The organism is Acidaminococcus massiliensis (genome assembly GCF_900095825.1).
Classification (GTDB): Bacteria; Bacillota; Negativicutes; order Acidaminococcales; family Acidaminococcaceae; genus Acidaminococcus; species Acidaminococcus massiliensis.
Window position 1 is genome coordinate 1 of record NZ_LT608315.1, and the last position, 57671, is coordinate 57671.

The window sequence follows — 57671 nt, forward strand, 5'->3', positions numbered from 1 at the left end:
ACTTGCATGTGTTAAGCACGCCGCCAGCGTTCGTCCTGAGCCAGGATCAAACTCTCCAAAATAGATATTTTGAAGAGCCGCTTGGCTCTTGAAAAACTAGCTTTGATTTTTTAACCTGGTTGTCATCCAGGTGACTCGATCTCATCACTTAAAGTGACTTGACCCGCACATCTGTCAACAATATTCAGTTCTCAGGGTTCCAACCTTGTCGCTCATCGGCGACTTGATTATAATATCACGGGATCGTGTTTTTGTCAACAGTATTCCTAAAAAAGTTAAAAGGGATTGGCAGAATATACTCTGCCAATCCCTTCCATCGGCCGCTGACCATTGACAGCTGACCGCCGACAATCCAGTTACTTCTTCTCCACTTGGAACTTGAAGTTGTCGATCACCGGCCGGTGGTCAGCACCGCCTTCTTTCACATCTTCTGTCAGGAGGGCCTGGACGATGATGGCCATTTCCAGACGTTTCTTCTGGATCCGGCAGCCGTAAGCATAGGGTTTTTCAATGGTGCCATTGGCCAAGTCTGCATTGGCGTGGCAGCCGCCGCTGCAGAAGAACCGTGCCCAGCAGGTCCGGCAGTCTTCTTTTTTCATTACATGCATATGCCGGAAATACTGGACCATATCTTTCTTCACGATTCCTGTATCCAGTGTTCCCATTTTGTATTTTTCCCGTCCCACGAACTGATGGCAGGGATAAATGTCCCCTTCCGGGGTGATGGCGAAATATTCATGGCCTGCCCCGCAGCCTGCCAGCCGTTTGGCCACACAGGGGCCGTTGTCCAAAGCCACGTTGAAATGGAAGAAGTCAAAAGGCACCCCGGCCCGCTTCTTTTCCAAATAAGCACGAGCCAGCTTTTCGTATTCCTTGTCCAAGGTCGGCCAGTCTTCTTCCGTCAGCACCCAGGATTCCGTAGTCCCCACCACCGGTTCCATAGAGATTTCAGATCCCACATCCAGCATGGCCAGCACGTCATCACAGAAATGGGTGTTGTAATGGGTATAAGTTCCCCGCAGGTAGTAGTTCTTCCCGTGGCGGGATTCGATGACTTTTTTGAAACCCTTCACCGCCGCATCATAGGACCCCACATGGCCGGGATAAGGACGCATGTGGTCATGGGTCTTCTTGCTGCCGTCCAGGGACAGGACCAGCATCACCCGGTTGTCGTTGAGATACTTGACGATCTCATCGGTAAGCAGGGTGCCATTGGTGGTCAGGGTCAGTTTGATGTTCTTCCCGGTTTCCTGTTCCCGCTGGCGCACATAGTCCACAATGTATTTCACCACGGGCATGTTCATCAGAGGTTCCCCGCCGAACAGGTCCAATTCCAGGTTATGGCGCTGTTTGCTGCCCTTGATGGCAAATTCAATGGCTTTCTGGGCCACTTCTTTGCTCATGAGCGCCCGATGGCCGCCAAAATCTCCTGTATCCGCGAAACAGTAGCCGCAGCGCAGGTTGCAGTCGTGGGCCACATGGAGGCACAGGGATTTCAGCACCGGTTCATCGGAAAAGGTATCCGGCACCGGGAAATCCGGGGAAAAGAGCAGCCCGGCCTTTTGCAGTTCCTGGAGTTCTTCCAGGGCTTCGTCGATGTCTTCTGCCGGATATTTTCCGGCGAAATGGGCTTTCGTTTCTTCCGGGTTGGTCCCGTCGTAAAAGCCCAGCAGGTCATAAATCATGGCGTCAATGATATGCACGGCGCCGCTGTTCACGTCCAGGACCACGTAATTGTCGTCCAGATGCATTCTATGGATCAGCAAGTTTCTATCCGCCCTTCTTATACAAGAAAATAGCTCCCTGCGCATGCAGGGAGCTTCCGCGCATAACTCAATTATGCCTTTTCGCAAACCTGGTTGCCTACCGTGCAGGAAGTCTTGCAGGCAGATTGGCAGGATGCCGGGCATTCGCCGCAACCGCCGGTTCTCAGGGTTTTCTTCAGCATTTCTTTATTCACAGTCTTGATTCTCTTTGCCATCATCGTTTCCTCCCTATCTTCAAGTCTATACTTTATTCTATATGTTTTTCAGAGAGAACGCAAGTCCCTCAACCGTTCCTATCTTTCTTACAGATGAAGTTTCGCCCGGATTGCATAATACTGGCGGATGACCCAGTCCGTATTGATTCCTGTCTGATCGATGTAGCTCTGGATCTGGGCCCGTTTCAGATCATACTGGAAGCAGCCCAAGTTTTCCGGCTTATTCTGGAACACGTTCACCCGGCGCAGCCGCATAAGATCTGTCTTGTCCGTATTCACTCCCACACGGCCGTCCACCCCGGCAATATAGCCGGCCTTCCTCACCTGGGCGGCAATGGCATCACTGGCGGATCCGTTGGGATAGGAGAAGGTGAGCCCTTCCGGCGGATTGTAGATGCCCCGCATATGCTGCATGGAACTGGTCAGTTCGTATTCCACTTGTTCCGGCGTCATGGACTGGAGGGGCTTGTGATTGAAAGTATGGGAACCCAGAGCCCACCCGTATTTCAGCAGTTCATGTTCTTGGTGCCAGTCCAGATAGCCCGGCCAGCCTTCATATTTCACGGCCATGTACATGTTCCCTACAAAACCGTATTTCTTCAGGATGGGGGCTGCATAGGTCAGGTTGTCCAAATAACCATCATCAAAGATCAGCACACATTCCTTGTGGAACTTCCGCCCTTCTTTCCGGCCCTTCACATAATCTGCCAGAGTAATGGTCTTCCACCCTTCCTGCTTCAAGTATTTCATCTGCTCATCGAACTGTGCCGGAGGCATGGTATAAGGATCATCATGGCCCGGTTCCACCCGGTGATACGCAAAGATGGGTACGGTTTCCTCACAGAACCGCGGAAAATCCTGCTTCACATATTCATATCCCCCATAGGCAAATCCACACAACGCCGCTACAATCGCCAAAAAAATGATCAGTTTTTTCATTGCTCCCCATCCTTCAATTTTTCTGCTAACTGTTCCAGCTTCTTCAGCCGGTGATTAAATCCGGATTTTCCCACACTGTCTTCCGTCAGGGCTGCCAGTTCCCCCACTGACAGATCCTGATGCTCCCTGCGGAGCCGGGCCGCTTCCTGCAGGGGTTCTGGGAGAGTGCTCAGCCCTACCGTATCTTCAATGATCCGGATGGCATTCAGCTGCCGGACTGCCGCCTGGACCACCTTGTTCAGATTGGCGGTCTCACAGTTCACCTGCCGGTTCACCTTGTTGCGCATATCCTTCAGGACCCGGATGTTTTCAAACTCCAAATAGGAATGGGGTGCCCCGATCAGGGATAGAAACGAGGCAATGGCATTCCCCTCCTTCAGATATACGATATAGGAATTCTTCCGGTCCACGATCCGGGCTGGCAGGCTGAATCCCTTCATGATTTTCTGGATGAACTGCCCCATATCCAGATTATCACAAATCAGTTCCAAATGATAATCACTGATGGGTTTGTTCACAGAGCCTCCTGCCAAAAAGACCCCCCGCAGGAAGGCCCTCCGCTCTCCTTCTTTTTTCAAAAGTACACTGCCTGCTTCCTCTAAAGGGGACAGCAGATGGAGCCGGCTAAGAGCCGCTCTTGCCTCATCGGAAGGAAGCACATGGACCTGGTACCGGTTATTTTTTTTCAGTCTCCGGCTCCGGGTCACGATCACTTCTGTCTGCACTGGGAAATTATTTTTCAGCAGCCGCAGCACACGTCGGGCCAAAGCTGCATTTTCCGTAGTGAAATGGATTCCCACCTTCCGCCCGCTGAGAGAAACGGAACCGCTGATCCGCAGCAGGCCGAATAGTTCAGCCTGTTCACAATTGTGCTCTTCGCCTTCTGACCGTGCAATTTCATTTTTTACATCGTGAGAAAAAGACATGGGTCAGGACTCCTTTTTCGTATGTTTCCGCAGCTCCTGCATGGTCTGCCGGGCAAAGAAATAATCGAAGAACCGGATACCCTTGCCAAACAGTTTCAGCCGGTAAATCAAGGCAATGATGGTCTTGGCCAGCTTCAGGGGATTGTGCCGGACCAGGTCGCTGTCATTCAACAGCTTGGCAGGCACACAATCAATGCCCAGTTTCTCGATTTTCTCCACATCAGGAGAAACAGGCATAGCTCCTTCTTTTTCATACTTGGCCAGGATCTCCGGAGAAGCCTTCTGCTCGTTGACCACCACATAATCCAGGCACTGGCATCCCATGTGCCGGATCAGGGCCTGGACGTGTTCATAAGCCCCATAGCCATCGGTCTCTCCAGGCTGGGTCATTACATTGCATACATAGATCTTCACGGCCTTGGAGCGGATCACCGCATCCCGGATCCCAGGGACGATCAGGCTGGCTAGGACGCTGGTATACAGGCTGCCCGGTCCCAGGATGATGGCGTCTGCCTTCAGGATGGCATCCACAGCCCGCTGGGACGCCCGGGGATTTTCCGGTTCCGTCATCAGCCGGAGGATCTTATGGGGAGAAGCAGTAATAGAACTTTCTCCCACCACCGTACTTCCGTCGTCCATCTGAGCCTTCAGCTGGATATTGTCCGTGGTGTTGGGCCACACATGGCCCCGCACCTTCAGGATCTCGCAGGTAGCGGCAATGCCTTTTTCCATGTCCCCGCCTTCCACATCACTCATAGCGGCGATGAACAAGTTCCCCAGGTTGTGGCCGCTGAGAGCACTGCTCTTGAACCGGTACTGCATGACTTTTTCCATCAGCGGTTCCGTATCGGAAAGCGCCACCAGGCAGTTCCGCATATCACCAGGAGGCAGGATGCCCAGTTCTTTCCGCAGCCGGCCGGAAGATCCCCCATCGTCGGCAGTGGTCACTACCGCCGTACAGTTGTTGGTGATCAGTTTGATGCCCCGGAGCAGGACGGACAGCCCTGTGCCTCCGCCGATGACCACCACGCTGGGCCCCTTGTCCAGCTTCTGCTGGGTAAAGATCAGTTCCCGGAGAGATTCCTTCTCTCCGGGCATCACTGCATTGATGATGGTCTTCACCACATGGGTAGCCCCCAAAAGCATGCACAGGATCCCCAGTACTACACCGAAGGCCCCCAGTCCGGTAATGGTGGACTGATAGTATTCCCCACCCACGGAATTGATGAACTTCAGTACCAAGGCTTCCAACAGCCCCACGAACTGATAATTGAAGATTAAAGTGACGCCCACACAGGCCAGAACTGCGCCGAAGGCAAAAAGGAACAGCCATCGTTTCAGATTCAGTCCCGGGTACAACCACTTAATCCATTTCATACGCATTCACCTATTTCTTTATCAAGTCGCGATGGATGACCTGCACCCCATAGCCGCATTTTTCGATGAAACCGCCCAGCTGGTTGGCAATGAACACGCTCCGATGCCGGCCGCCTGTACAGCCCACTCCGATCATCAGCTGGCTCTTGCCTTCCTGGACATACTGGGGCAGTAGGAACTGGATCAAAGCAAAGAGCTTTTCCTCAAATTCCCGGGTCACCGGTTTTTCTTGGATATAGTCTTTGACAGGCTGATCGTTGCCGCACAGATTCTTCAATTCCGAGATATAAAAAGGATTGGGCAGAAAGCGCACATCGAATACCATATCACAATCCAAAGGGATTCCATATTTAAACCCGAAAGATTGGACCACGATGTTCATAGGAGGCAATTCTCCCCCCTTGCCAAAGAGTTGGATGATTTTCCGCCGCAGCTCCTTGGTCGTGGTCTTGGACGTATCGATGATGGTGGTGGCCCGTTTCCGGATCTGGCTGAGGATTTCCCGTTCCCGGGCAATATCGGCACTGAGGCCGTTGTGCCCGGCCAGAGGATGGCGGCGCCGTGTCTCTTTGTACCGCCGGATCAGAGTGGCATCATCCGCATCCAGGAATACCAGTTCATAGGGCATGCTGCTCTGGTTCAGCTGATCCAGGACCTGGTTCAGGTCTTTAAAGAATTTTCCGCCCCGGATATCCACCACTAGGGCCAGCTGTGCTCCAGCGTTCTTGTTCTGGAGGCACAGTTCAATGAATTTCGGAATAAAAGTCGGGGGAAGATTATCCACGCAAAAATAGCCCAGATCTTCCAGCGTACGCATCACCTGCGTCTTCCCCGCGCCGGACATCCCTGTGATGAGTAAAGTTCTCGCCATCTGCCTTCCACCCCCTGAAAAGTCTTATCATTTTTATTATACAATGGAAAAAAGTCCGTGTAAAGTCTTGGACCGGTTCTTTATACCGGTACGTCTACTTGTCGGGTCATGATGCTCCGGATGATCCGAGCGACCCCGTTCCGGGTGTTGGGAGCCGTGACCACTCTGGCAGCCCGGCACACGGCTTCATTGGCATTGCCCATGGCCACTCCCAGACCCGCATGGGCGATCATATCCAGATCATTGTCTGAATCCCCTACACAGAGGATCTCTCCTTCCGGAATCCCCTCCCGAGCTGCCAGCACCTGGAGAGCATGCCATTTGTTGGTAGCAGGAGCGGTGATTTCCAGGAATCCTTTGGAAGAACTGACGATTTTGATCTTTCCGGAATACTGCTGTTCCAGTTCCTGCCGCAGTTCCTTCACCCGATCGGAAATCACCAGCAGTTTGTGAGGGGCTTGGGGCAGCGCATGGATGGCTTCCGGCTCCACTTCATAAGGAACCCTGGCAAAATGGGAATAGAACCGGACCTCTTCACAATCCCGAGGCGCCCACAGACAGTCATCCACATAGGCCTGGATGTAGATTCCCCGTTCCAGGCAGTCATCCAACAAAGGCTGGGCCACTTCCAGCGGGAGAGGCCAGTTCCCAAGGACCTTTCCACTGGCAGGATCTTTGAGGAAAGCTCCATTGTAGACCACAAGAGGACGAGTCAATCCCAATTCCTGGGCATAGGGCAGCGCCGAACGGTACATCCGTCCTGTAGCCAGGGTTACGTAATACCCAGCCGCCACGGCTTCCCGTACAGCGGCCGCATCTTCCGGAGCGATATTCTTTTCCTGATCCAGCAGAGTGCCGTCCAGGTCCATAGCAATCATTTTCAGCGGCATAAACTACCTCCAGATTCCTGATATAACAAAAAAAGGCTGCCGCTTTCGTGCGACAGCCCCTTCCTTTTTTAGGCTTCTTCAGAGAACTGATCCTTGCCTACGCCGCAGATGGGGCAAACCCAATCTTCCGGCAGATCTTCGAATTTGGTACCAGGAGCAATGTTGTGTTCCGGATCACCGGCAGCTTCATCATACACATAACCGCAAACGTCGCATACATATTTTTTCATTGTTTGATCCCCCTAAGGATTATTTTTATTTTCGCCATCGATTATACCAAAGGTTCCATCCTGTGGCAATAGGTTTCAGGGAATTTTTTGATAAAAATTATTGAATAAGAATATTTTATATTTTCTTATCCGCTATGCCCATCCCCTTATCCAGAAGTTCGGTTTTTTGGAGTACATTGCCCTGCAAAAAAGCATGGACCCGTTCTGCCACCACCCGGTTCATGGTTTCCACAGCCGCCAGATCTTCCACCGACGCCTGCCGCATGGCCTCCAGGGAACCGAACCGCTTCCACAGGGAAGCCCGGCGTTTGGGCCCCATCCCTTCCAGATGGTCCAGGACGGACACCAAGTTTCGCCGAGCCAGCCGTTTCCGATGATAGGTAATGGCAAACCGATGGGCCTCGTCCCGAATGTGCTGGATCAGGTGAAGGGCAGGGGACATCTTATCCAGCAAGATACTGGTGTGGGCCCCTTCTTTGAAGATTTCTTCTTCCCGCTTCGCCAGGCCGATGACGGGAACTTCTTCCCCAGAGATACCCAGGCCCCGGATCACTTCGCAGGCAGAGCTCAGCTGTCCTTTGCCTCCATCGATGATGATCAGGCTGGGCAGATCTTCCAGGTCCCGATAACGGCGGTAGACCACTTCCTGCATGGATTTGAAATCATCGGGCTTGCCTTCTGTGGAGCGGAGCTTGTACCGGCGGTAATCCTTCTTGCTGGGTTCCCCATTCCGGAACACCACCATAGAAGCCACCGTTTCCCGGCCCTGGTTGTGGGAAATGTCGAAGCAGTCCATCCGTTCCAAAGGCTTTACAAGGCCCAATGCTTTTTGCAGCTGTTCTGCCGCATCCAAGCCGGTCTGCCCAGAAGCCTGTCCTCGGCGCAGCCGTTCTTCCAGGTTCTTTTTCGCATTGTTCACTGCCATGAGCACCAGGTCATGCTTCAGCCCTCGTTGGGGTACCAGCAGATCTACGGTTTTTTCATTCAGGGTGCTGAGCCATTGGGAGAGCAGTGTCCTGTCGCTGTCTTCCAGTTCTTCGCTGACCAGGATTTCCCGTGGAGGACGGTGATTTTCGTGGTAGTACTGCTTCAGGAAGTCCGCCAGCACTTCTCCTCCCGGTTCCCCGATTTCCTGATCCAGGAAAAAGCTGTCCCGTCCCAAGATCTTGCCGCTGCGGATGAAGAACACCTGGACACAGACTCCGCTGTCATCCATGGCCAACCCCACCACATCCCGGTCCCCGCTTTCTGTGGTGGCTTTCTGTTTTTCTGCCAGTTTCCGGACGCTCAGGAGGGAATCCCGGTACCGGGCTGCTGCTTCGAACTCCAGTCGGTCCGAAGCCTCCTGCATCTTGGCCGTCAATTCCTTTTCCAGCTGGGCCACTTTCCCATCTAGGAGCAGCAGCACGGAATCTACCAGCTGCCGATACTCACTCACCGGGACTTTCCCGGTACAAGGGGCCAGACAGCGATGGAGATGGTACTGGAGACAAGGCCGTTTGGCATTCAGGTTCCGGCAATGCCGGAGAGGAAACATGGTACGGATCAGTTTCATGGTGTCCCGGAGAGCCCCTGCATCGGCGAAGGGACCGTAATACCGTGCTCCATCCTTCAGGACCCTCCGGGTGAGCACCATCCGGGGATAGGCCTCCCCTACGGTGATCTTCAGATAGGGATAGGTCTTGTCGTCCTTCAGGTCGATGTTGTACCGGGGCCGGTACTTCTTGATCAGGTTGCATTCCAGGATCAAGGCTTCCATCTCACTGGCAGTGACGATGGTTTCGATGGAAGCCACGTGGGCGTTGATGGCCCGGACCTTGGGGGACACCTGGCTGGCCGGGCGGAAATAGCTGCGCACCCGGTTCTTCAGGATCACCGCTTTCCCTACGTAGATCACTTTGCCGGAAGCATCGTGCATGATGTAGACGCCCGGCGCATTGGGAAGTACCGCTAAGGTTTCCTTGATGGCATCGTTCATACCAAGACCTTCTTTACATACTGGCCGGTGTAGGATTCCGGCACTTCCGCCACCTGTTCCGGAGTCCCGGTGGCGATCACCGTACCGCCCCGGTCGCCTCCTTCCGGCCCCAGGTCGATGAGCCAGTCAGCGCTTTTGATCACATCCAGGTTGTGTTCGATGACCACCACGGTGCTCCCGGCATCCACCAGCCGCTGGAGGACTTCCAGCAGTTTGTGGACATCCGCCATGTGGAGTCCGGTAGTGGGTTCATCCAGGATGTACAGAGTCCGTCCAGTGTTCACCTTGGCCAGTTCCGTGGCCAGTTTCACCCGCTGGGCTTCCCCGCCGGAGAGAGTGGTGGCCGCCTGGCCCAGCCGGATGTACCCCAGGCCCACGTCTTCCAGCACCTGGAGCTTCCGGAGGATCCGCTGCTGGTTGCTGAAATATTGGCAGGCTTCGCTGACGGTCATATCCAGGACTTCTGCGATGTTCTTCCCCTTGTACCGGACTTCCAGGGTATCCCGATTGTACCGGGTGCCTTTGCACACTTCGCAGGGCACATACACATCAGGCAGGAAGTTCATCTCGATTTTCAGCATCCCGTCCCCATGACAGGCCTCGCACCGGCCCCCCTTCACGTTGAAGCTGAACCGGCCTGGCTTGTAGCCCCGGAGCTTGGCATCATTGGTGGTGCTGAACAAGGTCCTGATCAGATCAAAGGTCCCGGTATACGTAGCCGGATTGGATCGGGGTGTCCGGCCGATGGGGCTCTGGTCGATGTTGATCACCTTGTCGATGTGCTGGGTCCCGGTGATCCGGTCATGGGCCAGAGGCCGTTCCCGGGCCCCCATCAGTTTCTTGGCCAGGGCCTTGTACAGGATGTCGTTGATCAGGGTACTTTTGCCGCTGCCGCTGACTCCGGTGACCACCGTCAGGGTCCCCAGAGGGATGGACACATCGATGTCCTTCAAGTTATTGGCCCGGGCGCCCTTGATGGTCAGCTTCTTCCCATTGCCTTTCCGGCGCTGGGCGGGCACAGGGATCTTCTTCCGGCCGCTGAGATACTGACCGGTGACGGATTCCGGCACCTGGCTGATTTCTTCCGCAGTCCCCTGGGCCACCACATACCCCCCATTTTCTCCGGCTCCCGGACCGATATCGATGATCTGATCCGCCGCCCGCATGGTGTCCTCATCATGTTCCACCACGATCAGGGTATTTCCCATATCCCGGAGGTTCTTCAGGGTTTCCAGCAGTTTGTCGTTATCCCGCTGGTGGAGCCCGATGCTGGGTTCGTCCAAGATGTAGAGCACGCCCACCAGGCCAGAACCGATCTGGGTGGCCAGCCGGATCCGCTGGGCTTCCCCTCCGGACAAGGTAGCCGCCGCCCGGTCCAAGGTCAGATAATCCAGCCCCACATTGTTCAGGAAGCTGAGCCGAGCGCGGATTTCCTTCAGGATCTGTTTGGCAATGAAAGCATCCCGGTCCGACAGATGGAGATCATTGAAAAAGGCCAGGCATTCCCGCACCGGCAGCTGGCACACCTGCTGGATGTTCTTCCCGTCCACAGTGATCCCCAGGACCTCCGGACGGAGCCGGGCCCCATGGCAGGTGGAACATTCGATGGCTGTCATGAAAGATTCATAATCCAATCGCTGGCTTTCGCTCATGGCCTCTTTCAGCCGCCGTTTCAGCACCGGGATAATCCCTTCGAAAGGCGTATTGTGGTCGTTGATCTCCCCCATGAGATTCTGGTAGGAGAAGGTGAAGATTTCGTCCGGGATCCCTTCCAGGAGTTCCTGCTGGAACTTTTTGGGCAGGTCTTTCCAGCAGTTCTGGAGGGAAAAACCCCGGCTTTTCAGTACGGCAGCCAGCTGACAGAGAAAGTAGGACTTCACATTGGAACTCACCGCTGCAATGGCCCCCTGATCAAAAGGTTTCGTTTTATCCGGGATGATCAGATCCGGGTCGAATTCCATATGCTGGCCCAGGCCCATACAATCCGGGCAGGCCCCGTAGGGGGCATTGAAGGAAAACAGCCGGGGTTCGATTTCCGGCAGGCTGATGCCGCATTCCGCACAGGCGAACTTTTCGCTGTACACATGGGTCTCTCCCCCGATCTCTTCGATGGCCACGGTGCCTTCCCCCAGCTTCAGGGCTGTCTCCAGGGAATCGGTGAGCCGGCTCCCCAGGCTGGGACGGGCCACCAGCCGGTCCACCACTACGGAAATATAATGCTTTTTATTTTTGTCCAGCTGGATTGCCTCATCCAGTGTATAGATATGGTCATCCACCTTCACCCGCACATAGCCGGCCCGGCGGACGGTTTCCAGGATGTTTTTGTGTTCCCCTTTCCGTCCCCATACCACCGGGGCCAGGATCATGAACTTGGTCCCTTCCGGCAGTTCCAGCACCTTGTCGGCGATCTGCTGAGGGGACTGCCGTTCGATCACCTTCCCGCACTTGGGGCAGTGGGGGATCCCGATCCGGGCAAACAGCAGCCGGAGATAGTCGTAGATCTCCGTCACCGTCCCCACGGTGGACCGGGGGTTCCGGCTGGTGGTCTTCTGGTCGATGGAAATGGCCGGGGACAGCCCTCCGATATAGTCCACATCCGGTTTGTCCATCTGTCCCAGGAACTGCCGGGCATAGGCGGACAGGCTTTCCACATACCGGCGCTGCCCCTCCGCATAGATGGTGTCAAAAGCCAGAGAGGATTTTCCGCTGCCGGACAGGCCGGTGATCACCACCAGCTTGTTCCGGGGAATCTTCAGAGATATATTCTTCAGGTTGTGCTGCCGCGCACCCTGGATCACAATGGCATCTTCATTCATGAGCTTTCCGTTGCTCTCCTTTCAGCAATATCAGCTGGTCCCTGTATTCTGCAGCCAGTTCAAAATCCAGCTGCTTGGCCGCTTCCTTCATTTTCTTCTCCATGGCTCGGATCTGTTTGTCCAGCTCCCTGGGTTTCAATTTCTTCACAGTTTTGGCCGTATATCCTTTGGTGGAAGTATCTTCTTCCTCCACCTTGGTCAATTTGATCAATTCCACCACTTTTTTCTGGATGGTCTTGGGTACAATCCCGTGGGCCTTATTAAAGGCCTCCTGCTTTTCCCGGCGCCGGGCCGTTTCGCCGATGGCCCGTTCCATGGATCCTGTAATGGTATCCGCATACATGATCACCCGGCCGTGGGCATTCCGGGCCGCCCGCCCGATGGTCTGGATCATAGCAGTGTCGCTGCGGAGGAACCCTTCCTTGTCGGCATCCAAGATGGCTACCAGGCTCACTTCCGGCATGTCCAGCCCTTCTCGGAGCAGGTTGATACCCACCAATACATCGAACTTCCCGGCCCGCAGGTCATGGATGATCTCCGCCCGTTCGATGGTGGCAATGTCCGAATGGAGGTAGCGGACTCGGACCCCGGCAGTGGTAAGGTATTCCGTCAGGTCTTCTGCCATTTTCTTGGTCAGGGTGGTCACCAGCACCCGCTCCTTCTGACCGGTGACCTTGTGGATCTCGCCCAGCAGGTCGTCGATTTGTCCCTTGATGGGACGCACTTCGATTTGGGGATCCAGGAGCCCGGTGGGACGGATGATCTGTTCCACCACCTGGTCGGTGGTTTCCATTTCGTAGGGCCCGGGAGTGGCAGAAACGTAGATGATCTGCCCCCGCTGGGCCTGGAATTCATCAAAAGTCAGAGGCCGGTTGTCGATGGCCGAAGGCAGCCGGAACCCGTACTTCACCAGCTGTTCCTTCCGCGCCCTGTCTCCGGCGTACATGGCCCGGAGCTGGGGCAGGGTCACATGGCTCTCGTCGATCACCGTAAGGAAATCTTTGGGGAAGTAGTTCACCAGGGTAAAAGGCGGTTCCCCGGGCTTCCGTCCTGTGAGATGCCGGGAATAGTTCTCGATGCCGCTGCAGTAACCCAATTCCTGCATCATCTCCAGATCATAATTGGTCCGCTGTTCCAGCCGCTGGGCCTCCAGGAGCTTATTTTCTCCCTTCAGCACCTTCAGCCGTTCATTCAGTTCCCGGCGGATGTCCTTCCGGGCCCGCTCCAGGTTTTCATCACTGGTCACATAGTGGCTGGCCGGGAAGATGGCCACATGGGTCCGTTTGTCCACCACCTGGCCGGTGAGCACATCGATTTCTTCCAAGCTGTCCACTTCATCTCCGAACAGTTCGATGCGGATGGCCTTTTCTCCGTAGCTGGCCGGGACCACTTCGATCACATCCCCCCGGACCCGGAACTTGCCCCGCTCCAGGGACAGGTCGTTCCGTTCATACCGGATCTTCACGAGTTTTTCCAGGATGGCATCCCGTTCCACCGTCTGGCCGATGCGCAGAGAAAGGACACTGTCGTAATAGTCCTTGGGCCCGCCCAGACCGTAGATGCAGGAAACCGAAGCCACTACGATCACATCCCGCCGTTCCATCAGGGCAGAAGTGGCCGAGTGCCGCAGCTTATCGATTTCGTCATTCATGGAAGAATCTTTTTCAATATAGGTATCGGTCGCCGGGATATAGGCTTCCGGCTGATAATAATCGTAATAGGAAACAAAGTATTCCACCGCATTGTTGGGGAAGAATTCCTTGAATTCACTGCACAGCTGAGCCGCCAAAGTCTTGTTGTGGGCGATGACCAGAGTGGGTTTCTGGACCTTCTGGATCACCTGGGCGATGGTATACGTTTTCCCAGTACCCGTAGCCCCCAGGAGCACCTGGGTGCGGAGACCATCCTCCACTCCTTTGGCCAAGGCGTCTATGGCTTCCGGCTGGTCTCCTGCCGGAGCAAAAGGAGCATGGATTTCAAATGGCATAATGGTTTCTCCTTGTTCATTCAGATTCTCTTTCATTATATCATACGGAAAAAGTACTGACTGGTGAGTCTGAAGTCTTTCTTTTATCCATACAGATAGTGTATAATAAAATATACTGTAAAAAGGAGGAAACCATGCAATTTTCGTTCAAAACGGTCCTGGCAGGCGCTATGCTGGTCTTTTCAATGGCTGGCAGTGCGGCAGCGTCTCCCAAGATTCTCTATGTGCCCCTGGACAACCGGCCTGTCTGCCTGGAATACACCACAGATACAGCCAAGGCTGCCGGTTATCCTCTCACCGTCCCTCCGGAAAAGGATCTTTCCAACCACCGGAACCCGGGAGACAATGAAGCCTTGTGGGCCTGGCTGGAGCAGGAAGCCCCCCATGCAGAGGCGGCTGTCATTGCCACGGACAGCCTGAACTATGGGGGCCTGGTGGCATCTCGGAAACACCACCATCTGGAAAAATACCTGAAAGCCAAGGTCCAGAGACTGGAAAAATTAAAGAAAGACAACCCCGGACTGAAGATTTATGCTTTCAGTACCATTATGCGGACTCCTCAGCAGAGCATCGGCAAAGTGGAACCTGGGTACTACCAGGAATACGGACCTAAAATCTTTCGGTTTTCCCAGCTCCAGGACAAAGAAGATCAGGACGGGGCCCTGTCTTATCCGGAAATCCAGGAACGGCAGACCCTGCTGGCCCAGATCCCCAATTCCGTAATGCAGGACTGGAGGACCCGCCGGCTGATGAATTTCCAGACCAACAAACGGCTGATCCGGCTGTGCCAGAACGGAACCTTCCATTACTTTGCCCTAGGCAAGGATGATGACGCACCCTTGTCCCAGACCCATATGGAAGCCCGCCACCTGAAATATGTGGGAGACGGCATTACAGAAAACCGCTTCCAGATCCTGCCCGGAGTGGACCAGGTAGGTCTCTTGCTGGTGACCCGGGCCATCAACGAAATCCGGGGAGAGAAACCCAGAGTCTATCCCCTGTTTGCTCCTGGTGCCGGAGGGGAAACCATCCCTCTCTATTCCGATGAACGGGCAGAAGATTCCGTCCGGAACCAAATCCTGGCCAGCGGTTCGGTAGAAACCAACCACCTGAAAAAGGCAGATCTGGTGCTGGCGGTGAACACTCCGGAAGACGGCGTCTGCCTGGATTCCACTGCCAACGACAATGCCCCCTATGCCAGCCGGGCCAACCGGGAATTTGCCAGTGAACTGGCAGACCTGGAAACCCAGAAGCCCGTAGCGCTGGCAGATATTTCTTATGCCAACGGGGCGGACAACGGATTCATGCTGGCCATGACCGATGCCAAAGCCCTTTTGGGACTCACCGCTTATTCCGGATGGAATACGGCAGACAACAGCGTCGGCTACGCCCTGAGTCAGGGGATCCTCGGGAAGCGGATCAAATCGGCGGAACGGGAACGGCTGCTGAAGACCCGGCTCCTGGACGACTGGATCTACCAGGCCAATGTCCGCTACCGGATCAGCCTGGGTATCGACCAGCATGATTTCAAGCTGAAATACGACCTAGGCAAATACTACAACCGGATTCTCAGCGGTACCAACCGGCTTTTCCGGCAGTATGTGGAAGATGAACCCACCCTGAAAGGCACCCATTATACCGTAGAATTCCCCTGGAACCGGATGTTCGAGGTGGATGTGAGGGTAAAATAAAGGGCCGGCTGTGGCCTGGCTGGTCACTGGTCTCTAGCCAATGGAAGCCGGCTTCTGCCGGCTTTGAACAAATTTTTACTATGTATTTACAGGAGGATTTTATTTATGGCCAAGAACAGCTCTTTCGACATTGTTTCCCAGATCGACATGCAGGAACTGGACAACGCACTGAACCAGACCCGGAAGGAAATCGAACAGCGGTATGATTTCCGAGGCTCCAATGCCACCATCGAACTGGCAGATGGGGATTTGAAACTGGCGGCGGAAGATGAATACAAACTGGGAGCCATCCTGGATATCCTGCGGCAGCGGATGGCCAAGCGGGGACTTTCTCTCCGGGCCCTTGAACCCGGGAAAGTAGAACTCGCGGCCAAAGGGACCGTCCGGCAGACAGTCAAACTGAAACAGGGTATCGACAAGGAAACAGCAAAAAAAGTCATCGCCGCCATCAAGGCTTCCAAGATCAAAGTGACCACCCAGCAGCAGGACAACCAGATCCGGGTCTCCGGCCCGAAAAAAGACGACCTGCAGGCCGTGATCCAGCTGGTCAGGGGCCAGGATTTCGGGATCGATATGCAGTTCATCAATATGAGATAAGAAAAGGGGCTGTGAAGAAATGAAAATCCATTTCTTCACAGCCCCTTTGGCCGCGGGGTGAAATTTTTCACCCCCTTTTTCTTTATTCCTTCCCCCTCTTTCTCCACTCCATAGGATGGATCAGCTGCCAGCGGAAACGGATGGCGAAAAAGCGGAGGGCGATGACCATAAAGGCCCCCAGCCAAGGAGCCAGATCCTGGCTTTCATAATGCCAGCACAGACACATGATCAAACTCCCTGCCAGGGAAGCGGTGGCATATACATCCGTATTCAGGACACTGGGCACCCGCTGGGCCATCAGGTCCCGGAGCACCCCGCCCCCTACCGCTGTCAAAAGTCCCAGCATAATGGGGTAGACAAAGGTATGGGGTTTGCCTTGGGCCAATCCGGTCAGGGTCCCGGTCACCGTAAAGGAAGCCAGTCCCACCGTATCTGCGGCGATATAGAAAAAGGTCAGGATCTGACGTTTCCGCCCGGCAATCCGGTAGGAAGCAAACAGCCAGGATATGGAAAGAGCCGTGAGTACCGCCAGCAGCAGGTTCCCTGGATTTTCCAGGGCCATGGGCGGCGTATATCCGGCCAGTACATCCCGGATCATGCCCCCGCCTACGGCAGTCAAGACCGCCAGGACTATGATCCCGAATACATCCATGTTCTTTACCATACCCACAATGGCGCCGGAAACAGCAAAAGACACCGTTCCTGCGATTTCAAAAAGATTCCATAAATCCAGCATATTCTCCCCCTACCCCAGGACCCGCAGCAGTTCTTTCCCGCTGGTCTGTCCAGACAGGACTTTTTCCCTTCCATCTTCCCACAGCGGCCGGAACCCTTCCTGCCGGGCCAGCTTTTCCAGTGCTCCATCCCCTATTCCCTGCAGGATGGCCCGCCGGAGAGTTTCCGTCAATACAAGGACCTCTTGGAGAGGGATCCTCCCTGCATAACCGGTATGGCCGCAGCTGGGACAGCCCTGATCCCGGTACAAAGTCCGAGGTTCCTTAAGCTGCAGATATTCCCACTCCCAGTCCTGTTCCGTAACAGTATACGCCTTTTTGCAGCAGGGACAAAGTCTCCTGACCAGCTGCTGTCCAGCTGCTCCTTCCAGGGCTGCCGCCGCCAGATAGGGTTCCACCCCCATATCCAAGATTCGGGTCACAGCCCCCACCGCTGTATTGGTATGAAGGGTGCTGAACACCCGATGTCCAGTCAGGGCCGCATGGATGCTCATGGCTGCCGTTTCTCCATCCCGGATTTCTCCCACCATGATGCAGTCCGGATCCTGCCGCAGGATGCTCCGGAGACAGCGGGCGAAAGTCAGTCCGATTTTCGGCTGGACGGCAACCTGGCGGATTCCCTCCAGCTGATATTCCACGGGATCCTCCACCGTGATGATATTCTGTTTCTCCCGGTCCAAGGAAGCCAGGATCCCGTACAATGTGGTGGATTTCCCACTGCCGGTGGGTCCAGTCACCAAGAACAGTCCATGAGGCCGGCGCAGGCAACGGCGCAGTTTTTCCAAATTTTCCGCTGTGAACCCCAGCTGTTCCAGCTCCAGCCGGACAGCCTCCTGGTCCAGCAGCCTCAGCACCAGATTTTCTCCAAACAGGGTGGGCAGCGACGAGACTCGTACATCTACCTGGTGACCCCGCCACTGTCCCTGGAACCGTCCATCCTGGGGAAGGCGTTTTTCTCCGATATCCATGCCGGAAAGGATCTTGAACCGGGAGATGAGCGGCTCCTGGAGATTTTTAGGAACCTGGCAAAGGGGTTGGAGCACCCCATCCACCCGGCAGCGGATCTGCATCTGTTTTTTCTCCGGTTCCAAATGGATGTCACTGGCTCCCCGGTCCAGAGCCCGGTCCAGGATCTCTTGGGCAGCCTGGACGGCAGGGGACAAATCGGCCGCGCCCACTCTCCCTCTGAAAGGACTGTTCCACTGGAAATGGTCCTGTATCTGGAATTCCTGCTGATCGTAGTCTGCCATACCCTTTCGGCTCCCTTCTGTTTTTTCCCGTTAATGCCTCTCTTTTTACACTTACTGCCCTAGGGGTAGGAAAGTGAAGGAAAATTGCCTATAATGGGACAAAGAATACACACTCTATCACAAGGAGGTCCATCCATGTTCTCAGTCTCATTGCCAAAAACTTTTTCTCTTTCTTTCCCACTCCGCGTCCTGCTCTTTTTTTTCTGCATGGGTACCGGAATGGTCCTGTACCTGTTCCGCACTCCCGTCCTGCCGATCTTTCCTCCGGTTCCAGAAGAAGAAGTACAATCCGCTCCTTTACCAGCAAGGAACACCGCAAAAAAAAGCAGACCTCCCCGCAGGGATCCCTTCCGCCCCCTGGACCATCCGCCGGCTCTCCACCCTGGACTGCCGCCGAAACCAGCCGGAGATCCGGCTGCCCCTGCCTCCTGTCAGCCGCCGGCAGAAGCCGTTTCCTCCCCATCCTTTCGGCTCCTGGGCATCCTTTCCGTCAACGGGAACCGCAAAGCCCTGGTATCCACACCAAAAGGCACCTGCCTCCTGGCTCCGGGAGAAACGCTGCCCGGCAAAGGGACCATCACCCATCTCCAGAAAGACGCGCTGTACTGCGGCAGCAACCTGCTTCCCATCGGGGAGGTGTGGCCATGAAGATACTGCTCTGTTTCTGTATTTTCTGTATTTTTACTCCAGTCCGATGGGTCCTGGCGGAAGATACCGTTTCCCTGTCCGTAAAGGAAGCTCCCGTCCGGGAAGTCCTCCAAAGCATAGCCCAGCTGGCAGGGCGGAATCTGGTCATGGACGGCCCCATCCCAGGGACCCTTTCCCTGGAACTCCAGCAGGTCCCCTTCTCCCAAGCCCTGGCCATGGTCACCCGGAGCCAGGGGCTTTTCTGCCGGGAAGAAGGCAGCACTTTGTGGATCGGAACCCCAGAGAAAAAAGATCCGTTTTTCGGTCAGCTGACCATCCATCCGCTGGAATACATCCCAGCCAAGGAAACGGCAGAAACCCTTAAGCCGCTTTTTTCTTCTCCCCTTGTCTGGAATCAGGAATCCAATGCCATCCTGTTCCAGGGAGATCCTCTGGAATCCCAAAAGCTGCAGGAAACCTTGGAAACACTGGACCATCCCTCCCGCCAGATCACCCTGGAAGCCCGGATTCTTTCTCTGGGAGAAACCGCTTCCCGGGAACTGGGCCTGCAGTGGGACTGGAGTCCTCTGCCGAATCCAGAAGACCGTTCCGGAGACTCCTGGGGCGGCACCCTCCACCTGGGCCACGGCTATGAAGCAGGTTTCCAGGCCAAACTCAATGCTCTTTGTCAGGAAGGGAAGGCCAAGGTCCTGGCCACCCCCCGGATCATCACTCTGCCCGGCCGGGAAGCCAGCATTTTCATCGGCGACCACATCCCTGTGGTTACCGAAAAAGTGACCAACAGCACCACCACCAGCACCACTGAATACGTGGACGCCGGTATCCGGCTTTCCTATACGCCCTACCTGAGCCGAGAAGGACTGATCACTGCCAAAGTCCATACGGAAGTCAGTACCCCCACCCTCATCACAGAACTGAAGAATTACCGGATCACAAGCCGGACAGCGGATACCCATGTACGGCTGCGGGAGCGGGAAACCCTGGTCATCGGAGGCCTGATCAGTGAACAGGAACAGCAGCGCTTGGAAGAAATCCCGCTTCTGTCAAAACTCCCCCTGTTGGGAGAACTTTTCAAATTCCGGAGTACGGCCCGGAACAAGACCGAAGTCTGCATGTTCCTGACCCCCTATCTCAGCGATCCCGCTCGGCTTCCTTTGGACTCATCCCCTCCTGACGCACCCGTTCCAGGAACTGATGGAGGACCCGTGCCGTGATTCCCCAGATGATCCGGTTCTTCCAAGGATAAAAGAACACTTCATAACCGCCCCGGATGTTCCATCCCTCCTGGAATCCATACGCCCACTGGGCCGGAAATCCCGGTTCCTGACGGCTGGCCAGGGACAGTTTTCCCACCACCGGATGGATGGCCAGAAGGTCCTTCAGGGGTACGGAAAAGACTTCTCCCACTTCCTCTCGGTCCAGCTGCAGGGGCATCCGTGCCGGCAGGATTCCCGCAAACGGATAAATCAGCGGCCCAGAATAGCCGTAGAAATAATCCAAAGGCCCCAGGATCTGGATTTCCTTTTCCGGAATGCCCAGTTCTTCCCAGGTTTCACGGAGAGCCGTGGCGCAGAGAGAAGGATCCGTTTCTTCCCGATGGCCTCCCGGGAAACAAATGTCACCAGGCTGCCAGCTCATATTGGCGGCCCGGACTTCAAAAAGGATCTCCCAACCGTGCTTGGTCCAGCGCAGGGGCAGGAGGACTGCACTTTCCCACAGCCGGAGGGACCGATCCACCCGCTGGCGCTGGTCTTTCCAGAGCCCGGCCAGCTGCCGCCGTTGTTCCAATTCCTGACTCATAGGGATTCTCCCTTCTATTTTGTGTCGAACATAACAGAATTGTACAATATTTTAAGAAAATGGTAAAGAGGGGGTGCTGCACATCTGCAGTACCCCCTCTTGTCAGTTGTTTTTCTCTGAAGGAGAAAGATATTCCATGATCCGATTGATCAGTTCTTTCCGTGTGGTGTGGCTGGTAGAGCTGTAAGTCAAGATCTGTTCATCCCGCAGACCGAATGTCTTCTGGTACAATGCCTTCTGGCTGGCCACAGCCCCTTTGCTCAGTTTGTCACTCTTGGTCAGGATCACCATGATGGGCAGTCCCAGATTCAGCAGCCACTGATAGCAGTCGATATCGCTTTCCATAGGTGCATGGCGGATATCCATGAGCACACAGACCAGTTTCAGATACTGGGAATTTTCCATGTACTTGCAGATAAAAGCAGACCACTGTTCCTTGTTGCCCTTGCTGGTCCGGGCAAAACCATACCCTGGCAGGTCCACTGCATAATAAGTATGCCGTTCCACCTTTTCTTCCTGCTGCCGTTTGGCCTGGAAGGAATAAAAGTTGATGGTCTGGGTCTTGCCGGGAGAGCTGCTGACCCTGGCCAGCCCTTTCCGTCTAGCCAGGGAATTCAGCAGGGAAGATTTCCCCACATTGCTCCGCCCGATAAAAGCCACTTCATCAATGGTATCCTGGGGATACTGGGTCGCTTTTACTGCTGAAGCCACATAGGATGCTCCAATGATATCCCACTGATTCGCTCCCATGTTACGCCTCCAGGGCCAGTTTGGTCACCTGGTCCATGCTGTCCACCGGGATAAAGGTCATGTCGTTCCGGACCTTTTCCGGGATTTCCTCCAGATCCTGCTGGTTCTGACGAGGGATCAGCACGGTTTTCACCCGGTAGCGGTGGGCTGCCAGGACTTTTTCCTTCAGGCCTCCGATGGGCAGCACATGGCCGGTAATGGTAATCTCTCCGGTCATGGCCAGATCCGCTTTGACTTTTCTCTTGGTCAGGGCGCTTTCCATGGCTGTCGCCATAGTGATCCCGGCAGAAGGACCATCCTTGGGGATGGCACCTTCCGGCACATGGATATGGATATCCACTTTTTCATTGAAGTCCGGATCCAGTCCCAGTTCCTTGGACCGGGAACGGATGTAGGTAAAGGCCGCCTGAGCACTTTCCTTCATTACGTCCCCCAATTGGCCGGTGAGGACCAGTTTGCCCTTGCCTTCACAGACCACCACTTCGATCTTCAGCAGTTCACCGCCCACACTGGTCCAAGCCAGCCCAGTGCAGACCCCTACTTCCGATTTGGCCCGCATATCGCTTTCCAGGAAAATGGCCGGCCCCAGGTAATCCTTCAGATGGGCTGGCGTCACACTGACCTTAGCCACTCCGTCTTCTACAATTTTCCGCGCCGCTTTCCGGCAGATGGTAGCGATTTTCCGTTCCAGGTTCCGCACACCGGCTTCCCGAGTATAATCCCGGATGATATGCTGGATGGAGGCCGCTCCCAGGCTCAGCTGTTTCCCGGTCAGACCGTTGGCTTTCCGTTCCTTGGGCAGCAAGTGGAGCTGGGCAATCTTCAATTTTTCCTCATCAGTATAACTGGAAAGCTCGATCACTTCCAACCGGTCTAAGAGAGCCGGCGGGATGGTCTCCACCGTATTGGCCGTAACGATCCAGAACACATTGCTCATATCATAGGGAAACTCGATGTAATGGTCGCTGAAATGGCTGTTCTGTTCTGGGTCCAGCACTTCCAGCAGCGCCGAAGCCGGATCTCCCCGGAAATCAGCCCCCATCTTGTCCACTTCATCCAGCAGGAATACCGGGTTGTCACTGCCGCAGTCGATCATCCCATTGATGAGCCGGCCGGGCATAGCACCGATATAAGTCCGGCGGTGGCCCCGGATTTCCGCTTCATCCCGGATACCCCCCAGACTGATCCGGGTGAATTTCCGATTCACAGCCCGGGCAATGCTCTGTGCCAGGCTGGTCTTGCCCACGCCGGGAGGTCCCACCAGGCAGATGATGGGTCCCCGGTTGCTGTGGGTCAGTGCCCGCACCGCCAGATAATCCAGGATTCTCTCCTTGACTTTTTTCAGGCCGTAATGGTCTTTGTCCAATACCGCAGCTGCCTTCTTCAAATCATAGTTGTCCTGGGTCATCTTTCCCCAGGGAAGGCTCAGCACCGTATCCAGGTAATTCCGGATCACTGCACTTTCTGCCATCATGGGCGGCATTTTATACAGCCGGTCCAGCTCCTTGTCCATTTTTTCCTGGACATCTTTAGGGAGCTTGAGCTTCTTCATCTTTTCCTGGTATTCTTTGACTTCAGAGCCTTTTTCTCCCCCTTCGTCCAGCTCCTTATTGATGGCCTTCAGCTGTTCCCGCAGATAGTATTCCCGCTGATTCTGCTCGATCTGTTTCCGGACCTGCTGGGAAATATCCTTTTCCAAATTGACGATTTCCAATTCCTTGCACAGATCCCCATAAAGCAGATGCATCCGTTCCTTCACATCCACGGCTTCCAGGAGTTTTTCCTTATCTGCAATATCGATGGTCAGATAGCCGGCGATCATATCGGCGATCTTGCCCGGATCCGGCTGGTCCTTGAAGGTGAGCAGCACCTCCGTATTCACCTTTTTGCTGGCCAGGACCCACTGTTCGAAGGTTTCCACCAGCATCCGCTTCAGAGCTTCCACTTCATTGGAATGATCGTTGACATCCTCCCGCTCAGCCACATAGGCTTCCAGGTTCATGCCCACGACATCCACCACAGAAATCACTTCCACCCGGCTCAAGCCTTCCACCAGGATCCGCATGGCCCCGTTGGGAAGCTTCAGCAGCTGTTTGATTTCCGCAATGACTCCAAAATTGTACAGGCTCTTAGCCGTAGGATCATTTTCTTCTGCGGACCGCTGGGTCACCAGCAGGATCCGCTTTCCCATATTCATGGCACTTTCCACTGCCTTGATGGAACGGTCTCTCCCCACATCCAGGTTGATGATCATCCCGGGAAAAACGAGGATTCCCCGCAGAGGCAGTAAGGGCAGTCTCATGGTATTTGCTTCCAACATCTTTCTCACCGTCCTTAATTGAATAGAGAAAAAGGGAAAAGGGATGCCAGCACCCCTTTTCCTTTTTCTAGGCATTCTTTCTTGTATCGTTATTTTCCTGCTTCAGCAGCAGCTTGGGGTCTTTGTGCTTCGTTACCACATCTGCTGTCACAATGCATTTTTCCACATTATCCCGGCTGGGGACTTCGTACATCACGTTCTTCATGATGCCTTCGATGATGGCCCGCAGTCCTCTGGCGCCGGCGTTCCGTGCCAGGGCTTCATGAGCGATGGCTTTCAGGGCATCGTCTTCGAAGTCCAGTTCCACATGGTCCATGGCCAGGAGATGTTCATACTGTTTGGTCAGTGCATTCTTCGGTTCCGTCAAGATCCGGATCAGCGCCTTCTCATCCAGATTATCCAAGGTGACCACCACCGGCAGCCGGCCCACGAATTCAGGGATCAGCCCATACTTCACGAAGTCTTCCGGCAGAACATGGCGGAAAGGATTCTCGCTTTTCTTTTCCGCTTGGGTAGGGATATCCGCCCCAAAGCCCATGCTCTTTTTCCCGGTACGGGCATTGATCACGTTCTCAAGTCCAGCAAAAGCTCCCCCGCAAATAAAGAGGATATTGGTGGTGTCGATCTGGATCAGTTCCTGGTGGGGATGTTTCCGTCCTCCCTGGGGCGGCACATTGGCCACCGTCCCTTCCAGGATCTTCAGCAGAGCCTGCTGGACCCCTTCCCCGGATACATCCCGGGTAATGGAAGGATTCTCGGACTTCCGGGAGATCTTGTCGATTTCATCGATATAAACGATGCCCCGTTCGGCCCGTTCAATGTCATAATCTGCATTCTGGATCAGCCGGAGCAGGATGTTCTCCACATCTTCCCCTACATAACCGGCCTCTGTGAGGCTGGTGGCATCCGCAATGGCGAAGGGGACTTTCAGGATCTTGGCCAGGGTCTGGGCCAGAAGGGTCTTGCCGCTGCCTGTAGGTCCCAGCATCAGGATATTGGATTTCTGCAGTTCCACATCCTGGTGATGCCCCTGTTCATAGTTGATCCGTTTGTAGTGGTTGTAGACTGCCACCGCCAAGGTCCTTTTGGCGTCTTCCTGTCCGATGACATATTCGTCCAAGATAGCCTTGATTTCCTTGGGTTTGGGCAACTCTGTGAGAGCTTCTTCCGCCGGCCCCTTCAGGTCTTTTTCCAGCATTTCATTGCACAGGGCAATACACTCATCACAGATGAACACATTATGTCCGGCGATCAGTTTCTTTACCTGGCTCTGCTTTTTCCCGCAGAAAGAACAGGTATAGTCCGGTCCCTCCAGACCATTTTTATCATCGTAACCCATCTGAAACCCTCCTTACAGCCAGGGCAAGATGGTCTTACCCCTTATTTCTGGGTCTTGATCTGATGGACCACCTGGTCGATCAGACCGTATTGCTCGGCTTCCACAGCCGTCATAAAATGATCCCGTTCCGTATCCAGCCGGATCTGTTCCGGGGTCTGACCGGTGTGGTGGGCCAGGATTTCGTTCATCTCTTCCCGGATCCGCAGGATCTCACGGGCATGGATCTCAATGTCCGTGGCCTGTCCCTGAGCGCCTCCCAAAGGCTGATGGATCATCACTCTGGAATGAGGCAGGGCATAGCGTTTTCCCTTGGTCCCGGCCGCCAGCAGTACAGAAGCCATGGATGCCGCCATCCCTACACAGATGGTGGAAACATCCGGGCGGATGTACTGCATGGTGTCATAAATCGCCAGCCCAGCACTGACACTGCCGCCCGGGCTGTTGATGTAGAGATGGACATCCTTATCCGGATTCTCGGATTCCAGGAACAGCAGCTGGGCGATGATCAGGTTGGCCATATGATCTTCGATTTCTCCGGTGACGAAGATGATGCGATCTTTCAGCAGCCGGGAATAGATATCATAGCTCCGTTCGCCCTTACTGGTCTGTTCCACCACAATAGGCACATAGCTCATGCCGTCCACCTCCTGCGGTTTTATTTTTCTTCTTTGGCTTCTTCAGCAGCTTCAGCCTTGGGAGCATTCTTGGCACTGTCGATGACCAGGCGGGCAGCCTTCCGGCGGGCAATGTTACTCACCAGAACGGCCAAGGAACCATTTTCTTTGACGATCTTTTCCACCTGTTTCAGGGTAGCGCCGTGCATAGCAGCCAGCTGTTCCATTTCAGCCTTGATTTCTTCTTCGCTGACCTTGATTCCTTCCTTCAGGGCAATGGCATCCAGCACCAGATCAGTCTTGATGTTTTCCAGCGCTACGGGTTTCTGTTCATCCCGGTAGGTCTTCACATCTTTGCCCAGGTACTGCAGGTACAGGGGCAGGCTCATCTTATGGGCTTGGAGATTCATAGCCAGTTCATCCATCATCTGGTTGGCCCGTTGGGTCACCATCACATCAGGCACTTCGAATTTGGCATTTTCCACAGCCTTTTTGATCAAGCTGGTTTCATAATCGGACTGTGCCCGGTCAGCTTCTGCCTTCTTCAGCCGATCCATGGTCTTCTGGCGGAATTCAGCCACGGTCTTGCTGTCGCTGTTGGCCGCAATCAGTTCATCGGTGACTTCCGGGACTTCCTTGACTTTCACATCCTGGACATTGACTTTGAATACAGCCGCCTTGCCAGCCAGTTCCTTGGAGAAATAGTCTTCCGGGAAAGTCACGTTCACATCGGTAGAGTCGCCTTTTTTCAGACCCACCAGCTGATCTTCGAAGCCGGGGATGAAGCTGCCGCTGCCCACTTCCAGAGGATAGCCCTTGCCTTCACCGCCTTCGAAAGCTTCGCCGTCAACGGTGCCGGCAAAGTCGATGATAGCCAGGTCGCCTTTTTCCAGAGCCTTGCCTTCCGGAGCTTCCACCATTTTGGAAGCCCGTTTCTGCAGGTTTTCCACTTCCTTGTCCACATCAGCGTCGGTGATTTCCTTTTCTTCCTTCACCACATCCAGGTCTTTATACTGGCCCAGTTCCGGTTCCGGACGCAGGGTGACCACCAAGGTCATTTCCATGGGCTGGCCTTCTTCGAACTTGGAATCTTTGATTTCAGGATCGGAAACAGGCACCCATTTGTTTTCTTTCAGGGTTTCTCTATATTCACTGTTGGCAGCGATTTCAAAAGCTTCTTCTTTGATGGCATCTTTGCCTACGTGCAGTTCCAGCACACGACGGGGAGCTTTGCCCTTACGGAAGCCAGGGATCGTGACCTGCTTGTTGATCTTGGCAACTGCTTTTTCGAAGGCCTTGGCTACATCTTCTACCGGCAAAGTGACTTTCAGAGTTGCTTCATTACCTTTTCTTTCTACGGAAACGCTCATTTAAAAAAATCCTCCTCACATGCTGTCAGCCATTCTCTTGTATCATGCTTAACAGTCTGTCTGTAATTGCTTAAAAAACCGCTCATATAGCATAGCACAAAAGGTGGAAATAAGCAACCAAAAGGCAGACATTTGCCAGAAAAGAAAAGCCATCCCTGTGAGGAACAGGGATGGCAGAAACAGATCCAAAAATTATTTCCAATATTCCAAGTCAGATTCATCCAAGCCGATATCAGAGGCTTTGAACACAGGGTTCTCAATCCCAGCATCCAGCTGCCGGCCATAGTCATCCATCACAGCGATGGCGGTCCCGTTCAGGGCCAGGATGGACGGGATGTTGATCAAGCACATGAAGGCCATGCAGATATCCGCCACAGCCCAAGCGTTATCCATGGACATCCCAGCACCTACGAAGATCACCAGCACAGCCAAGAGCCGGAAGCCCTTCATGAAACCCTTGCTGGGAGTCTTCTTCCCGTTCAGGTAAGCCAAGCAGTTGTCCACATAGAACAGGTTCCCAATCAGAGTGGTGAAGGCGAACAGCACCATGGCCACCGTAATCATGATGGGCCCAAAAGCGCCGAAGTCCGTCTGGGTGGCCGCCTGTACATAGGGAGCCCCAGCCATGGCTTTGGTGGGAGTCACTCCGGAGAACATGCACATCAGTGCTGTTGCCGTACAGAGCACCGTATCGATGAACACGGACAGCATCTGCACCAAGCCCTGCTGAGCAGGATGGGAAACATCCGCTGCTGCCGCAGCATTGGGAGCGGAACCCACACCGGCTTCATTGGAATACAGCCCCCGTTTGATGCCGTACATCATGCAGGATCCGCTGATGCCCCCCAGGATTTTCTGGAAGTCAAAGGCATCGGCCAGCACAGCAGAAAGCACAGAAGGGATCATCCCGATGTGCATGACGATGATCACCAGAGCCAGGATCACATACAGGACCCCCATGAAAGGCACCAGCACTTCCGTCACCCGCATGATCCGTTTGCCGCCGCCCATAAGGCAGTAGCCTACCAGCACGGCCAAAATGCCTCCGATGACCCAAGAGGTGACACCTTTCTCATAGAAACCGTACACGCTAAAGGTGGATTGGAGGTTATAGGAAGCCAGTGCATTGAAACCGCCCGCGTAGGTGATGATCAGGAAGAAAGCAAAAGCCCCTGCCAAAAGTTTGTTGTGGAGAGCGATTTCAATGTAGTAGGCCGGACCGCCGTAGCTGTCTCCGTTGGCATCCCGCCGTTTGTACACCTGGGCCAAGGTGCTTTCGATAAAAGCCGTGGCCCCTCCGATGATGGCGATGGCCCACATCCAGAACACGGAACCGAAACCACCCAGGCACAGTGCAGTGGAAATCCCGATGATGTTGCCGGTCCCCACCCGGGACGCCGTAGAAACCATCAGGGCCTGGAACGAAGATACGGACCCCTCTTTGCTGGGTTTTTGCATGACCACACGGATACACTCCCTGAACCAGCGGAACTGGATCAATCGGGTCCTGACGGTAAAGAAGAGCCCTGCTGCCAGTAAGACAATGATCAGGATGGGATAATACAGGACGTCGTCCATGGTGGTGAGTATTTGTGACATTGACATTTGTCCTCCCTTTCGTGTATCTTTCTCCTATCCTCGTCAGAGAAAAATACAAAGTAATTATATACATTATACACGATAGAGAAGAGATTGACACGAATTCAGAAAAATAAATCACGTTGTGCGTACAAAAAACGGACTGCTGCAGATCCAGCAGTCCGTTTTTTGTCAACATCCGCCAGGCAAACGCCAGTTTTTACCGTTTTTCCAGCCGATACACATCCGGCCGGCGGTTATCCAGGGTAAAAGTGCTCTGTCGGACTTTGGTCACATACTCCAAGTCGATTTCAGCGGTGATCACACCAGGTTTTTCCGAGGCCCTGGCAATCACCGTCCCCCAAGGATCCACAATCAGGGAATTTCCATAGGCCGTGAACCGAGGTTTCTTCCCCATCTGGTTGGGAGCGATCACATAACATTCGTTTTCGATGGCCCGGGCCCGTACCAGTGTCTCCCAATGATCTTTTCCGGTATTGACGGTGAAGTTGGCGGGCACCGCAAAAATCTTCGCCCCATCCAGTGCCATCAGTCGGAAGATCTCTCCGAAGCGGACATCATAGCAGATGGCAAGGCCCAGTTTCCCCAGTTCCGTATCCGCAGACGCCAGAGCATTTCCCGGACACACCCGGTCGCTTTCCCGGCTGGTGACCCCGTTGGGCAGCACTACATCAAAGGGATGGAGCTTGGCATATTTGGCGGCCAGAGTGCCGTCCGGCCGGATCAGGAACGTAGTGTTGAAGGGACGGGACGGATCTTCCGGATTGCTTTCGTAGATGCTGCCGGCTTCCAGCCAGATGTCCAGTTCCCGGGCCAGTCCCGCCATTTTCTGGAAGGTAGGGCCAAGAGGAATAGGTTCCGCTTCCCCAGCAATATCTCTTCCAATATAATTCATGGTCTCCGGCAGCACTACCAGTCTAGCTCCCCTGGCAGCGGCTTCCCGGATATACCCTTCAGCCACAGCCAGGTTGGCACTTTTGTCGTCTTGGGAATCCATCTGGATGGCAGCAGCAATGAATTTGGTCATGTGGTTCTCCTTTCGGCGTGGCAATCGGCCTGCGCCCCCCTGTATATCCGCCCTTTCCAAGGACGGGGGACCAGCCCTGAGGCTGGTGGTGGGTTCTTCACTCTTCACTCAATATGATAATACTCCCGGTACCAGCGGGCGAACTTCCCCAGCCCGTCGGCAATGGTGGTGCTGGGCCGGAATCCGAAATCCCGTTCCAGTTCACTTACATCCGCATAGGTCTGGTACACATCCCCCGGCTGCATAGGCAGATATTCCTTTTCCGCCTTTTTCCCCAAGGCCTTTTCCAGGGTCTCGATGAAGGTCATGAGCTTTTCCGGATGGTTGTTCCCGATGTTGTAGATCTTGTACCGGTCTCCTTCTCCATTGGGCCGGGGCGGGTTGCACAGCATATTCTGGATGCCGGTGACGATATCGTCCACATAGGTGAAATCCCGGTACATATCCCCCTGGTTGAAGATGGTGATGGGTTCTCCCTTCATGATCTTGTTGGTGAACTTGAAATAGGCCATGTCCGGCCGGCCAAAAGGTCCATACACCGTAAAGAACCGGAGGCCTGTGGAAGGGATCCCATACAAGTGGCAATAGGTATAGGCCATCAGTTCGTCGGATTTCTTGGTAGCCGCATACAGACTGATGGGATGGTCCACATTGTCCGTGGTGGAAAAGGGGGTTTTCTTCTGGTTCCCGTACACGGAAGAGCTGGATGCGAACAGCAGATGCTCCGGCTGGAAATGCCGGCAGGCTTCCAGGATATTGAAGAACCCTACAATGTTGGAGTCGATGTATTCCCGGGGATGGTCGATGCTGTAGCGGACCCCGGCCTGGGCAGCCAGGTTCACCACGATGTCCGGCTGGAACTCTTTAAAGATTCGCTCCACCGTTTCTTTTTCTGCCAGATCTCCCTGGGTGAAAGAAAAAGCCGGGTACAGTTCCAGTTGGGCCAGCCGGTCCCTCTTCAGCTGCACTTCGTAGTAGGCATTCATGTTGTCCAGTCCGGCCACCCGGGCCCCCAGGGACAGCAGCCGCTTGGCCAGATGGTAGCCGATGAACCCGGCTGCCCCGGTGATCAGGATTTTTTTGTTGGCGTCAAAAGGTTCCATAACTGCTCCTTAGTCCCGGTCGAACAGATCCCGGGTATAGACTTTTTCTTTCACATCCGCCAAGTCGTCCGACCAGCGGTTGGCCACGATCAGGTCACATTCCTTCTTGAACTGGGCCAAGTCCCTGCACACTGGAGAACGGAAAAACTCCTTGTCCTGCAGGGTGGGTTCATAGACCACAACAGGGATCCCTTTGGCTTTGATCCGTTTCATCACACCCTGGATGGCAGAAGACCGGAAATTATCCGAGGCACTCTTCATCGTCAGCCGGTAGATGCCTACGGTTTTAGGGTTACGGGCAATGATTTCGTCAGCAATATGGTCCTTCCGGGTCCGGTTGGCCGCCACGATGGCAGAAATCAAGTTCTGGGGCACATCCTGGTAGTTGGCCAGCAATTGTTTGGTATCCTTGGGCAAGCAGTAGCCCCCGTATCCAAAGGATGGATTGTTGTAGAAGTCCCCGATCCTGGGATCCAGGGAGACCCCTTTGATGATCTGGGCTGTGGAAAGGCCCCGCATTTCTGCATAAGAATCCAGTTCGTTGAAATAAGCCACCCGGAGAGCCAGGTAGGTATTGGCAAAGAGTTTGATGGCCTCAGCTTCCGTAGAGCCCGTGAACAGCATGGGGATCTCCTTTTTCTCCGCACCTGCTGCCAGGAGCGCCGCAAACTGCCGGGCCCGGGGAGAATCTTCCCCTACCACGATCCGGGAGGGATGGAGGTTATCGTACAGAGCCTTCCCTTCCCGCAGGAATTCCGGAGAAAAGATGATGTTTTCCGTATGGTACCGTTTCCGGATTTCCGCCGTATAGCCCACCGGCACTGTGGATTTGATGACCATCACAGCAGAGGGGTTGATCTCCAAGACTTCTTCGATGACATTTTCCACTGAAGAAGTGTCAAAGAAATTTTTCTGGGGGTCATAGTTGGTGGGAGTGGAGATGATGATATAAGCCGCGCCTTCGAAAGCATCCCGGGGATCCAGGGTGGCCCTGAACCGGATATCCTTCCGTTCCAGGAAACGGGAAATATCTTCATCCACCAGAGGAGATCGGCCTTCGTTGAGCATCCGTACTTTTTCCGGCACAATGTCCAGCGCCACCACTTCCTGGTGCTGGGCCAGCAGGAGCCCATTGGAAAGGCCCACATAGCCGGTGCCTGCAATTGCGATTTTCATAAGAACGGCTCCTTTCCTGCAATAGGAATATTATACCATAAAAAAAGGGGGTGCCGCACGCAATGTGCGGCACCCCCAGTCACGGGCCGCGGGTCATGGGTCGTGAGCCTGGACGTACAAACCATTTGTTTTTTTCTTTATAATGATCCAGCAAAATCGACTGAATGCTGTAAAACCGAATCTCCGTTCTGCACCAACAAGCCCTCGACTCGTGACCTCCTTATTTTTTCAGCACCTCCGGATGCCGGACCAGATACCCGGTCAGGTCCATCCAAGCTTCCCGTTCTTCTAGGTAGGGTTTGGGACCTTCTTTCAGGTCTTCAGGTCCATACTGCTGTCCCAGGGGCTGGTAGAAGTCCTGGCTGTAGCTGCCATAGGCATCCTTCCGCAGCCAGTGGTAAGGCGAAACCACATGGTCGATGGGTTCCAGCAGGGACGGGTACAGGGAATAATAGGTGAAACCAGCTGGGGCGATCAACTCGAAGAGGGTGGGCGCAATGTTCATATGGCTCCCGATGGTATTGCCGGCCAGGCTGTGGGGACCCAGTTCCCGATGGTTCATCAAAAGCACCGGGCTGTGCCGTTCCCGGAGATTGCAGTCCCGTCCCATCAGAGAAGTCTTGCTGAGCACCGGACTCATATCGATGGAATGGTCTCCGGTCAAGATGAACAGGCAGTCCGGATAGGCCTCCCGCATGGTCCGGATGAATTTTCCCAGAGCCTGGTCCGAGAACCAGAAGGTCCCCAGGTTTTTCTGGATTTCCTTGTTCCGCCGGATGTCCCGGGGAGCTTCCGGCATCACCTTCTCCGGATCATACCCGTAGTCTTTCAGGGGAATCTTGAAGGGGCCGTGGTAACTGGTGGTATACAGGAAGTGGAACTGATAAGGCCCATTGGCTTCCTCCTGCTGCTGGATCAATTCTGCCGCTTTTTCCAGGAATACATTGTCATAGACCCCCACCCATGTTTTCGGTGCATCGGGGCCGCAGAAATCCGTGGCCGTCATCACCTGGTCGAACCCGCAAGCCGGGGCAAACTGGTTGAAGTTCCCGTAGGTCACATTTCCCCCGTACCAATAGGTGGAATGGTAGCCCAGCTTTTTCAGCTGCCGAGGCAGAGCCGTCGGCAGATTGTTCTTCCAGAAGCTTTCCTTTTCATTCAGTTCCAGCCCCGCATCGAAGATCCCGCTCATCAAACTCACAATGGAAGGCCGGGAAATGATGCCGGCAGAAAGAGCACTGGTCAGGGAAGCGGTATGGGGATCCTCCATCAGCTGTTTTCCCCCCTCCACCAAGTTCAGACAGGCAAACTGGGGATCAAAGAACTGCTGGAGATAGGTTTCTCCCACAAAAAGGAAAATATGGGTGGGTTTGGTGATCCGGGCCCCCTGGGCCGTCCGCCTGAATCCATAGGCCGGGTTGGGCAGCTGGTCTGCCAAGACTTTTTCCGTAAAGAAAGGCTGGACGGCCGCCAGATCCTGGGCATCCGTGTGCTCATAGGAGGGATTCAGCTTGTGCTTCATCACCTGTTCCAGAGCCACCAGATCGTCCACCGTGGCCTTGGCAAAGAAAATGTCCTTTTTCACCACGCTGGGGATGGTGTCCCATTCCGGCTTATCGTCATGCCAGAAAGTCCCTCCGTAGCGGAACCAGTAAAAAGCGGCAATGGCCCCCAGGAAAATCACCGTGTTGTATCCGTAATGGAGGATGGGATTGAAAAAGTCCAGGTACTGGAAGCTGGGCAGCTGGAGCAGACCCTGGATACAGGCCCCGCACAAAGCCAGGTAGGGCAGGATGCCCAAAAGGATCCAGGCCCCGTGGTCCTGATGGAAGAAAATGTCCACCAGGTTGTGCTTTTCCGCTTTGGCCCCCAGCTTCAAAGTCTGGTTAAAGATATCATGGAAATGCTTGTAGAACAGCATCTTTCCCGCAAAGGCCAGGTAAAGCACCAGGCTGTAGACCAGCCCTCCTGTCAGCCGCAGGGTATCCCCCCAATGGTGCCACACCGGGAAAAAAGCCCCGGGCAGGCTCAGGAGGACCATCGGGATCAAAAAGACATAGGCGTTGAAATCCATCCCCCACCAGAAACCATACCGGAAACAGTGCCAGATCACCGGCCCCTTGCCCTTCAGGCTCCGATAGGGATTGTACACTGCAATGAAAAGCAGACGAAAGACCGCACACAGGATGGGAAAGAACAAAAACAGCTTTCCATCCTGCTGCAGCGATGCGTAGAATAGACTGAACAAAATTTCCCTCCTTTTGGATTACTGCCGCTGGTAACGGGTACCCCGGCCTTTGCCCACTTTCAGCACGGCCTTTTTCCCCACCAGCCGGTTCAGCAGACGGATGACTTTGGTCTTTTCAAAACCGGTGGCCTGTTCGATTTCCTGCCGGCTCAGCAGGCCATTTTCCGGAAATACGGCACAGATTCTTTGCTCCTCCTGGTCCAAGGGCGGCATGGCATCCACCAGAGGCAGGGTCACCTGGATAATATGATCCGTTACCTGAAAATCCGGTTTGATCCGGCTTTGGCGGTAGGCATAAAGGATCCGCTGGATGCCCGTTCCAAAGGCTTCAATATACCCCAGCCGATAGAACACATTGGCCAGTTTGGGATTCCGCAGAATGGAAATCTGATGATGGAGATATTCTTCCTGGCTGATGCCTGCCGGCAGTCCTCCCGGCGAGGTAATTTCCACCTTGTCCGGATACATGGCCACCCGTATAGCAGTGGGAATATCCCAGGTACGATGGACCAGAGCGTTGGCCATGGCTTCTCTGATGGCCTGACCGGGAATCTTCTCCACCATCCGCCGTTCCACTCCGTCGATTTTCTCCACCTGGTATTCCCGGGCAATCCGTTCCACAGCCTGGTGGAACAGGGACAATACGGAACATCCATGGATTTTGATCCGTTCCCGGATTTCATTGATGGACCGGCCAAAGGCCATCATATCCACCCCCGGAAAGGTATTCTGATCAGAAAAAAGTTCCGCCACATGGGAGAACTTGCCTTCTGCCGTATAAAATCCCAATGTTTTCAATACATCCGTATCCACCTGAGAAACCCCCAGTTGTTTTTCCATTTCCCGGGACAGGACGGAAAAGGTTAAAGAAGAATCCTCCGCCGGCAAATCTTCAAAATACCGGTGGGACCCTTCTAGGATCAACCGGTTTAAAGCCAGGCGGTCCACTTCAAGAGAAGCGGAATCACTCCTTCTATACGCTTTATTTTTGTACAGATATGGTGGATTGTCTCCTTTTCTCACCGTCAAGATAATAGTCTGGTTTTTTTCATTGATTTTCAGCGTATAATCAGGCTGCGGTGAAATACTGTCATTGATTTTATTTTCTATATCCAGACATTTTTGCACGGCTTGGGGAATGCCCTTGACCGTACCATCATCCCGGACGCCAAAAATGATTTTTCCATCCTGATAATTGGCAAAAGCACTGACAGTCTTCAAAAAGGTGTTTGTAATATCTTCCTTATATTCCAATATATTGCTTTCCCGTTCCACAAAATTCCGCCTCCTTTTCTTTTCGATTCATTTGCGTTGCATTAATTATAGCAATGGTTGCAACGCAAATGCAACGTAAATTTTGCGTTGCATTTGCGTTTGCAACGAAAGAAAACCGCAGGGACTGTACAGCCGGCGGCCCGCAGAACACATGAACAGACGATGTATCTGCGGGTGGCCGGACCTGCCGCCCCTACGGTTCCGATTTATACGCTTCTTTTTCTACCTGGCACCGCCTATTTTATCCAGCCAGAACTGGAGCAGCGGATCATACTGGCGGATCCGTTCCACCACCGCTTGGGCAAAAGTTTCATCATAGGTATGAGAGGTCAGATTCCGGTCATCTGCCATCTGCAGGGCCTCCTGGGTCTGCCTCTCATCCAGCAACCCCAGCTCCCGACAGCACCGGATGACTTTTTTAGGCGATGCCGCATCAATGCCTTCCTCTACATAAAGATACTCTTTGACACATTTCCACAGCAATTCAAAAGAAAATTCGAACCGCTGGATCAGGGCATCCCGTTCCACCTCGGATAGGTCCGGTTTAACTGCCAGTTCGTGGAGTTTGGCTAGTGCTCTTTGTGCTGTTTTTATGCGTTCTTGTACTTTTTCCATAAAATACCCTCCTGACGAATTTTCTGCAGCAGTATTTTGCTGGCAAATTGCATATCCACCAAATCTATCCGATACGGAATACTGGACTCTTCTAGTTTTTCCCGCAATGAACAAATACTGGAGGCTATATTCTCTTTGCTTTCTATGGCTATATCTACATCTGAGCTTTGTTTCTGTTCACCCCGTGCCCAGGAACCAAACAGATAAATCTGGACATCCTGCGATGCCATTGAAGACAAAACAAGGTCTTTAATTTGTTCCAAAGCCTTCTGGGATTTCATTTTTCGCTCCTTTTGTTTCTTCTAAATAGCTTTTCTTTTATTATAGCATGGAATAGAAGGACCTTTCGAGTTTCTGTTACACGTTGCATTTGCGTTTGCAACGAAAAAGGGGCTGCCCATATGATAGCCCCTCATTGTACCAATCTATTCTATTGTAACTCTTATCCTATTTTATACCGCATCTTCAAAATCGCATACCAACCCATGCCCCACAGATAATCCATCAGGCTGTCTTTTTTCCGGTACTTGGCCCACTGTTTGAAGTCATGGTAATTTTCCGGTTTTTTGATGGGCAGGGTATTGGTAATGGTCTCCCAGGGAGACAGGGCATTGTACTGCCGCCATTGGGCATCAAAGGGAGCCAGGACCATTTGCCAGGGTTTCCGGCGCCCAGTCCAGTGGATGATCACTCCATCCCCCTTGTCGTCTTCGCCACCCCCGAATTCATTGTACACCGGAGGCAGGAACAGGTTGGTCCCATCGAATGTCAGGTTCAGTACATCCTGGCTCTGGCCCAGGAACCGTTCCCGTGGTTCCTTCTGGAAAGAAAAAGCCTTTTCTGTAATCCCCTGCTTTTCCCATTCCGGGATATTGATCAGCATGATGCCGTCGTTGAAATACTTCCCATTCTTCAATTTCAGGTAGCCGCCTCGATAGGCTGCGTCCTTCGGGCGCTCCGAAACGGCGCCCATGGCCTTGCCTTCCATGGAAAGATCGAACAGATCCTCCAAGGACCGGATCACCATGGTATCCGCATCCAGATACAGGAACCGGTCCGTTTCCGCCTTCAGCACCTTGGCCATGTAGAGCCTGCCGTAGGTGATCCGGGAAAACCGGGCCACTTTCACATGGAAATCCTGGAAAGGTTCCATATCCAGTTCGTACAGAGTGCACCGGCAATGCCATTTTTCTGCCAGCTGTCGGATTTTTTCCCTGTTTTCCCGGCTATATCCATCCGTAAACAGGTGAAACGCAAAAGGATGATCCGGATTGTTTTCCAGCACGGATACTATGGATGCCCCCATGATCTGGAAAAAAGGATCATTCACATTGTAGGCCACATGCCAGGGTTCCCCAGTGTGAAGATCCAGAAAGTCAAAAGTTTCCTGCTGCTGAATAAAATTTTCCAGGGCGAAGAAGCCCGGTTCAAATGTTTTCATGCTGTCTCCTGAAATAATTTTTCTATGGCCGTTTCCACCATGGGAACGGTCACTGCATCCACACAGTCAGATTTGGGACACCGGCTGGGTCCGATGCAGATGTGTTTGCCGGAACAGGGCAGATGACCGCTGACTCCGGCACAGTTTTTTCCCGGTGCCCGATAGATGACTGGGGAATTGAAGGTAAAGATCGTCACCACCGGACAGCCGGCCGCTGCAGCAATATGAGCAGTCCCGGTATCCAAGGTCAGCAGCAAATCCATGCGGCTCAGAAGAGCCGTCAATTCCAGAAAGCTGGTTTTCCCAATCAGATCCACCACGGCCTCCCGGTGTTCCATTCCCTGAAGGATGGCTTTTCCCCGTTCCCGATGGGCCGGGATCCCCGTTAAATACAGGGTGGCCCCATAGGTTTCCGCCAGCCAGTCACAGACCTGGCAGAACTTTTCCACCGGCCAGTCCTTGGTCCGGGAGGTGGTCTGGATGCAAAGGGCAATCTTTTTCCCCGGTACAGGCGCTTTTCCCAACAGCGCCTCCACCCACTGTTCCTGGTCTGGCGCCACGGGTTTCAGACGGGGCGGGACAAATTCTTGGGAAGGATCCTCGAAAAATCCCCGCATCATCTGCTGAAAGCTGGCCGCCATGGAATGTTCCTGATAAGACCAACCTGCTGGCAGCGCCAGGTCCTGGGTATAGAACCATTTTTCCCAGCCCAATTCCCATCCCAGGGCCTGTTCCATGCTGACCCGTTCCGGGATCTGGGCGATCCATTTCATCAGCGTCACCCGTTCCCGTGGATCCAGAGAAATCCCCAGGTCAAAATGGCGCTTGGCCAACTGCCGACCAATCTTCCACACATCCCCATACCCGCCCCCGCTGGTATAGCTGTAGGGAATCACTTCATCCACTCCCTCCAGCAGTTCCGCCACAAAAGCCAGGTTGGCACTGCAGAGATAAGTGATCCTGGCCTCCGGACAGTGTTTTCGGAGCACCGGAAACACCGCGGCAGTCATGATCATATCTCCCATATGCATGATACCGTCAACAAAAATGTTTTTATAGATCATTTCTCATTATCGTCGTAATACAATTCTTGAACATGGCGTTGTAAACGCTTCAGTTGAACCATCATTTTTTCTTTCCTTGATAATCCATTATAAATCTTTTCCACATGTCTGTCTTTTATTTTCTTTACAAACGATGGAGAACGATCCTTGCGGGTCGATATCTGATCAATGACTGATTTTTTAGCCTGTTCTTCATCCAAATAAACCAGCTCGCAATCCGTACAATAGATACGCAGCAGGTTCAACTTCTGATAAATCGCCCATGCGTCAATTTCGAATTTTAAAGGGGTCTGCACGTTAAGGATATTTTCTGCAGCCTTGCGATTGATTACATATCCATGAGCTGCAGACCCTGCCGTAGCTCGCAAGATTGCATCCGTTTCATTCAGTGGATGATATTGTTTTGTATGGGCTTTCACCTTATATAAAATAAGTACGGCTGGATGCTGCTCCTCTTCCATAAAGTTCTTTATGGCCGGCATTAGAGCAAAAAATTTCTGATTCAGGCGAGCATCATCTTCAAAGATGAAAACACATTTTTCTTGGCTCTCCAGCAATTTTCTGTACACTCCCAAGTGGGACAACGCACAGCCAATCTCCCCTTTAGTCAACAAACCTTCATCATTGGTCAATTGTTGCAGCTGCTTTTCTGACAGCTTATTTCCCATAATGGCCTGAAAAAAATTCGGTTCGATTCCCCATTGTTTAAAATGTTCTATGATTTTATTCCGTCTTTCAGTGGCTTGTTCTGCACTGATGACATAATGAAAAAAATCCATCATTGACGAAAACCTTCCTCCCAGGATTTTATACTGGACGCTAAAAAAATTCCCCACATGGCGAAATAAATTCTCATGGTTGACTTGGAATACAATGTATTGTCAACCATTCCATGGATAAAATCAGCCAGACAAAGCCACAATACCGCATAAGCAATATAATTCTCAGGTTCTTTTTGAAGCATCCCCAAAAGCAGCATTATGGTTCCGACAGCAAAGCAAAGATATCCTATTCCACCCAAGAACCCAGCCGTAGAAAAAAATGTAATAATATTATTATGAGGGTTGGGCAAATCCGGTTCTTTAGCCTGGGGTAGAATATAATGTGCCTTGTATTCTTTACTCCATTGCCCAAATCCCACTCCAATTACCGGGTGGTCCATCCACATGGCATAAGAGGCTTTCCAAAGCAGCAGCCGTTCAGCATCGTATTTTCTGCGTGCCAGATTTATGGTACTGAATGCCGTTCCTGCTCCCACAACGCAAAGCAAAACTAAAAAAACAGCTACCAGCCGTTTTCTATTCCAATCTCGCTGCAGCATCCAATAATACGCAGACACCATGACCCAACCGATCAAAGCTCCTGCCATACCCCCTCTGGAGCGAGTCATCCACAAGCATAAACCTGCACAGGCAAAAGGAATTACACCCAGCCATTGCCATTTGGCAGATGACTTTTTCCAAGTATCCCAAAGGAGCCAGCCCAGAAAAGGAAGAAGGCATTCCAGAGCCAGTGCGAAATTATTGGGGCTGGGAAAAGGGCCTTGGAGCCGGACCGGAAAATTTTGGAGAACATGCTGATGAAAAGCAGCCCCACACAGAACCAGAGTCCCACCCCAAAGGCCCCACTGCATATATGCTCTGATGGGCTTTCGCTTGTACTGGAGAGCCATCACCAAAACCCAAAAAGGAATCGAATAAGAAATGAAATTCACTGCACTTTTCATGACGACGGTCTTTCCAGACGCTGCAGCCGCCAGAAAGATAAGTCCCATAAATAAACCATAACACCAAAGCCATACTTTGTGGACAGGTATTGCGATTTTTCTTTTCCGTTTCCAATAAATCAATATAGCAGCAACAACCAATCCCAGACTGATACTGTACCCAGCATTCCATTTTGTACTGCATAAAAAAAATAGATACAGATTGGTAGCTGCCATCAGCAGCCACTGCAGCCGATTTTCTGAACTCATTTTTCTTAAACTCCCCAACTTCCCTAAAACAGTTTCTTCCACAATTCAGCCAGTTTCAGCCGCAGTTCCTGCCGTGTTACAGATTTTCCCCGCATATCCGTTCCTGGCTGGGGCATTCGTGCCCCGGCGAACGCTGTCTGTGCCAGATAGGTATAGTATTTTTCATTGAAATGGCCTTTGGGCGCAAACTCCCAGGGTTTGTACCGGCCTGCCCAATGGAATACGGCTGGGTGTTCCAGGGCTTCCAGTGCCAGGTTCCGCCAGCGGGATTTCTTCAATACTTTCACCGGCAGGGTGAATACCGGCGGGATTACATTCCACCGAAGAGGCAGAGGCTGCCAGTTGTCTTGGAATACCTTGTTCAGCCCGTCCTGATCGTGGTGACGGAAATTCCCCTCTTCTACACACCGGATCACTTGGGGACCATACTGGTTTTCCCGCCAGGCCTTCAGATCCATCACCATCACCCCAGAATTGAAGTACAGCTTTCCCTCTTTGATTCCCAGGGTTTCTTCCTTTTGCCGGCGCATCCGGGAGGAAGCCAGGATTCCCAAGTCGGGTACTGCCCCTAATGGTTTCCCTCCCAGATCCATGTCCCACAATTCCTGGATATCGTCTAGGACCACTAGGTCTGTATCCAGATAAATCACGCGATCCACGTTTCCAGGTACCAGTTCCGGGATCAGCAGCCGGAGATAGGCTGCCCGGTTCACATGGCCGCTGGTATGGGCCTGGATTTCTCTCTGTACCGTTGGGATAAAAGTGATGGACCCTTTCCGTTCAGTCACAGTGGCCGCAATCTCTGCCTGTTTTTCTTCGCTGATTCCATCATCAAAATAGTAAAAATGAATGGGCAGCTTCCCTTTATGGTTTACCAGGATGGATGCACAGGCCACGGCCCCATGCTGGGCATAATTGTCATCAGAAGCCAGTACAATGGAAATTTTCTCCATTTCTGTCACCTCTTTTGCTTGATTTCTATCTTGTCACTTCTTCCTGCAAATTTCCGCCAATTTCATGTATTTCATGGCTGTATAAATACCGTGTTGAAGCGCAGCCACAAAACCCATGCTCCCTTCTAGGAAGCCCCCTTCCAGCACATAGGCCTTTACCATCCCCATCAAGGCATGGCTGGCAGCGGTCCCTGCCGTGGCCACTTTCCCACGCCCATAGGCTTCCTCCGCCCACAGGGTGGTATAGTGCCCGGCTTTGTTCCACCACTGGGCAAAGGTATCGTAGGTATAATGCTCCAGTGGCTCTTTTAGCTTTGTCTCTGGTAAGAGACATTCCGGCCGTTCATGGACCTTACCCACCCAGCAGACCTTTTCCCGGGGAAACAGCCGCTTTACCCGGTCGGGGCTGAAAGCCCCATGGTGGAATTCATGGCCGAAAGCGATGTTGATCCGCCGGAAGGAATACTGATGGTCCAGGCTGCCGGCTTTGATGGTGTTGATTTTTTCCGCCAGTTCCGGTGTCAGCCTTTCATCCGCATCTAAAAATAAGATCCAGTCTCCCTTGGCCTGGGATAGGGCGAAATTCCGCTGGGCTGCAAAATCATTGTCCCATTCCCGGAAGGCGATAGCTGCACCGGCTTCCCGCGCCAGGGACACAGTATGATCCGTGCTCCCGGAATCCACCACCAAAAGCTGATCGGCACAGGGACGGGCAGAAGCCAGGGCATCCAGGATATGACGTTCTTCATTTTTGGTCAGTATGGCTACGGTACAGGTTCCCATGATATTCTCCTTTTTTCTTTACATTTTAGTTTACCGTAAAGGAGGGAGGAAGGCAAGCCAGGAGGGAGATTTTTTGTTCAATATGACAAAAGGGTCATTGCATGTGCGATTTACACACGTGCAACAACCCCTTAAAATTCTTATGGAGCGGAAAACGAGATTCGAACTCGCGACCCCCACCTTGGCAAGGTGATGCTCTACCACTGAGCTACTTCCGCAATTGAATTACTTGTACAGTATATTACAGTTTTGAAAGACTGTCAATATATTTTCCCAACCCATCCAGGTCTTTCAGGAACGGGACTTGGTCCGCCCAGTCTTTCCACAGGAAGCCCTCCCCTGCCATTTCCTGCAGCAGGGTCCTCATGGGCTGCCAGTAGCTTTCATAGTCCAGGAAGGCAAAAGGTTTGGGCACCATGTCCAGCTTATTCAGGCTCATGACTTCTGAAATTTCTTCCAAAGTGCCGATACCTCCGGGAAAAGCCAGAAACAAGTCTCCCAATTCCAGCATCTTCTTTTTCCGATCCGTCATATTTTCGGTGACGATCAATTCGCTGAGGCCCTCATGCTGGAGTTCTTTTTCCATGAAGAACCGAGGTTCCACTCCTACGACCCGGCCGCCCTGTCCCAGAGCTCCGTCAGCCAGTTCTCCCATAAGCCCGGTGCGGCTGCCTCCATAGACCAGGGTATGGCCATGAACGGCGACCCATTGTCCCAGTTCATAAGCATAACGGGCGTATTCCGGACGGTTCCCCGGATTGGCTCCCAGATAAACAGTGATGTTCATATTTTCTCCTTCTTTATTAAAAAGGGACTGTTGCGCTTGCAACAGCCCCTTCCGCCGGCCGCTGACCGTTGCCAGCTGACCGTTGACAAATTTTTTAAAAATCCCCCAGCACCAGCTGAGAAATGTTCTTGCTGTGGTCGCTGACCCGTTTCATGTTGATCAGCAGTTCCAGCATCACAAAACCGGTTTCCGGCGTACAGATGCCTTCGTTCAGCCGTTCCACATGACTCTTCCGCATGGCCTTCTGCTTCAGTTTCACCTGATGGGAGAAGTCCAGGGATTCCCGGGCCAAATCCTTATCCATGGTTTCCAGGGCCTTGATGGCTTTGGTGACAGCAGAAATCACCAGCACTTCCAATTCCTTCATTTCCCGGTTGGCTTCCGGGGAGAAGGTGGTCCCATCTTCCCGCATGCTCCGGACCCGTTTGGCGATGATTTCTGCATGATCCCCGATCCGTTCGATGTCGTTGCAGGCATGGATCAGTCCTGTATGCAGGTTGGACATGTCTTTGGTCATGTTCTTTTCGCTCATCTTGGTGAGATACACGGTGATGGCTTCTTCCAAGCTGTCGATCACCGGTTCATGCTCCAGGACGAATTCCACATCTTTTTTATTGTAATTGTCGACGCAGTTGAAGGATTTCCGAATGTTCTCCAGCGCCAAATCCCCCATCCGGACCACTTCCTTAGTGGCCAGTCCCAGTGCCACAGCCGGAGTATTCAGTACGTTCTTATCCAAGTACTTGGGCTGGTAGGAAATGTCATTGTCTTCCCCTGGCATGATTTTCTTGATGAACCGGGTAAAGTAAGGCGCCAAAGGCAGGAAAATGCACGTATTCACCACATTGAAAGTGGTATGGGCATTGGCAATCTGCCGTCCGATATCCCCAGCCGGGGAAATATCCTTCACAAAAGTGATGAACAGGGGCAGCAGGCTCATGGCAATGATGGATCCGATCAGGTTGAACATCACGTGAGAACAGGCCACCCGTTTGGCGTTCAAGCCACTCTGCAGGGTCGCGATGACGGCTGTGATACAGGTCCCGATGTTATCCCCCAAGATGACAGGGATGGCCCCCTCCAAGGGAATCAGCTCCTGGCTGGCCATGGCCATCAGGATCCCGATGGTGGCGGAGGAAGACTGGATCACCAGGGTCATGCAGAGACCGGTGAGCAGCCCCATGAGCGGATGGGTGGAGAATTTTCCCAGGATCTCAACGATGCGGGGATCCTGCCGCAGAGGAACCACGGAATTGCTCATCATGCTCATGCCCAGCATCAGGATACCGAATCCCAGGAGTACGGAGCCCAGATTCTTCAAGGTTCGCTTCCGGCACACAATCTGCATCACAAAGCCGATGGCGATGATCAGGGTAATGTAATCGGTCAGGTTGAAAGCGATGAGCTGTGCGGTCATGGTGGTTCCGATATTGGCCCCCATGACGATTCCAAAGGCCTGTTCCAGGTTCATCAGCCCGGCGTTGACCAGACCGACAGTCATGACTGTGGTAGCACTGGAAGACTGGAGCACAGCCGTGACGCCGGCGCCCAAAGCCACCCCATAGATGGTCTTTTTCGTCAGCTGCCCCAGGATCTTCTGGAGTTTCGCTCCGGCTGCCTGCTGCAGGCCGTCCCCCATCAGCTGCATGCCGTACAGAAAAAGAGAAATGCCGCCCAAGAATAAGAAAAGCTGAACCAAGATGATCTCCTCCGCAGTTTTTGCGTTTTCAATTGTTCCTATAGATTGAATGAATGGTGATACGAGTAGATTCTACCACATCTCAGAGATTTACACCAGTTCTAAAGTGAAATATGCAACATTCTGAACATTTTTGTGTAAAAAAACTCCTGTCACTTTCGTGACAGGAGTTTTTTTAAGAACCGAAGTGCTTATTCAGCGTCCAGTTTTACATAGCCAGCCAGACGTTCTTCAGCATCTTTCTTGGTCTTGGCATACAGGTCTTCTGCAATGTCAGGGAACCCTTTAGCCAGGGAAGCATACCGTACTTCGCCCTTCAGGAAGTTTTCGAATTCATCGAAGTTCGGAGTCTTGGTGCTATCCAGGAAGAAGGACTTCTTGCCTTCTGCCTTCAGGGTCGGGTTGTACCGGAAGCAGCTCCAGTAACCGCAGTCAACAGCAGCCTTGGCTTCCAGGAAGGAGTGGTTCATGCCTCTCTTGATACCATGGTTGATGCAGGGGCTGTAGCAGATGATCAGGGAAGGACCATGGTAAGCTTCAGCTTCCCGGATGGCCTTCAGAGCCTGGTTCTTATCAGCACCCAGGTTGATCTGAGCTACATAGACATAACCATAGGTCATGGCCATCATGCCCAGGTCCTTCTTCTTGGTGCGCTTACCGGAAGCAGCGAACTGAGCAACAGCTGCTTCAGGAGTGGACTTGGAGGATTGTCCGCCGGTGTTGGAGTAAACTTCGGTATCGAATACCATGACGTTTACATCATCGCCGGAGGCCAGTACGTGATCCAATCCGCCGTAACCGATATCATAGGACCAGCCGTCGCCGCCGAAGATCCACTGAGAACGTTTCACGAAGAACTGTTTGGATTCATACAGTTTTTCCAGTTCAGGTTTGCCGGCTTTTTCAGCTTCCAGCAGTTCAACCAGTTTTTCAGCACGGGCACGAGAGCCTTCGCCTTCGTCCTTGTTGGCGATCCAGTCTTCCATGGCAGCCTTCAGGTCAGCGGAAGCAACCGCTTCAGCAGCCTTCATTTCGTCTACCAGACGATCCCGGACAGCCTTTACGCCCAGATACATGCCCAGACCGAATTCAGCGTTGTCTTCGAACAGGGAGTTGGACCAAGCAGGGCCATGGCCTTTGTGGTTGGTGGTGTACGGCATGGAAGGAGCAGCAGCAGCCCAAATGGAGGAGCAGCCGGTAGCATTGGCGATCATCATACGGTCACCAACCAGCTGGGTAACCAGTTTGGCATACGGAGTTTCGCCGCAGCCTGCGCAGGCACCGGAGAATTCCAGCAGGGGCTGTTCGAACTGAGAGCCCTTGACAGTAGCAGTGGACATGGGGTTGGCTTTCGGAGCGACCTTGTTCACTACATAATCCCAGATAGGAGCGCGGCCTTCCTGAGTAGCGAAAGGTTTCATGGCCAGAGCCTTGTTGCCTTTCATGCCCGGGCAGGCATCCACGCAGTTGGAGCAGCCTTGGCAGTCCATCGGGCTCACGGTGATGCAGAAGTTCAGGCCTTTTGCACCCAGAGCCGGTTTGGTCTTCAGGCCTTCCGGAGCGTTCTTGACTTCTTCATCAGTCAGCAGGAACGGACGGATGGCAGCGTGCGGGCACATGATGGCGCACTGGTTGCACTGGATGCAGTTTTCAATGTTCCATTCAGGAACGTTGATGGCAATACCGCGTTTTTCCAGAGCAGCAGTACCGGACGGGAAGGTACCATTGGCCTGGCCCATCAGGGTGCTGACCGGCAGGCTGTCGCCTTCTTGTTCCGTCATGGGGATCATGATATTGTCATAGAAGTCGTTGCCGATCTTCTTGTACAGCGGTTCATCCTGAGCGTTAGCCCATTCAGCAGGGATGTCGATCTTCTTGATGGCATTGACGCCCTGATCCACAGCAGCGTTGTTCATGTCAACGACCTTCTGGCCTTTCTTGCCATAGGAAGCGACGATGGATTCCTTCAGGTACTTCACAGCATCTTCCACGGGGATGACGTTGGCCAGTTTGAAGAATGCGGACTGCATGATCATGTTGATACGGCCGCCCAGACCGATGTCGGAAGCAATCTTCACAGCATCGATGGTGTAGAATTGGATGTTGTTCACAGCCAGGTAGCGTTTCAGCTGGCCAGGCAGTTCCTTATCCAGTTCTTCAACGGTCCAAGGGCAGTTCAGCAGGAATACGCCGCCTTTTTTCAGGCCGTTGGCTACATTGTAACGATGTACATAAGAAGGATTGTGTACAGCTACATAGTCAGCGAAGTTGATCAGGAACGGCATATGGATCGGGGTATGGCCGAAACGCAGGTGAGATACGGTGATACCGCCGGACTTCTTGGAGTCGTAAGCGAAGTAGCCCTGTGCGTACATATCGGTCTTGTCGCCGATGATCTTGATGGCCATCTTGTTGGCACCGACGGTACCATCGGAACCCAGGCCCCAGAACTTGCAGGATACAGTCCCTTTCGGGGTGATATCCAGGGTCTTTTCTTTCGGCAGGGAGGTGTTGGTCACATCATCCACAATGCCTACGGTGAAGTGGTCTTTGGGTTCAGCAGCCTTCAGGTTGTCGAATACAGCCAGGACATCGCCAGGATAGAATTCCTTGGAGCCCAGGCCATAGCGGCCGCCAACGATCAGAGGCCGTTCAGCCTTGTTGTAGAACATGTCACGGACATCCAGGTACAGAGGTTCGCCGTTGGAACCAGGTTCCTTGGTCCGATCCAGGACAGCAATCCGTTTCACAGTCTTCGGCATAGCTTCGAAGAAGTGTTTTTCGGAGAACGGACGATACAGGTGAACGTTCACAACGCCGACCTTTTCGCCTTCAGCAACCAGCAGTTTGACTACTTCTTCAACGGTCTGAGCGCCGCTGCCCATGATGACAACAACGTTTTCAGCATCGGGAGCACCGGTGTAGTTGAACAGTTTGTAGTCACGGCCGGTCAGTTTGCTGATTTCATTCATATAGCCTTCAACGATTTCCGGCAGAGCCAGATAGTATTTGTTGACGGCTTCACGGGTCTGGAAGTCGATATCCGGGTTTTGGTTGGTGCCGCGGATCACAGGATGATCCGGGTTCAGCGCATTTTCACGGAATTTCTTCAGTTCATCGTAGTCGACCAGTTTTTTCAGGTCTTCATAGTCCAGCAGTTCGATCTTCTGGATTTCGTGAGAAGTACGGAACCCATCGAAGAAGTTCAGGAAAGGAACATGGCCTTTGATAGCGGACAGATGAGCAACTGCAGTCAGGTCCATAACTTCCTGGACGCCGCTTTCAGCCAGCATAGCGAAACCGGTCTGACGTGCAGCCATGACGTCACTGTGGTCACCGAAGATGTTCAGAGAGCTGGTGGCAACGCAGCGGGCAGCTACATCGAATACTGCAGGCAGCAGTTCACCGGCGATTTTGTACATGTTCGGGATCATCAGCAGCAAGCCCTGGGATGCGGTATAAGTCGTGGTCAGAGCACCGGAAGACAGAGAGCCGTGCACAGCACCGGCAGCACCTGCTTCAGACTGCATTTCCATGATTTGTACCGGGCGATCGAAAATGTTCTTCTTGCCATGAGAAGCCCATTCATCACTTGCTTCTGCCATCGGAGAAGAAGGAGTGATCGGGTAGATCGCTGCAACTTCCGTAAACGCATAAGAAGCATATGCGGCTGCGGTGTTGCCATCCATTGTCTTCATTTTTTTCATTTTTAATAGCCCCTCTTTCTAAGAGATACTGACTACGATAGTAAGACTTCCATAGTCCCCCTAGTCGTCTATCATTATATATCAAAATGAACAGAATCTCAAATAAATTTTTTGTTATTTGTAGACAATTTATTGCGAATTGTCTAACTACTTGTAACTCTTCTTTTAAAATTTCTGGTTGCATTCTTTCTGTTTTTTTGTTAAAGTGGAAACATCACTAGGGGCGCTATCGCTGAGAGACCTGACGGTCGACCCTTTGAACCTGATGCGGTTAATACCGCCGAAGGAAAGTGGTGAGGCTGTTTTGTCGGGCCGCTTTCCATCCCAGGGAAGCGGCCTTTTTGTTCTATCCATGAAGGAGGATTTGTTTTATGCTGACCCAAAGACAAGCTGCACTGCAGGGAAAAATCACTGACCAGATGGCGGAAGTAGCCCGCCAGGAAGGGGTAACTCCTGAATTCATCCGGGATGGAGTGGCCAAAGGCACCATCTGCATCCCCGCCAACATCAACCACAAGAACCTGATTCCCCGCGGAGTGGGCGAAGGCCTTTCCACCAAGGTGAACGCCAACATCGGGACTTCTTCTGCTTTCCCGGATCCCGCTCCGGAACTGGACAAACTGAAAGCCGCCATCGATGCCGGTGCTGATGCGATGATGGACCTTTCCACCGGCAACAACATCGATGCGTCCCGGAAGGCCATCATCGAACACTCCACCGTCATGGTGGGTACCGTCCCCATTTATCAGGCTACGGTCCAGGCCATCAAAGCCCACGGCAAAGTGACAGAAATGGATAAAAACGATATCTTCACCGTGGTAGAACGGCAGGCCAAGGACGGAGCCGACTTCATGACCATGCACTGCGGCCTCACCCGCCAGTGCCTCCACAACCTGATCAGTGAGGGACGGGAAATGGATATCGTCAGCCGGGGCGGCTCCTTCCTTTCCGGCTGGATGCTCCACAACGGCAAAGAAAATCCCTTCTATGAATTTTATGACGAAATCCTGGACATCTGCGCCAAGTATGATGTGACCATCAGCCTGGGAGACGGCTGCCGTCCCGGATGCCTGGCAGATGCCACTGACCGGACCCAGATCCAGGAACTGCTGAATCTGGGCGAGCTGACCCAGCGGGCTTGGGCCAAAGGAGTACAGGTCATGGTGGAAGGCCCTGGGCATGTTCCCTACAACCAGATTGCTACCAACATGCAGCTCCAGAAACGGATCTGCCATGGCGCTCCCTTCTATGTGCTGGGGCCCCTGGTCACCGATATCGCTCCCGGTTACGACCACATCACTTCCGCCATCGGAGGCACCCTGGCCGCCTTCACCGGAGCCAACTTCCTGTGCTACGTGACTCCTGCGGAACATCTGGGGCTGCCGGATATCAATGACGTCCGGGAGGGGGTGGTCGCTGCCCGGATCGCCGGTCATGCCGCTGACGTGGCCAAAGGGCTGCCTTCCGCCGTAGCCCAAGACCTGGCCATGGCCAAAGCCCGGAAAGTACTGGATTGGGATAAGCAGCTGAGCCTGGCCATCGATCCGGTCAAAGCCAAAGCCATCCGGTCCGCCAAGAACAAGAGCAGTGAAGAATACTGCTCCATGTGCGGCGACTACTGTGCTGTCAAAATCATGAACGAATACATGGATGAAGTGAAAGCGAAGAAGAATCAATAAAGGACAAAAAATGGGCTGTTGCACCATGCAGCAGCCCATTTTTTGTCCTTTTAAATCTGTCCCAGTGCCTTCAGGATCACTTCGGCGATGACGGCCGAACCCAGATAGGTACCGATGAAGATCACACAGGCCAGGACCACGATCCGCCAGCCCGTTTTCTTAAAGGCATCCATATCCTTCCCGATGGAAATCCCTGCATAAGCCAGGATCGGCGTACACAAGGCCAGGAAGCCTACTTCCTTCATATACATATTGACGATTTCCGAACCTGGGAACCCAGGATAAGTCAGGATGCAGCCCAGGGTGGTGATATAAGCCACTGCCGGGATGCCGCCGGGGAGCACCCGGGCGGCAATGATGCCCGCCAGAGAGATGGCGATCAGGATCACCATGCCGGGCACAGCGTCCAAAAAAGGAATGTTGCTGGAAAGAGCATTGGCCACCAGAGAAAGGAAAGCCGTGATGATGAGGACCAGCGTGGTTTCAGGCAGGGTAAACGTTCTCATTTTCCTTCCTCCTCTTTGGTCAGCACATGACCGTATTTGATGATGCAGCATTTCTTATAGAGCCATTCCGTCATGGGCAGAGCCAGGAACACAGCCATATACACCCCGTCCAGACCGGAAAGCATATTGGAAGCGGTGGCAAAAGCAGCCAGCTGGTCAGCCATTTCCGGATACATGACGGTGAGTGTCCCCAGGGAAGCGGACATCATGCTGGCGCTCCCCACCCCGGAAGCCATGGCCAGGGAATAGGGATGGAAGATCTTCAAGGCAGCCAGGAAAGAAGCCATAATCCCGAAGAACACGGTGCCACAGACAGTCCCTGCAATGTACACGCTCATAACGCCCCGGCCTTCCGGCGTATCCAGGCCGTACTTTTCACCGATCAGGGCCACATTGGGTTCCCGGGCGATGGAATGGGCGGCTCCGATGGTCTCCCGTTTCAGTCCAAAGGCCACTGCCAGAGGCACTCCCAGGAAGACCGTCCCCAGGTTCCCGAATTCCTGGAGGATCAGGGCAGGGCTGGCGCTGATGATCTTCGGCAGGGTGGGCCCCACCAGGGTCCCATAACGGGCCATGAGCAGCATCAGTGTGATGCCTACCAGGGACCCGGCGTCTTCCATATCCTTTTGTTTGGTCAGTTTGAAAAAGTTGGGAGTGGTCAGGATCCCCAGAATCAAGGCATACAGCATGGGGACGAACACCACTTTCCCCGGCCCCAGGCTAAAGGACTTGATACCGATCAGTTCAGCGATGACCACCAAGGCCATGGCCGTAATGTGCAGTTTCCAATTAATCATGGTCGGGTTCCTCCTCGCTGAAATAGCCATCCAGTTTGGCAATGTATTGTTCTTTGGTGAGCGCCGGTTTGAAATCGGCCAGGATTTTCTTGGCTTCCTTGGCATCGTCGCTCAGCAGGTCGATGACCATGCCTGCGAAGGCTTTCCCGGGCAGCAGTGCCGCCGCTTTGAAATCCACCACTTTGAAGTCCGGTCCGTGGAGCAGTCCATCCACCCCACCGATGAAGGGATGGATGGCCGGCATCAGATGGGACACATCCCCCATGTCCGTAGAAGCACTGAAATGCCCCGCATTGGTGATTTTCACCGCTGGGAACGCTTCCTGGGCATTGTGGACGAACAGTTCATTCATTTCCTGGTTGCAGATGAGAGGCAGCTGGCCGGGCAGGGTATCGATGTTCACCTTGGCTCCGATAGCGGCACCTCCTGCCCGGAGGGCTGCATCCACCTTGGCGTTGGTCCGGTCGATGGCATCCATGGTCTTGGCCCGGACATAGGTCTCGATCCGCACATCGTCGGGCACATTGTTCACCAGGTCCCCGCCTTTGGTGATGATGGGATGGACCCGGATAGCATCGTCATCCCGGAAAGTCTCCCGCAGGGCATTGATTCCCATGATTCCCAGCATGGCGGCATTCAAGGCATTGATTCCCTGGTCCGGAGCATCAGCGGCGTGGGCGGCTTTCCCCACATACTGGATGGTCTTGCCGATGAATCCGTTGCTGCTGGTACCGATGGCCACCACCGGCTCCGGAGTCTTTTTCTGGGAATGGATCATCATGGCCATGTCGATGTCATCGAATTCCCCTTCGTAGATCAATTCCCCTTTCCCATGGAGAAAATGGAGCTTCCCCTCCTTCCGCAGCTTTTTCCGGTAAGCAATCTGGACGTATTCTTCCGCCGGCACCCCGAAGAATACCACATTGCCGCGCAAGTCCTTCATGGCCCCGGTCTTAGCCAGCCCGTAGGCAGCTGCCAGCATGGAGGACTGCTGCATATGATGACCGCAGGCATGGGCCGCCCCTGTATCCGGATCCGCTTTGGGATGTTCCGGACAGCCGATGGCATCCAATTCACCCAGGATGGCGATGGTAGGACCTGGCTTCCCGCCCTTCAGCACCCCTTTGACGGCTGTGATGGCCATTCCCTTCCGATAGGGGATCCCCAGTTTGTCGAACTGTGCTGCCAGTTTTGCAGAAGTCTTGAATTCCTTGAAGCCAAATTCCGGCTCAGAAGCCACATCCGCTGCATAATCCTGCAGTTCCTGTGCAGAATCGTCGATCATCTTGAACACTTTTTGTTTCAATACTTCCTTATCCGTGATTTCCACTCCCCTAATGAAAAATGATTGTACGTCCTTATAATACTCTTATTTCACATTTTTATCAACAAATTTGTTTTATTTTACATAAGTAACTGTTTTTGTTACGTTTTGGGTGTAAAAGAAAGGGCTGTTGCACATGCAACAGTCCCTCTCTGTCAGCAGCCCCTCACCCGATCAGCAGCACACTCAGGTCATTCACATTGGTCCCGGTGGCGCCGGTGATCAGGAGGCCTCCTGTCTTTGCTAAAGCGTGGTAGGCATCGTTCTGGTCCAGTACATCAGAAATGGCTATCCCCTGTTCCGCCAGCTGCTGTTTCGTATGGCCATCTGCAAAACCTCCAGCTGCATCTGTAGGTCCGTCCGTCCCATCGCTGCCGAAGGAGAACACTGCCACATTTTCCAGTCCGGCAATGCCTTCCGCCGCTGCCAGCGCCATTTCCTGGTTCCGCCCGCCTTTGCCATGGCCATGGAGATAGACCACCGTCTCTCCCCCAGCCAGTACAGCCAGCTTCTTCCCGCTGGAAGCATACTGCCGTCCGATGGCTGCCAGGAAACTGCCGGCTTCCTTGGCCTGGCAGTTCAGACTGGTGGTCAAGAGGCAGGTTTCATACCCCAGCTTTTCTGCCGCCTGCCGGCCCGCCGCAGCCAGTTCCGTCACGCTGCCGGTGATGACCGTTTCCACATTGTCCAATGCCTTCGGAGTTTCCTCCCGGAGGGCTTGTTCCGCATCGGCCGGCAGCTGGATCTTGAACTTCCGGATGGCAGCCAAAGCTTCCTCGCAAGTGGACGAATCCGGATAAGCCGGGCCGGAAGCGATCATATCCAAGGGATCTCCGATGATGTCGCTGAGGACGATGGCATAGACTTTCGCAGGTGCGCAGAGATGGGCAAATTTCCCGCCCTTCACACTGCTCAGCCGCTTCCGTATGGTATTCATGGAAACGATGTCCGCCCCGCTGGCCAACAGATCGGAGGTAATGGACTGGAGTTCCTGCAGGGAAATCAGCGGTTTTTCAAAAAGAGCTGACCCGCCGCCGCTGATCAAGAACAGCACCGTATCTTCCTCCTGGAGGCCCTGGACCAGTTCAATGGCCCGCTGGGTTGCTTTCAGGGAATTCTCATCGGGCACCGGATGGCCGGCTTCCCAGATTTCCAGAGGGGGCAGAGCTCCCTTGCTGTGGCCGTATTTGGTGATCACGATCCCGGCAGAGATCCGTCCGTCCAGGATCCCCACTGCTGTCTTGGCCATCTGCCAGGCAGCTTTGCCGATGGCTACCAGGATGATTTTCCCTTTGCCGAATCCTTTATGTTCCAAAGCCTTTGCCACAGCCGCATCCGGCAAAGAAGCCCGGATGGCCGTCTGCATGATGGTCTCTGCATCTGTACGTAAGCTCATGCTCTTTTCCCCTTTCAATGTCGTTGTGAACTGGTTCCATTATAGCATATGGAAAAACGTAATACGCAGAAAACCTATCCTCTTCAGAAAGTCATGGTTTCAATGAATCCCTTCTGCTGGAAGCGGTTCGGCAAAAGTTCTGGAAAGGACAGCTGGCCGTTTGCATATCTCGTTTTCTGGGATGTCGCCAATTGCCGCAGTAAGACTGCCATGGCTGCAATGGATCTTTTTTGCGTACACAGCCATACAGCGGCTCCTGCCTTCCGCTCTTCTCCCTTTCCATTACGCGCCGACCTGGTTCACCGGTTTCCCCTGGAGGAAAGCTTCCAGGTTCCCGACAGCGATATCCATGAGCCGCTGCCGGCTCTCTTTGGCGCCCCAGGACATATGCGGGGTGATGATGCAGTTCTTGGCCTTCAGCAGGGGATTGTCACCTCGGATGGGTTCCGTGGACACCACGTCCACACCGGCAGCATATACTTTGCCGGAATCCAGGGCTTCGGCCAAGTCTTTTTCATTGACCAAGGGCCCCCGGCTGTTGTTGATGAGGATGACCCCATCCTTCATCTTTGCGATATTATCCCGGCAAATGATATTTTCCGTTTCCGGGAACAAGGGGCAGTGGAGGACGATCACATCGGAACGGGCGAACAGTTCCTCTTTGTCCACATAGTCGGCGATTTGTTTTCCCGCATCATTGGGATAAGCATCATTGGCCAGGACTTTCATGCCCAGTGCTTTGGCGATCCGTCCCGTGGTCTGGCCGATCCGTCCGAAGCCGATGATTCCCATGGTCTTGCCAGCCAGTTCGATCAGCGGATAATCCCAGAAGCACCAGTCTTTGCAGTTTTCCCAGGCTCCCTGATGGACAGCTTGGTCATGATGGCCCACTCGGTTGCAGATTTCCAGCAGCAGGGCGATGGCAAACTGTCCCACCGCAGCGGTCCCGTAAGTGGGGATGTTGGTCACCACGATGCCCCGTTCCTTGGCTGCCGCCACATCCACCACATTGTAGCCGGTAGCCAGGACCCCGATGAATCCCAGATGAGGGCGGCGGTCGATGACTCCTTTGGACAAGGGTGTCTTGTTGGTGAACACGATTTCTGCATCCCCGATCCGCTGGAGGATCTCTTTTTCATCGGTCACAGAAGTCCGATCGTAGACCTGCAGATTACCCAGCGCTGCCATTCCAGCCCAGCTGATGTCTCCAGGATTCAAGGTATACCCATCCAATACGACGATTTTCTTCATGTTCCATCCTTCTTTCTTTTTAACTTTCTATTTCTGCGTCATTTCCATAAACGCTTAATTCCACCAGATTTCCATCCGGATCCCGGAGATACAGGCTCTCCATGGTCCCGCAGGCTCCATGCCTCCGGCAGGGGCCCGTTTCCACCGGATATCCGGCAGCAAGGACCTCTTTCCGGACCTTTTCCAAGGGGCCTTTGACAACCAGACAGAAATCCAGGCTCCCAGGAGTAGGGCAGGCAGCTGCCGGCAGGAATTCAGCCTTCCGGGTATGGATATTGATTTTTTCCCGGCCGAACCGCAGGGCATAGCGGCCATTGGTTTCTTCCACCGTCATGTGCAGGAGGTCCCGATAAAACTCCAGACATTTTTCCAGATTTCCGGTGGTCAGCACAAAATGGTCCAAGCGTTCGATCTGCATACCCTTTCCCTTCCTTTTACACAAAGATCCTGAACAAGCCCAAAAACGCCAGCAGAGTCAGCAATCCAATAGACCCGATGGCCCACAGGAGCAATTCCAGGAACAATTTTTCCGCTGGATATTTCTTCCCATATTCGGCATCGGTCCCGCAGGCCCCCATGATCACGGCGCCCCCTGTAGAAGCAGGGCTCAAGCCTGCCACAGAATCAAAGAGAGCCACCACGCTGACCAATTCAGACAAAGGGACAGTTCCGCCCAGGTTCTCTCCTACAAGGCCCACAGTTGGGAGCAGCGTGGGGAATACCACCCCTATGGCAGAAGAGAACCAGCTCATGACCCCGGCCAGGAGGCCCATCAGGGCACCGGCGGTGGAAGGGCTCATAGCTCTGGAAATCATCCGGGCCAAGAGATTGATCCCTCCTGTGGCTATGACCAGATTCATCAGGACTCCCACTCCGCAGACCATGATCAGGGTACTCCAGGGAACACTTTTGAAAGCCGTCTTTTCATCTCCGATCCCCAGCAGGATCAAAAGTGCTGTCATCAAGAACGAAGCCAGCCCCACATTCATCCCCAGCTTGAGGACCAATAGGATCATCACCGCTACGCTGCCCAGTGCAATCAGCTGTGCAGCCGTATAATGCAGGTCATCCACCGTCCGGGAAATCTTTTCCGGTGCCTTGACCTGGTATCCCTTATAAAAGAAAAATACCAGTACTGCCAACACCAGTGTACCCAAAAATGTGTCCAAGAGCAAGATGCTATTGGGAACCACGATTCCCTGTTTGCCAAGGATTTCCTGGATCAGGACCCCTTCCGGAGTGATGGGTGAGAAACGGCCGCAGTAAGTCCCCAGGTTCCCCAACAGCAGCAGCATGATGGGGTGATAGCCAGTTTCATGGGCCAAGGGAACGGCCACCGCCGCCGCAAAAGCCATGGCCGGCACACAGCCGGGGCCGATGGCCGCAAATACGAACCCCACCCCATAAACCAGAGGTGGAACCAGCCACACATGGCGTCCGAAGAGACCGACCAGTTTCCGCATGCTCAATTCGATGCAGCCGTTGCTTTGGATGATCCCGAAAAACAGGGTGATCCCCAGGAGGATCATAAACAAATTGGCACTGAATCCGGCAATGATCTTCGCCCCTTTGAACAATCCGGTGCCATAGCCTAGGATCACTGCCCCGGCAATGGCCAACAGCCCCACATTCAGTTTTTTCACGAATCCCACCAGCACTGTGAAGAGCAGGAGCAAAAGTGCAGCCAACCCAATATCCATTTTCTTCTCCTTATACCTGACGGATCACACAGGGTTTCTCCGGAATATTGATCTGATGGCCGCTGAAGTTCCCGTCGATGACAGAGTGGACATATTTGGCAGTCTTCAGCAGAGACGCAAAATCGATTCCTGTATCATACCCGCATTTGTTCAGCATATAGACAAGATCCTCCGTAGAGGTATTACCAGAGGCTCCGGGAGCAAAAGGACATCCTCCCAGCCCGCCGACAGCACTCTGGACACTGTCCGCCCCATTCTGCAGAGCCACATAACTGTTCAGGATCCCCATATTCCGGGTATCATGGATATGGACATTGAATTCATCGGACGGAAAAGCCTTTTTCACAGTCCGGAATACTTTTTCCACCAAGGTAGGATAAGCCAATCCTACCGTATCACAAAGGGTAAACGCCCGGATGCCCAAGACATGGAGTTTCCCCACCAATTCCACCAGCGCC

48 protein-coding genes, 1 tRNA gene, 1 rRNA gene, 1 pseudogene and 1 riboswitch (1 of these 52 running past the window's edge) are annotated in these 57671 nt (G+C 53.4%); of the genes and pseudogenes, 5 read left to right on the plus strand and 46 right to left on the minus strand.

What is annotated here, in order from left to right:
• The 12 genes from BQ2657_RS00230 to uvrB form a co-directional block, all read right to left on the minus strand.
• Nucleotides 1-62 (minus strand): 16S ribosomal RNA (locus tag BQ2657_RS00230); the annotation flags it as partial.
• 294 nt (nucleotides 63-356) lie between these two features.
• Complete coding sequence (gene scfB, locus BQ2657_RS00235) at nucleotides 357-1766, minus strand: thioether cross-link-forming SCIFF peptide maturase (protein ID WP_083236112.1); 1410 nt, start codon at nucleotides 1764-1766, stop codon at nucleotides 357-359.
• A gap of 71 nt (nucleotides 1767-1837) precedes the next feature.
• Nucleotides 1838-1981 carry a six-cysteine ranthipeptide SCIFF gene (scfA, locus tag BQ2657_RS00240; protein ID WP_071142269.1) on the minus strand — a complete coding sequence of 48 codons (144 nt, stop codon included), beginning with the start codon at nucleotides 1979-1981 and terminating at the stop codon, nucleotides 1838-1840.
• 87 nt (nucleotides 1982-2068) lie between these two features.
• Complete coding sequence (locus BQ2657_RS00245; protein WP_075578840.1) at nucleotides 2069-2920, minus strand: polysaccharide deacetylase family protein; 852 nt, start codon at nucleotides 2918-2920, stop codon at nucleotides 2069-2071.
• Complete coding sequence (gene whiA, locus BQ2657_RS00250) at nucleotides 2917-3846, minus strand: DNA-binding protein WhiA (protein WP_075578841.1); 930 nt, start codon at nucleotides 3844-3846, stop codon at nucleotides 2917-2919. The genes BQ2657_RS00245 and whiA overlap by 4 nt, the downstream gene beginning before the upstream one ends.
• A gap of 3 nt (nucleotides 3847-3849) precedes the next feature.
• Nucleotides 3850-5223 carry a gluconeogenesis factor YvcK family protein gene (locus BQ2657_RS00255; RefSeq protein WP_075578842.1) on the minus strand — a complete coding sequence of 458 codons (1374 nt, stop codon included), beginning with the start codon at nucleotides 5221-5223 and terminating at the stop codon, nucleotides 3850-3852.
• 10 nt (nucleotides 5224-5233) lie between these two features.
• Nucleotides 5234-6094, minus strand: a complete 861-nt coding sequence (gene rapZ, locus BQ2657_RS00260) for an RNase adapter RapZ (protein WP_075578843.1) — start codon at nucleotides 6092-6094, stop codon at nucleotides 5234-5236.
• Nucleotides 6095-6174: 80 nt separating this feature from the next.
• Entirely contained in the window at nucleotides 6175-6984 is an 810-nt protein-coding gene (locus BQ2657_RS00265; protein ID WP_075578844.1) for a Cof-type HAD-IIB family hydrolase, read from the minus strand.
• Nucleotides 6985-7052: 68 nt separating this feature from the next.
• Nucleotides 7053-7214: a rubredoxin gene (rd, locus tag BQ2657_RS00270; RefSeq protein ID WP_012937911.1), complete on the minus strand. Its 162-nt coding sequence runs from the start codon at nucleotides 7212-7214 to the stop codon at nucleotides 7053-7055.
• Nucleotides 7215-7329: 115 nt separating this feature from the next.
• On the minus strand, nucleotides 7330-9192 hold the full coding sequence (uvrC, locus tag BQ2657_RS00275) for an excinuclease ABC subunit UvrC (protein WP_075578845.1): 1863 nt from the start codon (nucleotides 9190-9192) through the stop codon (nucleotides 7330-7332).
• Nucleotides 9189-12008 (minus strand): excinuclease ABC subunit UvrA, encoded by a 2820-nt coding sequence (gene uvrA / locus BQ2657_RS00280; RefSeq protein WP_075578846.1) that lies wholly within the window; start codon nucleotides 12006-12008, stop codon nucleotides 9189-9191. Before uvrA ends, uvrC begins: the two co-directional genes overlap by 4 nt.
• Nucleotides 12001-13995, minus strand: coding sequence for an excinuclease ABC subunit UvrB (uvrB, locus tag BQ2657_RS00285; protein WP_198524500.1), 1995 nt, complete (start codon nucleotides 13993-13995; stop codon nucleotides 12001-12003). The genes uvrA and uvrB overlap by 8 nt, the downstream gene beginning before the upstream one ends.
• Nucleotides 13996-14129: 134 nt before the next feature.
• Here uvrB and BQ2657_RS00290 point away from each other — a divergent pair, with 134 nt between their 5' ends.
• Both BQ2657_RS00290 and BQ2657_RS00295 read left to right on the plus strand, forming a co-directional pair.
• Complete coding sequence (locus BQ2657_RS00290) at nucleotides 14130-15686, plus strand: DUF4127 family protein (protein WP_075578848.1); 1557 nt, start codon at nucleotides 14130-14132, stop codon at nucleotides 15684-15686.
• Between the two features lie 105 nt (nucleotides 15687-15791).
• Nucleotides 15792-16283, plus strand: a complete 492-nt coding sequence (locus tag BQ2657_RS00295) for a YajQ family cyclic di-GMP-binding protein (protein WP_075578849.1) — start codon at nucleotides 15792-15794, stop codon at nucleotides 16281-16283.
• An 82-nt stretch (nucleotides 16284-16365) separates the two neighbouring features.
• Here the strand turns inward: BQ2657_RS00295 and BQ2657_RS00300 are convergent, their stop codons facing one another.
• Nucleotides 16366-17019 carry a trimeric intracellular cation channel family protein gene (locus BQ2657_RS00300; protein WP_075578850.1) on the minus strand — a complete coding sequence of 218 codons (654 nt, stop codon included), beginning with the start codon at nucleotides 17017-17019 and terminating at the stop codon, nucleotides 16366-16368.
• Between the two features lie 9 nt (nucleotides 17020-17028).
• The gene (locus BQ2657_RS00305) at nucleotides 17029-18267 is read right to left on the minus strand and encodes a GspE/PulE family protein (protein ID WP_075578851.1); all 1239 of its coding nucleotides are present in this window, start codon (nucleotides 18265-18267) and stop codon (nucleotides 17029-17031) included.
• Nucleotides 18268-18474: 207 nt separating this feature from the next.
• Between BQ2657_RS00305 and BQ2657_RS00310 the strand changes: the two genes are divergently transcribed.
• Together BQ2657_RS00310 and BQ2657_RS00315 are read left to right on the plus strand one after the other, a co-directional pair.
• Nucleotides 18475-18915 (plus strand): hypothetical protein, encoded by a 441-nt coding sequence (locus BQ2657_RS00310; RefSeq protein ID WP_143224810.1) that lies wholly within the window; start codon nucleotides 18475-18477, stop codon nucleotides 18913-18915.
• Nucleotides 18912-20129, plus strand: a complete 1218-nt coding sequence (locus BQ2657_RS00315; protein WP_075578853.1) for a type II secretion system protein GspD — start codon at nucleotides 18912-18914, stop codon at nucleotides 20127-20129. Before BQ2657_RS00310 ends, BQ2657_RS00315 begins: the two co-directional genes overlap by 4 nt.
• Here BQ2657_RS00315 and BQ2657_RS00320 read toward each other — a convergent pair.
• The 24 genes and pseudogenes from BQ2657_RS00320 to nifJ all read right to left on the minus strand — a co-directional run bounded on the left by BQ2657_RS00320 (nucleotide 20047) and on the right by nifJ (nucleotide 48560).
• The gene (locus tag BQ2657_RS00320) at nucleotides 20047-20715 is read right to left on the minus strand and encodes an NUDIX hydrolase (protein ID WP_083236113.1); all 669 of its coding nucleotides are present in this window, start codon (nucleotides 20713-20715) and stop codon (nucleotides 20047-20049) included. The two genes, BQ2657_RS00315 and BQ2657_RS00320, sit on opposite strands and share 83 nt — an antisense overlap.
• Nucleotides 20716-20817: 102 nt before the next feature.
• The gene (yihA, locus tag BQ2657_RS00325; RefSeq protein ID WP_075578854.1) at nucleotides 20818-21465 is read right to left on the minus strand and encodes a ribosome biogenesis GTP-binding protein YihA/YsxC; all 648 of its coding nucleotides are present in this window, start codon (nucleotides 21463-21465) and stop codon (nucleotides 20818-20820) included.
• Between the two features lies 1 nt (nucleotide 21466).
• Nucleotides 21467-23785, minus strand: coding sequence for an endopeptidase La (gene lon, locus BQ2657_RS00330; RefSeq protein WP_075578855.1), 2319 nt, complete (start codon nucleotides 23783-23785; stop codon nucleotides 21467-21469).
• Between the two features lie 67 nt (nucleotides 23786-23852).
• On the minus strand, nucleotides 23853-25124 hold the full coding sequence (gene clpX / locus BQ2657_RS00335) for an ATP-dependent Clp protease ATP-binding subunit ClpX (RefSeq protein WP_075578856.1): 1272 nt from the start codon (nucleotides 25122-25124) through the stop codon (nucleotides 23853-23855).
• Between the two features lie 41 nt (nucleotides 25125-25165).
• The gene (gene clpP, locus BQ2657_RS00340) at nucleotides 25166-25759 is read right to left on the minus strand and encodes an ATP-dependent Clp endopeptidase proteolytic subunit ClpP (RefSeq protein ID WP_075578857.1); all 594 of its coding nucleotides are present in this window, start codon (nucleotides 25757-25759) and stop codon (nucleotides 25166-25168) included.
• A 20-nt stretch (nucleotides 25760-25779) separates the two neighbouring features.
• On the minus strand, nucleotides 25780-27108 hold the full coding sequence (gene tig / locus BQ2657_RS00345; protein WP_075578858.1) for a trigger factor: 1329 nt from the start codon (nucleotides 27106-27108) through the stop codon (nucleotides 25780-25782).
• 192 nt (nucleotides 27109-27300) lie between these two features.
• Nucleotides 27301-28707, minus strand: coding sequence for an alanine/glycine:cation symporter family protein (locus BQ2657_RS00350; protein ID WP_075578859.1), 1407 nt, complete (start codon nucleotides 28705-28707; stop codon nucleotides 27301-27303).
• Nucleotides 28708-28906: 199 nt separating this feature from the next.
• A complete protein-coding gene (locus tag BQ2657_RS00355; protein WP_075578860.1) occupies nucleotides 28907-29734 on the minus strand; it encodes a carbon-nitrogen hydrolase family protein in 828 nt (275 codons plus the stop codon).
• A gap of 104 nt (nucleotides 29735-29838) precedes the next feature.
• The gene (locus BQ2657_RS00360; protein WP_075578861.1) at nucleotides 29839-30837 is read right to left on the minus strand and encodes an NAD-dependent epimerase; all 999 of its coding nucleotides are present in this window, start codon (nucleotides 30835-30837) and stop codon (nucleotides 29839-29841) included.
• A gap of 9 nt (nucleotides 30838-30846) precedes the next feature.
• Nucleotides 30847-32013 (minus strand): nucleotide sugar dehydrogenase, encoded by a 1167-nt coding sequence (locus BQ2657_RS00365; RefSeq protein WP_075578862.1) that lies wholly within the window; start codon nucleotides 32011-32013, stop codon nucleotides 30847-30849.
• Nucleotides 32014-32233: 220 nt separating this feature from the next.
• On the minus strand, nucleotides 32234-34261 hold the full coding sequence (locus BQ2657_RS00370; protein WP_075578863.1) for an LTA synthase family protein: 2028 nt from the start codon (nucleotides 34259-34261) through the stop codon (nucleotides 32234-32236).
• 18 nt (nucleotides 34262-34279) lie between these two features.
• Nucleotides 34280-35536, minus strand: a complete 1257-nt coding sequence (locus tag BQ2657_RS00375) for an ATP-binding protein (protein ID WP_075578864.1) — start codon at nucleotides 35534-35536, stop codon at nucleotides 34280-34282.
• 222 nt (nucleotides 35537-35758) lie between these two features.
• Nucleotides 35759-36151, minus strand: coding sequence for an HI0074 family nucleotidyltransferase substrate-binding subunit (locus BQ2657_RS00380; RefSeq protein ID WP_075578865.1), 393 nt, complete (start codon nucleotides 36149-36151; stop codon nucleotides 35759-35761).
• Nucleotides 36127-36435 (minus strand): annotated as a pseudogene (locus tag BQ2657_RS00385) (nucleotidyltransferase family protein); the annotation flags it as partial. The gene BQ2657_RS00380 and the pseudogene BQ2657_RS00385, both read right to left, overlap by 25 nt.
• A gap of 158 nt (nucleotides 36436-36593) precedes the next feature.
• On the minus strand, nucleotides 36594-37592 hold the full coding sequence (locus tag BQ2657_RS00390; RefSeq protein WP_075578867.1) for a glycosyltransferase family 8 protein: 999 nt from the start codon (nucleotides 37590-37592) through the stop codon (nucleotides 36594-36596).
• Nucleotides 37589-38602 carry a glycosyltransferase family 9 protein gene (locus tag BQ2657_RS00395; RefSeq protein ID WP_232708976.1) on the minus strand — a complete coding sequence of 338 codons (1014 nt, stop codon included), beginning with the start codon at nucleotides 38600-38602 and terminating at the stop codon, nucleotides 37589-37591. Before BQ2657_RS00395 ends, BQ2657_RS00390 begins: the two co-directional genes overlap by 4 nt.
• Nucleotides 38603-38652: 50 nt before the next feature.
• Nucleotides 38653-39438 carry a glycosyltransferase family 25 protein gene (locus BQ2657_RS00400; protein WP_083236114.1) on the minus strand — a complete coding sequence of 262 codons (786 nt, stop codon included), beginning with the start codon at nucleotides 39436-39438 and terminating at the stop codon, nucleotides 38653-38655.
• Nucleotides 39435-40673 (minus strand): O-antigen ligase family protein, encoded by a 1239-nt coding sequence (locus BQ2657_RS00405; RefSeq protein WP_143224811.1) that lies wholly within the window; start codon nucleotides 40671-40673, stop codon nucleotides 39435-39437. The genes BQ2657_RS00400 and BQ2657_RS00405 overlap by 4 nt, the downstream gene beginning before the upstream one ends.
• Nucleotides 40655-41584 (minus strand): glycosyltransferase family 8 protein, encoded by a 930-nt coding sequence (locus BQ2657_RS00410; protein ID WP_075578870.1) that lies wholly within the window; start codon nucleotides 41582-41584, stop codon nucleotides 40655-40657. The genes BQ2657_RS00405 and BQ2657_RS00410 overlap by 19 nt, the downstream gene beginning before the upstream one ends.
• 33 nt (nucleotides 41585-41617) lie before the next feature.
• Nucleotides 41618-42367 carry a glycosyltransferase family 2 protein gene (locus BQ2657_RS00415; protein WP_075578871.1) on the minus strand — a complete coding sequence of 250 codons (750 nt, stop codon included), beginning with the start codon at nucleotides 42365-42367 and terminating at the stop codon, nucleotides 41618-41620.
• Between the two features lie 143 nt (nucleotides 42368-42510).
• Nucleotides 42511-42585 (minus strand) — tRNA-Gly (locus BQ2657_RS00420).
• A gap of 23 nt (nucleotides 42586-42608) precedes the next feature.
• Nucleotides 42609-43154, minus strand: coding sequence for an LOG family protein (locus BQ2657_RS00425; RefSeq protein ID WP_075578872.1), 546 nt, complete (start codon nucleotides 43152-43154; stop codon nucleotides 42609-42611).
• Nucleotides 43155-43248: 94 nt separating this feature from the next.
• Nucleotides 43249-44853: a Na/Pi cotransporter family protein gene (locus tag BQ2657_RS00430; RefSeq protein ID WP_083236115.1), complete on the minus strand. Its 1605-nt coding sequence runs from the start codon at nucleotides 44851-44853 to the stop codon at nucleotides 43249-43251.
• A gap of 191 nt (nucleotides 44854-45044) precedes the next feature.
• Nucleotides 45045-48560, minus strand: a complete 3516-nt coding sequence (gene nifJ / locus BQ2657_RS00435; RefSeq protein WP_075578874.1) for a pyruvate:ferredoxin (flavodoxin) oxidoreductase — start codon at nucleotides 48558-48560, stop codon at nucleotides 45045-45047.
• 209 nt (nucleotides 48561-48769) lie between these two features.
• A riboswitch (TPP riboswitch) is annotated at nucleotides 48770-48866 on the plus strand.
• A gap of 65 nt (nucleotides 48867-48931) precedes the next feature.
• Between nifJ and thiC the strand changes: the two genes are divergently transcribed.
• Nucleotides 48932-50239 (plus strand): phosphomethylpyrimidine synthase ThiC, encoded by a 1308-nt coding sequence (gene thiC, locus BQ2657_RS00440; protein ID WP_075578875.1) that lies wholly within the window; start codon nucleotides 48932-48934, stop codon nucleotides 50237-50239.
• Between the two features lie 50 nt (nucleotides 50240-50289).
• Here the strand turns inward: thiC and BQ2657_RS00445 are convergent, their stop codons facing one another.
• The 8 genes from BQ2657_RS00445 to BQ2657_RS00480 all read right to left on the minus strand — a co-directional run.
• A complete protein-coding gene (locus BQ2657_RS00445) occupies nucleotides 50290-50745 on the minus strand; it encodes a DUF340 domain-containing protein (RefSeq protein WP_075578876.1) in 456 nt (151 codons plus the stop codon).
• Nucleotides 50742-51542, minus strand: a complete 801-nt coding sequence (locus BQ2657_RS00450; RefSeq protein WP_075578877.1) for a DUF3100 domain-containing protein — start codon at nucleotides 51540-51542, stop codon at nucleotides 50742-50744. Before BQ2657_RS00450 ends, BQ2657_RS00445 begins: the two co-directional genes overlap by 4 nt.
• Complete coding sequence (locus BQ2657_RS00455) at nucleotides 51535-52872, minus strand: amidohydrolase (RefSeq protein ID WP_143224812.1); 1338 nt, start codon at nucleotides 52870-52872, stop codon at nucleotides 51535-51537. The genes BQ2657_RS00450 and BQ2657_RS00455 overlap by 8 nt, the downstream gene beginning before the upstream one ends.
• Before the next feature lie 160 nt (nucleotides 52873-53032).
• Entirely contained in the window at nucleotides 53033-54262 is a 1230-nt protein-coding gene (locus tag BQ2657_RS00460; RefSeq protein WP_075578878.1) for a glycerate kinase type-2 family protein, read from the minus strand.
• A gap of 282 nt (nucleotides 54263-54544) precedes the next feature.
• Nucleotides 54545-55513, minus strand: coding sequence for a D-2-hydroxyacid dehydrogenase (locus BQ2657_RS00465; protein ID WP_075578879.1), 969 nt, complete (start codon nucleotides 55511-55513; stop codon nucleotides 54545-54547).
• A gap of 19 nt (nucleotides 55514-55532) precedes the next feature.
• Nucleotides 55533-55931, minus strand: coding sequence for a VOC family protein (locus tag BQ2657_RS00470; protein WP_075578880.1), 399 nt, complete (start codon nucleotides 55929-55931; stop codon nucleotides 55533-55535).
• A gap of 16 nt (nucleotides 55932-55947) precedes the next feature.
• Nucleotides 55948-57213: an SLC13 family permease gene (locus BQ2657_RS00475; RefSeq protein ID WP_075578881.1), complete on the minus strand. Its 1266-nt coding sequence runs from the start codon at nucleotides 57211-57213 to the stop codon at nucleotides 55948-55950.
• 10 nt (nucleotides 57214-57223) lie between these two features.
• Nucleotides 57224-57671, minus strand: partial view of a hydroxymethylglutaryl-CoA lyase gene (locus BQ2657_RS00480; protein WP_075578882.1) — the 3' end only. 458 nt of this gene lie beyond the right edge of the window; only the last 448 of its 906 coding nucleotides appear in the window; the start codon falls outside the window, past its right edge — the gene reads right to left on this strand; its stop codon occupies nucleotides 57224-57226.

Excerpts from the sequence above, each read along its gene's own strand:
- clpX (WP_075578856.1), bottom strand. The coding sequence starts at position 25,124 with ATGGGTTACGATGATAAAAATGGTCTGGAGGGACCGGACTATACCTGT.
- BQ2657_RS00315 (WP_075578853.1), top strand. The coding sequence starts at position 18,912 with ATGAAGATACTGCTCTGTTTCTGTATTTTCTGTATTTTTACTCCAGTC.
- rd (WP_012937911.1), bottom strand. The coding sequence starts at position 7,214 with ATGAAAAAATATGTATGCGACGTTTGCGGTTATGTGTATGATGAAGCT.
- BQ2657_RS00380 (WP_075578865.1), bottom strand. The coding sequence starts at position 36,151 with ATGGAAAAAGTACAAGAACGCATAAAAACAGCACAAAGAGCACTAGCC.
- clpP (WP_075578857.1), bottom strand. The coding sequence starts at position 25,759 with ATGAGCTATGTGCCTATTGTGGTGGAACAGACCAGTAAGGGCGAACGG.
- BQ2657_RS00400 (WP_083236114.1), bottom strand. The coding sequence starts at position 39,438 with ATGATGGATTTTTTTCATTATGTCATCAGTGCAGAACAAGCCACTGAA.
- BQ2657_RS00360 (WP_075578861.1), bottom strand. The coding sequence starts at position 30,837 with ATGGAACCTTTTGACGCCAACAAAAAAATCCTGATCACCGGGGCAGCC.
- BQ2657_RS00350 (WP_075578859.1), bottom strand. The coding sequence starts at position 28,707 with ATGTCACAAATACTCACCACCATGGACGACGTCCTGTATTATCCCATC.
- rapZ (WP_075578843.1), bottom strand. The coding sequence starts at position 6,094 with ATGGCGAGAACTTTACTCATCACAGGGATGTCCGGCGCGGGGAAGACG.
- BQ2657_RS00255 (WP_075578842.1), bottom strand. The coding sequence starts at position 5,223 with ATGAAATGGATTAAGTGGTTGTACCCGGGACTGAATCTGAAACGATGG.
- BQ2657_RS00395 (WP_232708976.1), bottom strand. The coding sequence starts at position 38,602 with ATGACTGCCGCGGTGTTTCCGGTGCTCCGAAAACACTGTCCGGAGGCC.
- BQ2657_RS00445 (WP_075578876.1), bottom strand. The coding sequence starts at position 50,745 with ATGAGAACGTTTACCCTGCCTGAAACCACGCTGGTCCTCATCATCACG.
- BQ2657_RS00265 (WP_075578844.1), bottom strand. The coding sequence starts at position 6,984 with ATGCCGCTGAAAATGATTGCTATGGACCTGGACGGCACTCTGCTGGAT.
- BQ2657_RS00390 (WP_075578867.1), bottom strand. The coding sequence starts at position 37,592 with ATGAAAACATTTGAACCGGGCTTCTTCGCCCTGGAAAATTTTATTCAG.
- BQ2657_RS00460 (WP_075578878.1), bottom strand. The coding sequence starts at position 54,262 with ATGAGCTTACGTACAGATGCAGAGACCATCATGCAGACGGCCATCCGG.
- BQ2657_RS00355 (WP_075578860.1), bottom strand. The coding sequence starts at position 29,734 with ATGACCAAATTCATTGCTGCTGCCATCCAGATGGATTCCCAAGACGAC.
- BQ2657_RS00475 (WP_075578881.1), bottom strand. The coding sequence starts at position 57,213 with ATGGATATTGGGTTGGCTGCACTTTTGCTCCTGCTCTTCACAGTGCTG.
- tig (WP_075578858.1), bottom strand. The coding sequence starts at position 27,108 with ATGAGCGTTTCCGTAGAAAGAAAAGGTAATGAAGCAACTCTGAAAGTC.
- uvrA (WP_075578846.1), bottom strand. The coding sequence starts at position 12,008 with ATGAATGAAGATGCCATTGTGATCCAGGGTGCGCGGCAGCACAACCTG.
- yihA (WP_075578854.1), bottom strand. The coding sequence starts at position 21,465 with ATGGGAGCGAATCAGTGGGATATCATTGGAGCATCCTATGTGGCTTCA.
- uvrC (WP_075578845.1), bottom strand. The coding sequence starts at position 9,192 with ATGAACGATGCCATCAAGGAAACCTTAGCGGTACTTCCCAATGCGCCG.
- BQ2657_RS00305 (WP_075578851.1), bottom strand. The coding sequence starts at position 18,267 with ATGGCAGACTACGATCAGCAGGAATTCCAGATACAGGACCATTTCCAG.
- nifJ (WP_075578874.1), bottom strand. The coding sequence starts at position 48,560 with ATGAAAAAAATGAAGACAATGGATGGCAACACCGCAGCCGCATATGCT.
- BQ2657_RS00245 (WP_075578840.1), bottom strand. The coding sequence starts at position 2,920 with ATGAAAAAACTGATCATTTTTTTGGCGATTGTAGCGGCGTTGTGTGGA.
- BQ2657_RS00470 (WP_075578880.1), bottom strand. The coding sequence starts at position 55,931 with ATGCAGATCGAACGCTTGGACCATTTTGTGCTGACCACCGGAAATCTG.
- BQ2657_RS00415 (WP_075578871.1), bottom strand. The coding sequence starts at position 42,367 with ATGGGAACCTGTACCGTAGCCATACTGACCAAAAATGAAGAACGTCAT.
- scfA (WP_071142269.1), bottom strand. The coding sequence starts at position 1,981 with ATGGCAAAGAGAATCAAGACTGTGAATAAAGAAATGCTGAAGAAAACC.
- BQ2657_RS00290 (WP_075578848.1), top strand. The coding sequence starts at position 14,130 with ATGCAATTTTCGTTCAAAACGGTCCTGGCAGGCGCTATGCTGGTCTTT.
- BQ2657_RS00320 (WP_083236113.1), bottom strand. The coding sequence starts at position 20,715 with ATGAGTCAGGAATTGGAACAACGGCGGCAGCTGGCCGGGCTCTGGAAA.
- BQ2657_RS00300 (WP_075578850.1), bottom strand. The coding sequence starts at position 17,019 with ATGCTGGATTTATGGAATCTTTTTGAAATCGCAGGAACGGTGTCTTTT.
- whiA (WP_075578841.1), bottom strand. The coding sequence starts at position 3,846 with ATGTCTTTTTCTCACGATGTAAAAAATGAAATTGCACGGTCAGAAGGC.
- uvrB (WP_198524500.1), bottom strand. The coding sequence starts at position 13,995 with ATGCCATTTGAAATCCATGCTCCTTTTGCTCCGGCAGGAGACCAGCCG.
- BQ2657_RS00450 (WP_075578877.1), bottom strand. The coding sequence starts at position 51,542 with ATGATTAATTGGAAACTGCACATTACGGCCATGGCCTTGGTGGTCATC.
- BQ2657_RS00425 (WP_075578872.1), bottom strand. The coding sequence starts at position 43,154 with ATGAACATCACTGTTTATCTGGGAGCCAATCCGGGGAACCGTCCGGAA.
- BQ2657_RS00365 (WP_075578862.1), bottom strand. The coding sequence starts at position 32,013 with ATGAAAATCGCAATTGCAGGCACCGGCTATGTGGGCCTTTCCAATGGG.
- lon (WP_075578855.1), bottom strand. The coding sequence starts at position 23,785 with ATGTTGGAAGCAAATACCATGAGACTGCCCTTACTGCCTCTGCGGGGA.
- BQ2657_RS00465 (WP_075578879.1), bottom strand. The coding sequence starts at position 55,513 with ATGAAGAAAATCGTCGTATTGGATGGGTATACCTTGAATCCTGGAGAC.
- BQ2657_RS00295 (WP_075578849.1), top strand. The coding sequence starts at position 15,792 with ATGGCCAAGAACAGCTCTTTCGACATTGTTTCCCAGATCGACATGCAG.
- BQ2657_RS00410 (WP_075578870.1), bottom strand. The coding sequence starts at position 41,584 with ATGGAGAAAATTTCCATTGTACTGGCTTCTGATGACAATTATGCCCAG.
- thiC (WP_075578875.1), top strand. The coding sequence starts at position 48,932 with ATGCTGACCCAAAGACAAGCTGCACTGCAGGGAAAAATCACTGACCAG.
- BQ2657_RS00310 (WP_143224810.1), top strand. The coding sequence starts at position 18,475 with ATGGGTACCGGAATGGTCCTGTACCTGTTCCGCACTCCCGTCCTGCCG.